The 48,454-nt window shown below is 64.0% G+C and carries 42 protein-coding genes and 1 tRNA gene; 32 read left to right on the top strand and 11 right to left on the bottom strand.

The genetic code is table 11. The features are described from left to right. Positions 1–106: 106 nt before the first annotated feature. From HW932_RS18980 to HW932_RS18965, 4 genes are read left to right on the top strand one after another with little or no spacing between them, the layout of a single operon-like run. Positions 107–616, top strand: a complete 510-nt coding sequence (locus HW932_RS18980; protein ID WP_176978037.1) for a GspH/FimT family pseudopilin — start codon at positions 107–109, stop codon at positions 614–616. Further along, complete coding sequence (locus HW932_RS18975; RefSeq protein WP_176978035.1) at positions 604–1,227, top strand: PilW family protein; 624 nt, start codon at positions 604–606, stop codon at positions 1,225–1,227. Before HW932_RS18980 ends, HW932_RS18975 begins: the two co-directional genes overlap by 13 nt. Then, positions 1,211–2,413 carry a PilX N-terminal domain-containing pilus assembly protein gene (locus tag HW932_RS18970; RefSeq protein WP_176978034.1) on the top strand — a complete coding sequence of 401 codons (1,203 nt, stop codon included), beginning with the start codon at positions 1,211–1,213 and terminating at the stop codon, positions 2,411–2,413. The genes HW932_RS18975 and HW932_RS18970 overlap by 17 nt, the downstream gene beginning before the upstream one ends. Before the next feature lie 22 nt (positions 2,414–2,435). After that, positions 2,436–3,512 (top strand): type IV pilus modification PilV family protein, encoded by a 1,077-nt coding sequence (locus HW932_RS18965; RefSeq protein WP_176978033.1) that lies wholly within the window; start codon positions 2,436–2,438, stop codon positions 3,510–3,512. 615 nt (positions 3,513–4,127) lie between these two features. Here HW932_RS18965 and HW932_RS18960 read toward each other — a convergent pair. Then, a complete protein-coding gene (locus HW932_RS18960) occupies positions 4,128–5,090 on the bottom strand; it encodes an Rpn family recombination-promoting nuclease/putative transposase (RefSeq protein WP_176978032.1) in 963 nt (320 codons plus the stop codon). A gap of 151 nt (positions 5,091–5,241) precedes the next feature. Here HW932_RS18960 and HW932_RS21935 point away from each other — a divergent pair, with 151 nt between their 5' ends. Next, entirely contained in the window at positions 5,242–5,559 is a 318-nt protein-coding gene (locus tag HW932_RS21935) for a hypothetical protein (protein WP_176978031.1), read from the top strand. 184 nt (positions 5,560–5,743) lie between these two features. Here the strand turns inward: HW932_RS21935 and HW932_RS18950 are convergent, their stop codons facing one another. Further along, complete coding sequence (locus HW932_RS18950) at positions 5,744–6,853, bottom strand: RNA-guided endonuclease InsQ/TnpB family protein (RefSeq protein WP_176978030.1); 1,110 nt, start codon at positions 6,851–6,853, stop codon at positions 5,744–5,746. Beyond that, complete coding sequence (locus HW932_RS18945) at positions 6,837–7,472, bottom strand: IS607 family transposase (protein WP_176978029.1); 636 nt, start codon at positions 7,470–7,472, stop codon at positions 6,837–6,839. Before HW932_RS18945 ends, HW932_RS18950 begins: the two co-directional genes overlap by 17 nt. Positions 7,473–7,532: 60 nt before the next feature. On the opposite strand from HW932_RS18945, the gene HW932_RS18940 reads away from it, so the two are divergent. Continuing rightward, positions 7,533–7,973: a DUF2721 domain-containing protein gene (locus HW932_RS18940; RefSeq protein WP_176978028.1), complete on the top strand. Its 441-nt coding sequence runs from the start codon at positions 7,533–7,535 to the stop codon at positions 7,971–7,973. A gap of 160 nt (positions 7,974–8,133) precedes the next feature. Here the strand turns inward: HW932_RS18940 and HW932_RS18935 are convergent. From HW932_RS18935 to HW932_RS18925, 3 genes are all read right to left on the bottom strand, one after another. Beyond that, positions 8,134–8,209: transfer RNA gene (locus HW932_RS18935), tRNA-Phe, on the bottom strand. Between the two features lie 125 nt (positions 8,210–8,334). Next, positions 8,335–10,386 (bottom strand): methionine--tRNA ligase, encoded by a 2,052-nt coding sequence (gene metG / locus HW932_RS18930; RefSeq protein WP_176978027.1) that lies wholly within the window; start codon positions 10,384–10,386, stop codon positions 8,335–8,337. 212 nt (positions 10,387–10,598) lie between these two features. Continuing rightward, a complete protein-coding gene (locus tag HW932_RS18925; RefSeq protein WP_176978026.1) occupies positions 10,599–12,218 on the bottom strand; it encodes an ATP-binding protein in 1,620 nt (539 codons plus the stop codon). A 390-nt stretch (positions 12,219–12,608) separates the two neighbouring features. Between HW932_RS18925 and apbC the strand changes: the two genes are divergently transcribed. Further along, a complete protein-coding gene (gene apbC / locus HW932_RS18920; protein WP_176978025.1) occupies positions 12,609–13,700 on the top strand; it encodes an iron-sulfur cluster carrier protein ApbC in 1,092 nt (363 codons plus the stop codon). A 59-nt stretch (positions 13,701–13,759) separates the two neighbouring features. Here apbC and modD read toward each other — a convergent pair whose 3' ends face one another. Next, entirely contained in the window at positions 13,760–14,614 is an 855-nt protein-coding gene (gene modD / locus HW932_RS18915) for a ModD protein (RefSeq protein ID WP_176978024.1), read from the bottom strand. A 349-nt stretch (positions 14,615–14,963) separates the two neighbouring features. Here modD and HW932_RS18910 point away from each other — a divergent pair, with 349 nt between their 5' ends. From HW932_RS18910 to HW932_RS18880, 7 genes are all read left to right on the top strand, one after another. Beyond that, positions 14,964–15,497: a ferritin gene (locus tag HW932_RS18910; RefSeq protein ID WP_176978023.1), complete on the top strand. Its 534-nt coding sequence runs from the start codon at positions 14,964–14,966 to the stop codon at positions 15,495–15,497. A gap of 109 nt (positions 15,498–15,606) precedes the next feature. Continuing rightward, positions 15,607–16,986, top strand: coding sequence for a hypothetical protein (locus HW932_RS18905; RefSeq protein WP_176978022.1), 1,380 nt, complete (start codon positions 15,607–15,609; stop codon positions 16,984–16,986). A 97-nt stretch (positions 16,987–17,083) separates the two neighbouring features. Beyond that, complete coding sequence (locus HW932_RS18900; RefSeq protein WP_176978021.1) at positions 17,084–17,638, top strand: SiaB family protein kinase; 555 nt, start codon at positions 17,084–17,086, stop codon at positions 17,636–17,638. Between the two features lie 14 nt (positions 17,639–17,652). Then, positions 17,653–18,048 carry a DUF1987 domain-containing protein gene (locus HW932_RS18895; RefSeq protein WP_176978020.1) on the top strand — a complete coding sequence of 132 codons (396 nt, stop codon included), beginning with the start codon at positions 17,653–17,655 and terminating at the stop codon, positions 18,046–18,048. 13 nt (positions 18,049–18,061) lie between these two features. Continuing rightward, a complete protein-coding gene (locus HW932_RS18890; RefSeq protein ID WP_176978019.1) occupies positions 18,062–18,883 on the top strand; it encodes a GGDEF domain-containing protein in 822 nt (273 codons plus the stop codon). Next, positions 18,876–19,682 carry a type 2 periplasmic-binding domain-containing protein gene (locus HW932_RS18885; protein ID WP_176978018.1) on the top strand — a complete coding sequence of 269 codons (807 nt, stop codon included), beginning with the start codon at positions 18,876–18,878 and terminating at the stop codon, positions 19,680–19,682. The genes HW932_RS18890 and HW932_RS18885 overlap by 8 nt, the downstream gene beginning before the upstream one ends. After that, positions 19,666–21,414, top strand: coding sequence for a PP2C family protein-serine/threonine phosphatase (locus HW932_RS18880; protein WP_176978017.1), 1,749 nt, complete (start codon positions 19,666–19,668; stop codon positions 21,412–21,414). The genes HW932_RS18885 and HW932_RS18880 overlap by 17 nt, the downstream gene beginning before the upstream one ends. On the opposite strand, the gene HW932_RS18875 is transcribed toward HW932_RS18880, so the two are convergent. Beyond that, positions 21,407–21,886 (bottom strand): DUF2939 domain-containing protein, encoded by a 480-nt coding sequence (locus tag HW932_RS18875; RefSeq protein WP_176978016.1) that lies wholly within the window; start codon positions 21,884–21,886, stop codon positions 21,407–21,409. The genes HW932_RS18880 and HW932_RS18875 overlap by 8 nt on opposite strands. 35 nt (positions 21,887–21,921) lie before the next feature. Between HW932_RS18875 and HW932_RS18870 the strand changes: the two genes are divergently transcribed. The 4 genes from HW932_RS18870 to HW932_RS18855 all read left to right on the top strand — a co-directional run bounded on the left by HW932_RS18870 (position 21,922) and on the right by HW932_RS18855 (position 28,978). Continuing rightward, on the top strand, positions 21,922–23,193 hold the full coding sequence (locus HW932_RS18870) for a multifunctional CCA addition/repair protein (protein WP_176978015.1): 1,272 nt from the start codon (positions 21,922–21,924) through the stop codon (positions 23,191–23,193). A gap of 13 nt (positions 23,194–23,206) precedes the next feature. Continuing rightward, on the top strand, positions 23,207–25,309 hold the full coding sequence (locus tag HW932_RS22050) for a TonB-dependent receptor plug domain-containing protein (protein ID WP_176978014.1): 2,103 nt from the start codon (positions 23,207–23,209) through the stop codon (positions 25,307–25,309). A 154-nt stretch (positions 25,310–25,463) separates the two neighbouring features. Then, positions 25,464–27,710 carry a DNA topoisomerase IV subunit A gene (gene parC / locus HW932_RS18860; RefSeq protein ID WP_176978013.1) on the top strand — a complete coding sequence of 749 codons (2,247 nt, stop codon included), beginning with the start codon at positions 25,464–25,466 and terminating at the stop codon, positions 27,708–27,710. Positions 27,711–27,856: 146 nt separating this feature from the next. Beyond that, the gene (locus HW932_RS18855; protein ID WP_176978012.1) at positions 27,857–28,978 is read left to right on the top strand and encodes a response regulator; all 1,122 of its coding nucleotides are present in this window, start codon (positions 27,857–27,859) and stop codon (positions 28,976–28,978) included. Positions 28,979–28,989: 11 nt separating this feature from the next. Here HW932_RS18855 and HW932_RS18850 read toward each other — a convergent pair whose 3' ends face one another. The 3 genes from HW932_RS18850 to HW932_RS18840 form a co-directional block, all read right to left on the bottom strand. After that, the gene (locus tag HW932_RS18850) at positions 28,990–29,421 is read right to left on the bottom strand and encodes a DNA polymerase III subunit chi (protein ID WP_176978011.1); all 432 of its coding nucleotides are present in this window, start codon (positions 29,419–29,421) and stop codon (positions 28,990–28,992) included. A gap of 8 nt (positions 29,422–29,429) precedes the next feature. Then, positions 29,430–29,945, bottom strand: a complete 516-nt coding sequence (gene fabA / locus HW932_RS18845; protein WP_176978010.1) for a 3-hydroxyacyl-[acyl-carrier-protein] dehydratase FabA — start codon at positions 29,943–29,945, stop codon at positions 29,430–29,432. Positions 29,946–30,070: 125 nt separating this feature from the next. After that, the gene (locus HW932_RS18840; RefSeq protein ID WP_176978009.1) at positions 30,071–31,789 is read right to left on the bottom strand and encodes a proline--tRNA ligase; all 1,719 of its coding nucleotides are present in this window, start codon (positions 31,787–31,789) and stop codon (positions 30,071–30,073) included. A 199-nt stretch (positions 31,790–31,988) separates the two neighbouring features. Here HW932_RS18840 and HW932_RS18835 point away from each other — a divergent pair, with 199 nt between their 5' ends. From HW932_RS18835 to HW932_RS18770, 14 genes are all read left to right on the top strand, one after another. Beyond that, positions 31,989–33,047 carry a PilZ domain-containing protein gene (locus HW932_RS18835; protein ID WP_176978008.1) on the top strand — a complete coding sequence of 353 codons (1,059 nt, stop codon included), beginning with the start codon at positions 31,989–31,991 and terminating at the stop codon, positions 33,045–33,047. Next, positions 33,044–34,576 carry an NAD(P)H-hydrate dehydratase gene (locus tag HW932_RS18830; RefSeq protein ID WP_176978007.1) on the top strand — a complete coding sequence of 511 codons (1,533 nt, stop codon included), beginning with the start codon at positions 33,044–33,046 and terminating at the stop codon, positions 34,574–34,576. The genes HW932_RS18835 and HW932_RS18830 overlap by 4 nt, the downstream gene beginning before the upstream one ends. Position 34,577: 1 nt before the next feature. Continuing rightward, positions 34,578–35,084 (top strand): tRNA (adenosine(37)-N6)-threonylcarbamoyltransferase complex ATPase subunit type 1 TsaE, encoded by a 507-nt coding sequence (gene tsaE / locus HW932_RS18825; protein ID WP_176978006.1) that lies wholly within the window; start codon positions 34,578–34,580, stop codon positions 35,082–35,084. Positions 35,085–35,184: 100 nt separating this feature from the next. Further along, entirely contained in the window at positions 35,185–36,573 is a 1,389-nt protein-coding gene (locus HW932_RS18820; protein ID WP_176978005.1) for an N-acetylmuramoyl-L-alanine amidase, read from the top strand. 66 nt (positions 36,574–36,639) lie between these two features. Further along, positions 36,640–38,577, top strand: coding sequence for a DNA mismatch repair endonuclease MutL (gene mutL / locus HW932_RS18815; RefSeq protein ID WP_176978004.1), 1,938 nt, complete (start codon positions 36,640–36,642; stop codon positions 38,575–38,577). Between the two features lie 48 nt (positions 38,578–38,625). Next, on the top strand, positions 38,626–39,579 hold the full coding sequence (miaA, locus tag HW932_RS18810; RefSeq protein ID WP_222932455.1) for a tRNA (adenosine(37)-N6)-dimethylallyltransferase MiaA: 954 nt from the start codon (positions 38,626–38,628) through the stop codon (positions 39,577–39,579). Between the two features lie 143 nt (positions 39,580–39,722). Next, entirely contained in the window at positions 39,723–39,974 is a 252-nt protein-coding gene (hfq, locus tag HW932_RS18805) for an RNA chaperone Hfq (RefSeq protein ID WP_012970437.1), read from the top strand. Continuing rightward, positions 39,971–41,302, top strand: a complete 1,332-nt coding sequence (hflX, locus tag HW932_RS18800) for a ribosome rescue GTPase HflX (protein WP_176978002.1) — start codon at positions 39,971–39,973, stop codon at positions 41,300–41,302. The genes hfq and hflX overlap by 4 nt, the downstream gene beginning before the upstream one ends. Before the next feature lie 70 nt (positions 41,303–41,372). Beyond that, positions 41,373–42,542, top strand: coding sequence for an FtsH protease activity modulator HflK (hflK, locus tag HW932_RS18795; protein ID WP_176978001.1), 1,170 nt, complete (start codon positions 41,373–41,375; stop codon positions 42,540–42,542). Beyond that, positions 42,542–43,423, top strand: coding sequence for a protease modulator HflC (gene hflC / locus HW932_RS18790; protein WP_176978000.1), 882 nt, complete (start codon positions 42,542–42,544; stop codon positions 43,421–43,423). The genes hflK and hflC overlap by 1 nt, the downstream gene beginning before the upstream one ends. A 146-nt stretch (positions 43,424–43,569) precedes the next feature. Beyond that, positions 43,570–43,752 (top strand): DUF2065 family protein, encoded by a 183-nt coding sequence (locus HW932_RS18785; RefSeq protein WP_176977999.1) that lies wholly within the window; start codon positions 43,570–43,572, stop codon positions 43,750–43,752. Positions 43,753–43,808: 56 nt separating this feature from the next. Continuing rightward, the gene (locus tag HW932_RS18780) at positions 43,809–44,996 is read left to right on the top strand and encodes an ATP phosphoribosyltransferase regulatory subunit (protein WP_176978036.1); all 1,188 of its coding nucleotides are present in this window, start codon (positions 43,809–43,811) and stop codon (positions 44,994–44,996) included. 48 nt (positions 44,997–45,044) lie between these two features. Beyond that, positions 45,045–46,340 carry an adenylosuccinate synthase gene (locus HW932_RS18775; protein WP_176977998.1) on the top strand — a complete coding sequence of 432 codons (1,296 nt, stop codon included), beginning with the start codon at positions 45,045–45,047 and terminating at the stop codon, positions 46,338–46,340. A gap of 197 nt (positions 46,341–46,537) precedes the next feature. Further along, positions 46,538–48,454 (top strand): DUF2868 domain-containing protein (locus HW932_RS18770; RefSeq protein WP_176977997.1); only part of this gene is annotated, 1,917 nt, incomplete at its 3' end.

The raw sequence follows: 48,454 nt of genomic DNA, 5'->3' as shown, positions 1-48,454 counted from the left end.
GTCCGACGGGAATTCAAAGCAGCGATTCCTGCGGTAACATCAGCTTTTCCGTGAATGCCACTGGAACAGCCCAATATCTTCCCAATGCACGTTGCTGGGGACGGTGATGAACTCCCCATCCTATTATTTTTCTGCAAACCGATGGGCTGGTTTCGGGTTAGTTGAGCTGCTCATCGTACTTGCGATTTTGGCTATTCTTGCAACAATCACTGCACCATCTTTCACGGATACCTTCGAACGTAGGCGTATCGAAGGTCTGGCACTCGCCATCAGCACGGATCTTCAATTCGCCAAAGCTGAGGCGATCAAGCGAAATCGGATTGTCAGAATTGTATTCACTACCACTGGCCATACAATCACCATCCCGGTTTCGCCAGTGATCACTATCAAGACCCTCTCTTACGCAGATTATGCCAACATCTCGGTAAGCGCCAGCACAGGTGCCGCAACAATTGACCTCAGTCCCAGGCTTGGGATTCCCGTCACTACGTTAGGCATAACAGATGGCGTGACCATTGCAGGATCTGGTGGACGTTCTCTTCGGGTTTCGGTTAACGTGATCGGTCGCGTGTCGATTTGCGGAACCTTTGGAGGCTATCCGACATGCCCCTCCTGAAATCAAAGATCTCTGGATTTAGCTTAGTCGAGATGATGGTCGGACTAGCTGTCGGTCTCATTATGTTAGCGGGGTTGATTTCGTTCTTCGTTGTTTACAACAAAACGAATTTTGATCTTCTCAAAGCGATACAGCTTGAGCAGGAAATGCGTGCAACTCTTGATTTCATCAGTCGCGACATACGGCGCGTAGGCTATTGGGATGATGCGCATGAAGATATCGGCGACGAAGATTATTGTCCACTTGGCTATTATTCGGCATGTCCAACCGGCGCCACCCCGATTCCACGCTTCACGATTACTACCGGCCAAATTTTATACAGTTATGATTCGGATATGGATGGAGCGCCGGAGGATTATGGGTTTCGGCGAAACGGTAGCGTGATCGAGTACCTAAACACCTCCTGGATTCCGCTCACTGAAAGCTCAAGAACTAACTATTCGACTTTCACCATCACGCCAACAGTTCGGAGTGTGGCGCTATCAGGCACGACGCATCTGCAGATCCGTGAACTGCTGGTTTCTCTGTCTGCGAATGCCACCGGGGATCCTTCTATTTCAAGAAATCTGATCGAAACCATACGGATCCGCAACGATGAATATGTTCCCTAGAAATTTTCGTGCTCCAAAATCGCGTGACGGAAGCAAAGGCGCAACCCTCATCATTGCTCTGATTTTTCTAATCATCATGTCACTGGGAACTTTTTTTGCCCATCGGGGAATGGTGTTGGATCAGAATGTCGCCGGTAATTATTATCGCTCAACCCGCGCCCTTATGGCGGCGGAATCTGGGCTGGAGATTATGGCCGCCCGCTTGCGTGATTATGCGCAACGCGAGTCGATTCTTACGAACGATGGCACTACATATACCGGGTTCGCAGCCAGCCCGCCGATTTATCGTCCAACCAGTGCTGATCTGGGAACTGTCACGGCAACAGCTACGGGGCAGGTCACGGCGTTAGTGACATTGTCCGCAGTCGGACCAGTGAGTGGACCTTTTGCCAAACTAAGAATCGATGCCATCGGCTGCTGGGACGATACAGGCACCGATGCAACCTGCTCGACCTGCTCGACTAATTGTCCAACGACGGCCCAAGTCTCGCAAATCCTGGCCTTTGTGGGTGGGCTAACGGGAGTTCCATCGGCGCCTTTAACCACTAAAGGAAATGCCAATCTGGGTGGCTCGGCGATTACGGTCACTAACACGGACCCTGAAACCAATGGGCTTACGGTCCATGCGGGTGGATCGATCTCAGTTCATAGCAGCACCGCAAATCTGATTACCCTTCCCGGCACACCCCCTATGGCTAGTTTAGCACCGAGTGATTCTGAGCTTTCGACAATTACGCCAGATCAGTATTTCGAAAAGTTTTTTGCCAAAGACAAGGATTCATATAAAAATAGCGCTGATGAAATTATTGTTTGCGGTGGGGTTTGCAATACAAGCGTCAATGGAAAAACCGGGCGGATTATGTGGGTGGATGTGCCAGCTGGCTCATCGTTTGTATTGAATGCAACTACTGTTGTCGGTTCATTAAGCGCTCCTGTAATTCTTGTTGTCAATGGACCGCTCGAACTACGCGGATCTGCTACTATTTATGGTGTCGCTTATTCGACTTCAACCCTGTGGGACAATACGGGAGGCGGCACTTCGCAAATTATTGGCGCTGCGATTGCCGAAGGAAACTTCACAGCAAATGGCACGCCAAACCCAGTATATAATGCCGACGTGCTAAAAAAACTTTCTGGGCGCATCGGAAATTATACAAAGATCCCTGGAAGCTGGCGCGATTTCTGAGTATTCTTGGTGGAGTAAGGTTATGCGCGGGTTGAAAAAGTCGGCCTTGCAAAGTGGCATTGCGCTACTTGAAACCTTGATGGCTATTTCCGTCATGGGATTTGGCTTGATTGCGATCTCTAAGTTCCAGGGAAACATGGTGCGAAATACCAGTTTCGTCCATGAGCAGAACCTTGCCATCAAAGCGGCAGAATCGAAAATCGAGGAGATGCGGTCATTTCAAACGCTGGCTGTTACGACGGGCATGACGTCCTATGACGGGATCGTAACAGGATCCGACACCGTGACTTCTGGTGTCGTTACATTTAATAGAAGCTGGACAGTTACCCCGCGCACATCTCCAGGTCTCTTCAAAGAAGTGATTGTCTCTGTTACTTGGAACGACGCGCAAAATTTAGGTCGTACTGTACAGATTTCATCATTGATTCAGGGTTTTGATCCCAAAACACTCGCTAGTGTGATTCGCTCCTACGCACCGCCCGGCAATCCAGTACAGCCGTTTAACCGCGTCCTTAAAGTGCCGATTCCAGCAATTATCGATCCAACTGACCCAACCAAGAGTATTTACACGCCACCGGGTGCGCCGAGTGTAAATATCAGACTCGACAATACCACCGGACTAGTTACCAGCTTGAATGGCATAGCAACCACTAACACAACTTTTCTGCTGTCCGGGTACATAGGTTTTGGCTCGGGTAGTACAAGCCCGACTGTCACGCCAACGAGTAATATCGACTTTAGGCTGGTTAATGCCGCAACAGGCATACCTCTTTCTGGTTACACTTGCTGGGATGACAGCGCAACGACTAAGGCTTACGCTGGATATATAACCTATACTTGTGTAGTGGAAACAAATGGAACTATTTTAATTGGCGGCGTCGATGTTCCCGTTTGGTCCGGACGTATGCGGCTAACCCTCGGCGGAGCGACTGCCGAACCTTATGGTTGGGGTTTGACTTCCAGTACGGATCGCATATGCCGTTATACGGGAACTGAAAATACTTATTTGAATATTCAAGACACGCTTGCCAGTCAGAACTATATAGCGATCCAGGGGAATCGTTATTGCCCAAGCGGAACGACACTTTTCCAGCCATAAGTGAGCGATGCAGGACGGATAGAGTAGAAAACAGGGACGTACCACGCTTTCTCATCCACGCCCCTGCCGCCAAAACGTCAACACGGTCTGTTCCGCAACCAAGGCATCGAGATGTACGCGGTCTATACCCCGATGTCTCGGCCAAACGCAACGGCGAGGCGCTGTAGATCGATCTGCTGGTCGTCAACGACGACACCATCATCGGCGTCGAATGCAAAAGCACACTCATCGAGGAACACCTCGACCGCCACCTGACACGACTCGAAATGCTCAAGCGCGTCCTACCGTCACACAAGAACCATCGCCATAGGCGCCGTCGCCGGAATAGTGGTCGCAGACTCCGTCTACCGAATACGCCATGGCGCGAGGACTGTACATCCTGCGCCAAAACGGTGAGCAGGTCGAAGTGCCCCATCCGAGCGTCTGGTAAGACGCACCGCCGCGCCGAACCGCCAGGGCGGCGATCGAGCACTCAGGCCACCGTAACGCCTTCTGGACGACGCCTGCTCCATCCACACCGACACCCTGCTCGACCCCAAGAACGACTACGTCAAGCGCACCATCCGAGCCGATTCACCCCGACCCGCTGGTGAGACGCACCGCCGCACCGCCTGCTCAGTGCTGATCGGCCTCGCGCAACGCCCGCACCTGCTCACCGCTCAGACCCGTCACCTGCGCAATCTGCACATCACTGAGCACGCCGAGCTTGAGGAGATTGCGGGCCGTTTCCAGACGCCCTTCCTGATGCCCTTCCTGACGCCCTTCCTGACGCCCCTCCAGACGTCCGGCCTCACGCTCACGCCGCGCCCAGTGCTCCAGGTTTTCCGCCAACATCGACTGATCCTCCACCAGGGAATGAATACGCTCCAGATCGACCTCCGCGCCCAGACGCTGCAAATGCCGCTTCAGCCAGCGCGTGATGAGCCGATCCAGCCGCTCTTGATTGGGGTCACGGCGCAGACTCGCCGCCAGACGCTCGACCGCCGCCTGCAACGCCCGGTGATCGCTCGCCGTCTCGATCCCGAACACCCCGCTCAACGGACTGCCGATCGCCGCCAACTGTTCCGGCCCATAGGCCCCTTCATCGATCAGGTAATAGCGCAGATGCGGCTGATAGGACTCCCAGAACGCCGGCAGCTTCGGATGGATCAGCGCCCGGATATCCGTCGCCGCCGACCAGCGCGCCGACCCATTGTAGAGCACGATCGGCAGGATCGGCGGCAGCCCCCGGCGCAGCGTCGTCACCCGCGTCTTGAGCAGATGGTCATAGAAACAGGCCACATAATGCAGCATCCGGATCGACATCCGCGCATCGACCCGCGACTGAAACTCCAGCAGCAAATACACGAACACCCGCCGCCGCAGACCCCGCCACTGCACCTCCAGCGACCAGACCACATCCTCGATCTTCTCCTCGAACAGCGGCGTGATGTAGTGCCCGCTATGATTGGTCAGGGTGCTGAAATCCATCAGCTCCACCACCTCAGCCGGCGCGAAGCCTTCGAGCAGTTGCTGCACGAACTCCGGATGGCTGAACAACTCCCGGTAGCCGGTATCATGGGGATGGTGTTGGGTCATGGCAGGTCGGGTCGTGGTCGGGTGTCATCGCTCAGGCGTCCTATCATATCGGACCGTTCCAGGATGGCCCCTATCGAGGTGTCCAAAATTATTGGACCATGACATGTCGGCCTGGATCGCGTACTTTGAACACTGGCGAGAGGACACCACCATGAGCACTCACACCTACCCCCCGGTCCAACGGGCGATCGAAAAACTGCGCGCCCTGAGCGCCGATGAAGAGGCCCGCTACTGGGCCGAGGCACGCGAAAAAGCCCTGCACGATGAGGCCGCCCTGCTGATGGAGGCGCGCGAGGAGGGACGCCAGGAGGGCGAGCAGGTCGGGTTGCAGAAGGGCCGCCAGGAAGCGGCCCGCGAGACAGCCGGTCATCTCATTGAACTCGGCCTGCTGAATGATGTGCAGATCGCTCAGGCCACCGGACTGAGTCTGGTCCAGATCGAAGCCTTGCGCGCAAGCCGGGCGCCCTGAGCAACCCGAACGCGGTCGGCGGAACCTCTCAAATCGACGAACTCATCCAGGCTTCAAGTGCCGTTCAATCCGCGCTGACTTTCGACCATCGCCGCTCATAAAAACCTACCCAAACTTGCACGAAGCTGAATAAGTCTGTTCACGTCGTCAACGCCCGTGCGGGCGAACCCGTCTTACCTGACTCTTACGTGCGTTTAAGGTCTCGCCTGAGCGCGTCGCGACCATACTGATCAAGGTTTTTGGCGGCGTTGAGGTCGCGATCCATGACGTGTCCGCAGTCACAGACCAGCGTGCGCTGCGACAGCGGCATGTCGTGGATCTGGCCACAGGCGTGACAGGTCTTGGAGGATGGAAACCATCGATCCGCGATGACGACCGTCACGCCGCGCCATTGGGCCTTGTATTCGATCTGCCGCCGTAGTTCGCCAAAGCCGGCATCAGCGACAGCACGGGCGAGTCGGCGATTCTTCGTCATTCCAGTGACATTCAGGTCTTCAATCGTGATGACCTGATAGGTGCGGGTCAGGGTGTCGGACAGTTCATGGAGCACCGCCTGACGTTGGTTTCTGATCCGCTGATGCAGCCGGGCCACTCGGAGCTTGGCTTTCGCTCGGCGTCGACTGCCTTTGACTGTGCGCGACAGCGTCCGTTGTCGGCGCTTCAAACGCTTGAGAGTCTTCTTGAGCGCCGGGTTGGCGGGGATGGACTCGCCGGTACTGAGGGTGGCCAGTGCCTTGATCCCGAAGTCCACGCCGACGGACGGCTGATCCGGTGCGTGCGGGTTGTAGTCTTCGGTCTCGATCAGGATCGAGACGTAGAATCGACCGGCGCGTTTGCTGATCGTCGCCTGCTTGGTCTGACCGGTGAAGCGCAGCGGTTGGCGCATCTTGATTCGGGTCTTGAGCCGCTCGATACGCAGGGTTCGTCCGTCGACGTCGAACTTGGCCGGTTCGCGCAGGGCGAAGGAATCGTTGACGTCCTTTTTCTTGAACGCCGGATAGCCCGGCTGTTTCGCCTTGGCCTTGACGCGCCGAAAGAACCCCTTGAAGGCCGCGTCCAGATCGTCGATGGCGTTGCGCGTGACGCGGCTGGAGACCTCGGCGTACCAGGGAAACTCTACGCGCAAGACCGTCATGTAGTGCTGATAGGCCGCCGCCTTGGACCACTTCATGCCGGGCTGACTGAAGTGCGCGAGCAGTTGGTTGTAACAGTGCCGCCGCGCACCGCACGCCTGATTGAGGTAGACGGCTTGCTCGGGAGTCGGGCGCAGTTCAATCTTATGAGCGATGAGCATGCGCCTCGACCGCCTGTTTCACGTCGTCCAGCAGCTGGCGGTTCTTGCGCGAGCGACTCCCGTAGAGTCGGGCTGAAAAGACGGTGATGATCTCTAGCACATCGCTGGCCAGGTCTTCCTCGAAGGTGGTGTCCTCACCTTGGTTGAGGATGACGACCTCAACCTGCTTGGCCTCGCAGATCGCAAACACCAGTTCCGCGCCGAAGCGCAGCAGCCGATCCTTGTGGGTGATGACTAGCCGCCCGATACGCCCCTCCACGATCTCATCGAGCAGGCGCTTGAGTCCCTTCTTGTGATAATTCACCCCCGAACCCAGGTCGGCGATGACCTCGAAGGTCCAGCCCTGGCGGGCGCAATACAGTTCGAGCACCTGCTTCTGGCGCTCCAGGTCGGCTTTCTGGTCATGGCTGGAGACGCGCGCATAGGCGATCGTGCGCCGGGCGGGCTCGGGGGCGTGAAAGCACTCCGGGCGCAACCGGGCCAAGTCATAGCGCCGCCGCCCGCCGGCGGTGCGCTCATCGGGAATCAGCTTGCCTTCGCGCTCCCAGCGCCGTAGCGTTTGAGCCGCGACGCCGAGGAAATCGGCGGCTTCTTGAATGCTGACCAGTTTGCGTGACATGGTTAAAATATAAATAACTGCGCAAAAATGCGCAACTTTTATTGAAACTGTTCAAACCCCATGCTACAAGAACTCTCCATCGCCGCTGTGGCCCATGTCATTCAACTGGCGGTTGCGCCGGTCTTCCTGCTGACCGGCATTGGCAGCATGCTAGCCGTCATGACCAACCGCATGAGCCGGATCGTCGATCGCGCGCGACGGCTGGAGACCGGCCCTGCGTCCACGCCCGAGCAAGAACAGGATTTCCTGACCGAACTCCAGCGGCTCTCGCACCGGGCGAGGCTGATCAGCATTTCCATCAGCCTCTGCACCCTGACGGCGCTACTGGTCTCGGCGGTCATCGCGATCCTCTTCCTCGGCGCCTTTCTCGCCTTCGATGCCTCGATGGTCGTGGCGCTGTTGTTCGTGGCCGCCATGCTGGCCTTCATCGTCGCCCTGATCTGCTTTCTGCGCGAGGTATTCATCGCCATCCGGGGACTCAGGTTCGTGCGCGCCGTCTGACACAGGTCGAGCGCGTCGCCCGGCGAGAATGTCCAGCTTGGCGGATTCATCCCAGCCATCTGGTAAGCCGGCCACGAATCAAAGAAAGTGCTGATCGGAGGGGAGACAACCCAAAAGAAAACAGCCGGTCGTTCTTGCGAACTGACCGGCTGCTTTTTGTTGGTGCCCAGGGGCGGAATCGAACCACCGACACGCGGATTTTCAGTCCGCTGCTCTACCAACTGAGCTACCTAGGCTTGGAGCTTGACCGGAATGCTTTCACTGCCGGTCGAGCTGCGTATTAAACCGATTTCGGATCGGCTTGTCAATCACTTGTTTTTGAATTTTTGAACGGCCGTTGTTCGTTCACTCCCCATCGCCTCTACTTCACCTTCATGCCGGGCTCGGCGCCCGAATCCGGGCTGAGGACGAAGAGGTCTTTTCCGCCCGGACCGGCCGCCAGCACCATGCCCTCGGAGACGCCGAAACGCATCTTGCGTGGGGCGAGATTGGCGACCATGACTGTCATCCGGCCTTCGAGTTCCTTGGGGTCATAGGCCGAGCGGATGCCGGCGAAGACGTTGCGCGTCTCGCCGCCAAGGTCGAGCGTGAGTTGCAGCAGCTTGTCGGCGCCCTCGACCAGACGGGCCTCGCGGATCAGGGCCACGCGCAGGTCGACCTTGGCAAAGCTATCGTAGTCGATCGGCGCGGCGACGGGGTCGCGTTCGAGGTGCGGATTGATCGCGGCCGGAGCGGCGGCGGCCACGGTCGACCCGGTGGCGCTCAGGTCTTCCTTGGATGCTTCCAGCATGGCCTCGATCTGCTTCGGGTCGACGCGCGTCATCAGCGGTTTGAAGGGGGCGATGACGTGATCAATCAGGGGCGTGGCCAGCGTCTCCCATGTGAGCGGATCAATCTGGAGGAAGGATTCGGACTCGGCCGCCGTGCCGGGCAGGATGGGACGCAGATAGCCGATCAGCACCCGGAACAGGTTGAGGCCCATGGAGCAGATGTCCTGCAACTCGGCCTCGCGTCCGTCCTGCTTGGCCACGACCCAGGGCGCTTTCTCGTCGATGTACTGATTGGCGCGGTCGGCCAGCGCCATGATTTCGCGCACGGCACGGCTGAACTCGCGCTTCTCATACGCCGCCGCGATCGAATCGCCCGCCGCGATGAATTCGGCGAAGAGTTCGGGTTCAGCCAGCGCGCCCGAGAGCCGCCCGTCGAACCGCTTGCCGATGAAGCCGGCACAGCGGCTGGCGATGTTGACCACCTTGCCGACCAGATCGGCATTCACCCGCGCCGTGAAGTCTTCCAGGTTCAGGTCGATGTCGTCGACGCTCGACCCGAGCTTGGCGGCGAAGTAATAGCGCAGGTATTCGGGATTCAAGTGATCCAGATAGGTGCGCGCCTTGATGAAGGTGCCGCGCGACTTGGACATCTTCTGACCGTCGACGGTGAGGAAGCCGTGGGCGAAGATGGCGCTCGGCGTGCGGAAGCCGGCCCCGTGCAGCATGGCCGGGAAGAACAGGGCATGGAAATAGATGATGTCCTTGCCGATGAAGTGATAGAGCTCAGCGGTCGAGTCCCGGCCCCAGAAGCGGTCGAAGTCCAGTCCGGGCGTCCTGTCGCACAGGTTCTGGAAGCTGGCCATGTAGCCGATGGGTGCGTCCAGCCAGACGTAGAAGAACTTGCCCGGATGATCCGGGATTTCGAAGCCGAAGTAGGGTGCGTCGCGCGAGATGTCCCACTCCTGGAGTCCGGCCTCGAACCATTCGTCGAGCTTGTTGGCGACCTCCTTCTGGAGACTGCCGCCGCGCGTCCACTCCTTGAGCATCGCCTCGAAGTCGCCGAGCCTGAAGAAATAGTGATCCGACTCGCGCTGTTCGGGCACCGCGCCCGAGACCGCCGAACGCGGATTCTTGAGCTCGGCGGGCGAATAGCTCGCCCCGCACGCCTCGCAGTTATCGCCGTACTGATCCGGCGCGCCGCACTTGGGACACTCGCCCTTGATGAAGCGGTCGGGCAGGAACATCTGCTCCACCGGGTCATACGCCTGGGTGATGGTGCGCTTGGCGATGTGTCCGGCGTCGCGGTTGCGTTCGTAGATCAGGGTCGCGTAGTGCTGGTTCTCGGGCGAGTGGGTCGAGTGATAGTTGTCGAAGCCGACGCGGAACGCCGCGAAGTCGGCCTGATGCTCCTCGGCGACCCGGGCGATGAGCTGCTCGGGCGTGATGCCCTCCTGGCGCGCGCGCAGCATGATCGGCGTGCCATGGGCGTCGTCGGCGCAGACGTACCAGCAGTTGTGACCGCGCATCTTCTGGAACCGCGCCCAGATGTCGGTCTGGATGTATTCGACCAGATGACCGATGTGGATCGGACCATTGGCATAGGGGAGGGCGCTGGTGATGAGGATGTCGCGGGGCTGGCTCATGATGGATGATGCTCGGATACTCGGTCGGCGAACTTGAACCCTGTTCGACGTCGACCTCTCCGCACGGGATATCGATGTCAACAGGGTTCGGGTCTATGGTGGTTCCGTTCAGACGGGTTTGGAGCGCGTGAACACTGGATGGGACGCGCCGGATGCGGCCTAGAGTATCGCATGATTGAGGCCGGCGCGGCTTCCCAACCGGTGGGCGTCGCTCAAGCCACGCGCCGCCAATCGGCCTGGATCAGATTGCGCGCCGCGCTTCCAAAGACCAACCCGACCTCGAACAGCCCCCGCCCAGGCGCGCCGCGATACTTCTCGCTATAGCCGCGCGCCTGGATCTGGGCCAGGGCGGGGTTGGTCACTTCAGTAGACTCCGCGTCAGCAGCGCCCTTTGCATCCTCCGCAACGACATTCGAAGCCGCCGCCCCGCGATCGAGCTTGAGTTCCATGACATAGGTGTAGCCGGCGATCCGCACCGTCAGATCCGCCTGTCCGTGATTGGTCAGGTCGTCGGGAATGATCTCGGCATTGAGACTGGCGAGAAAGGCATAGAGCACACTGGCATAGTAGCCCTCGGACTCGGGCAGATCGTTGCCGGTGAAATTGCGCCAGGGGATGCCGGCGAACAGCCGTTTGATGGCCGCGACCAGCGCCGGCAGATCGCCCTGGGTCAGTGCCTCGCCCAAGCCCGCTTTGTAGCGCAGGCGTTCGATGCTGATGTCGGCATAGGCGTCGATGAACTGATTGTTCAACGCGGTGCGTACTTCCTGATTCGGTATCCGTAGCCGAAAGGTCAGTTCACCCCAGGTTTGCTCGGTCGACTCCACCGTCAGATAGCCGCTCTGAAACAGCAGGGTGATCGGATTGATGCGCTCGATATCGAAGGAATCGAGGATCTCCTCGCTGACTTCGATCTGCTCTAGGCTCGGCAGGAAGTAGCGCCGGCGCTGGAACAGCTTGATCAGAAAACTCGGGCTGCCGGTCTCGAACCAGTAGTTGCGGAAGCTATGGTTTTCGCTGATGAAGAGCAGGATATCGTAGGGGTTGTAGACCGGCTCGCCGAGGAAGGCATAACCGTTGTACCAGCGCCGGACCTCATCCCAGTCGACACCCTGTAAGTGTCCGGCGAAGGTGCTTTCCAGGTCGTGTTGCGTATAGCCGCAGATAGTTGCGAACTGCGGACTCAGAGTGATGTCGCGCAACTGATTGAGTCCCGAGAACAGGCTGACCTTGCTGAACTTGGTCACGCCGGTCATGAAGACGAAGCGCAGATGGGCATCCTGGGCCTTGAGCACCGAGTAGAGATTCTTGAGTCCCTCGCGGATCTCGGCGGCGCGCTCGGGGTGGTCGATGTTGTCGAGGATCGGTTTGTCGTATTCGTCGACCAGCACCACGACCGGCTGGCCGTACTGCGTATGGGCGAGCTCGATCAGTTCAGCGAAACAGCCCGCAAGGCTGTGACTCTCACAGCTGAGGCCGAGCCGGCGCTGATTGGCGCGCAAGTGCTCGGCAAGCATCTCGTCGAGCTGTGCGCGACTCTGGATCACCCCGGCGGCAAAATTCAGCACGATCACCGGATGGCGCTGTTCCCAATCCCAGCGGTCGTGGATGTGCAGTCCGCGAAAGAGTTCCTCTCGGCCCTCGAACACTTCCTTGAGCGTATCGACGAACAGGCTCTTGCCGAACCGGCGCGGGCGCGAGAGGAAATAGGCCTTCCCCTGCTCGATCAAGGCGAGCGCGTGCGCGGTCTTGTCCACATAGGCATAGCCCCGCTCGATGATCTGGCTGAAGGTCTGGACACCGATCGGTAGCAGACGTGGCGAATCAGTCATGGCTGAAGACTCTGCGTGAAAGGACATGCCGACGATTGTCCGGCAATCGATGGACCGAAGCCATGGGCGGGGTGTCCGGAATGATGATAGATAACCCGATAGAAATTGCGGGAAAAGCTGTGCAGACTCGACAACTGCCCGAGTTGTTGGGGGCGGCCCTTGGTGGTCCGGCCAAGTCCCATGGACTTGAATTGGCAATTCCCAATGCCAATTAAGGGGCGTCCGGCGCACAATGGGCGCCCTTTGATTTTGCTCTTCGACCTCCTGGCCGCCCAAACCCTCGGCGAAAGACCGAGGCGCCAAGCGCCATGCGCTCCACGGTCGAACCTCCCGCGATCGCCGACGCCCGGCCGCGGCCAGGCGTGTTTATCCTCATTTATGGAGTACCCCATGTCCCAACCCACGAAAGACGCCATCGAATCCGCCATCAAGGAGTACAGGGAGCCGCATCTCGGGCGCGACCTGGTCGCCGCTCATGCCATCAAGGACATCGCGATCGAGGGCGATCAGGTGCGGATCGCGGTCGTGCTCGGGTTTCCGGCCAAGGGCATTCAGCAGACCATCGCCGAGGCGCTCACCGAGCGGGTCTCCAAGCTGGACGGCGTCGGTGCGGTCGCAGTCGAGGTGAGCTGGGAGATCAAGGCCCATTCGGTCCAGAAATCCCTGAAGCCCATCGACAACGTCAAGAACATCATCGCCGTGGCCTCGGGCAAGGGCGGCGTGGGCAAGTCGACCACCGCCGTCAATCTGGCCCTGGCGCTGGCGGCCGAAGGGGCCAAAGTCGGACTGCTCGACGCCGACATCTATGGCCCCTCGCAGCCGCGGATGCTCGGCATCAGCGGTCAGCCGGAGTCGAAGGACGGGCGCACGCTCGAACCCATGGTCAGTCATGACATCCAGACCATGTCGATCGGTTTTCTGATCGAGGAAGAGACCCCGATGATCTGGCGCGGCCCCATGGTCACTCAGGCGCTGGAGCAACTGCTCAACGACACCAACTGGTCGGATCTCGACTATCTGGTCATCGACCTGCCGCCGGGCACGGGCGATACGCAGTTGACGCTGGCGCAGAAGGTGCCGGTCTCGGGCGCGATCATCGTCACCACGCCGCAGGACATCGCGCTGCTGGACGCGCGCAAGGGTCTGAAGATGTTCCAGAAGGTCGAGGTGCCCGTGCTCGGCATCGTCGAGAACATGAGCATCCACATCTGCTCCAAGTGCGGTCACGAAGAACACATCTTCGGTCAGGGCGGCGGCCAGAGCATGTCGGATCAATACGGCATCGATCTGCTGGGCGCGCTGCCGCTCGACATCCAGATCCGCCAGGAGACCGACGGCGGCAAACCCACGGTCGCCGCTCAGCCCGAGTCGCGTATCACCCAGATCTATCGCGAGATCGCCCGCAAGACCGCCGCCAAGCTCTCGCTCCAGGCCAAGGACTATGCGTCCAAGTTCCCGCGGATCGTGATCCAGAACACCTGATAGCCCTTTCTCCGACCCCTCTCGTTCGCCGGGAGGGGTTGAGAAACAACGCAAACGGTTCAGGCCGTAAAGCGGACCTGTACGTCCCGTGGCAGAGCCTGATGCGGCGCGCTCGTGACCAGCAGACGAGCGCCAGCGCGGGCATAGTCTTCGGCATTGCGCGCGTTGATGCCTCCCGCTGCACCCACCAGCGCCGCCGAACCGCGTGCACCGAGTGCTGCGACGACCTCGGCGACTCCTTCGGGTGTGAATTTCTCCAGTTGCAGCACATCGGCGCCGGCCTCGGCCCAGTCGAGCGCTTCGTCCAGACTGTGGACCTCAACCACCACCCGCTTCTCGGGGGCCTGTCGCCGCAGGTCGGCGATGGCCGTGGCGGGCGTGGCATCGGTCAGGAACTGGCGATGCTCAGCGAAGATGAGGATGGTCTCCGACAGCCCACAGCGGTGCATCACGGCCCCACCGGCGCGGAATGCCTTGACCGCTAGACGGCGCGTTCCAGGCACATTCTTGCGCGTGCCGGCGACGATGGCATCGGGATGGCCGCGCCGTGCGGCGGCTTGGATTGCGGCGGCGCTGCTGGCCATGCCCGAACACCACTCCACCAGCGTCTGTGCACTCTTCCAGGCGCGATGCAAGGCGCCGGCCGATCCGGTCGCCGTGAGTAGCGGAGTTCCAGGTTCGGCCGCGCGTCCGGATGGCGTCTGGAGCTCGCTCTGGGCACCGCACAGCGCGAACAGCCGCACCGCTTCCTCGGTCCCGCAGACGACCATGGGGTCACGTGCCTCGAACCGGATACGGCCGGCACGCCCGGCGATGCCGAGCGCCTCGGTGGTGAGATCGCCGAAGGGGACGTCCTCGGCGAGCAGGGCCTGGAGTTCGTGGTCGCTGAGCACGGGCGTGTCTGTCGAATACATCAGTGTCTTGTCCTTGGGTCGAATCGAACCTCGTCGATGGTCGGATGTCGTGTTTCGTGCACTCGTCCTGGGGCCGCGATCCCACGGGCGGGTTTCGTGACCAGTGGTCGCCAAACCCTGGATTCCCTGACATCCGGAGGTCGAAAAGCGTGTTTTTTGGTAGTGTGTCCCAAACAGGGGCCGGCGGCATCGAAAAGCATCAACGCAAAAAACAGGCCGACCTGATCGTCTGTCGTCGGCTGGTATTCGGAGGCGGCGGATCACACATGGATGCAGTAGGATGCGTCCAAACGCTCGGCATCCGCCATTGCGACAGCCGTTCAGCCTTCAACTCAGGAGCACGTCCAGCATGATCTCCCAAGCCATGGCCCAGCGCCTCAATGCCCAGATCAACCGCGAACTGTATTCGGCCTATTTCTATCTCGGACTCTCGGCCCAGGCCGAGTCCATGAACCTCCGGGGCGTGGCCGCCTGGTTCTTCGCCAAGCACGGCGAGGAGCAGCAGCACGCGCTCAAGATGTACCGCTATCTGATCGACCAGGGCGCGACGGTCGCCTTCAGCGACGTGGCCGCACCGGCGAGCGTCGAGCGCGGCGTGCTCCCCATGTTCGAGCGCACCCTGGAGCACGAGCGCTCCGTGACCGCCGCCATCAACGAGCTGGTCGATGGCGCGCTCTCCGAAAAGGACCACGCCACCCACATCTTCCTGCAATGGTTCGTCACCGAGCAGATCGAGGAAGAGGCCACGGTCGACGACATCATCGGGCGGGTGCGGCTGTTCGGCGATCAGGGGCAGTCGCTGCTCATGATCGACAACGAACTCGGCGCCCTGGCCAAGCAGATGGCGACCGGCGCGGCGCCTCAGTCCGGCGCCGCCGCCTGAGATCGGGGTCAAACGAGGCACGCGAGATCCATGGCCAAGAAGTCCGACAAGTGCTGCAAGAAGTACCGCGAGGGCAAGCGGTGCAAGAAGTGTCCGAAGGGCTGAACGCTTGAACGGTCGCCTCACCGATCGCTCCTCGCTCCAGCGCCACATCGAGCATTCGGCACTGGCCGCGGCGGCCCCGCTCCTGGAGGATCTCAGGACCAAGCCGGGGCTGATCTTCCGACTCGGCATCAAGAGCGCGCCGCTGTTCGTCGGTCAGGCGCTCTTCATCGCCGAGCAGTCGATCATCGACGACGTCGGGACGATCTATTTCTTCACCCGCGAAGGCGAGTTCTTCGAGCGCGTCTTCGCGTCCGTGGCGCCGAACGGACGTCTGGCCAATCACATCCTGCCGCGCGCGCGGCTGCTGGAGGTGAGCCGGCTGGCGACCTTCTCGGCCTCACTACGCGCGGTGAGCCTCGACGAGATGCGCCGGCTCTGGAGCCTCTACGACAGCCAGTCGCTGTTCGCGCTCGCCCGCTCGCTCGGGCTGGAGCCAGAGGCGCTGGAGCCGATCTGCTCTCGGTACGATCTGCCGCTCGTCGAAACCATCGTGCATCCCTGGCTCGACACGCGCGTCAGGGCCCTCTTCGCCGACCCAGGGTTCGTCCGGCGCGTCTCCGACAAGATCGACGCGGACCGACAGGCCGCGCTGGCCTATTTCACGCAACAGGGACTGGTCGATGGACGCGGCCCCTTCGGTCTGGTCGACATCGGCTGGCGCGGCACCATCCAGGACAACCTCGCCTGGATGCTGCCGAACACGCGCTTCTTCGGTTACTACCTGGGTCTCCAGCGCTTCCTCAATCATCAGCCGCCTAACGGCGTCAAGCGCGCCTATGGCCCGGACGCCAACCTCAACCTGTTCTTCAGCCACCTGCTCGATGCCGTCTCGCCGATGGAGATGCTCTGCAACTCGCCGCGCGGCAGTGTCATGGGGTATCGTCTGGAGGGCGGGGAGGCGCACGCCTGGCGTCTGACCGAACCGACCGAGAACGCCATCCATGCCGAGGTGGTGCGGCACTTCCAGGACGGCGTGCTCTTCGCCTGCCGTCACTGGGCGCCCCATGTCGAGGCCCATTCGATCCGCAGTCAGGATCTGCGCGAGCAGGCCTGCCAGCTCTGGAGCGACCTGATCGAGCGGCCCGACCGCCAGATCTCGGAGGCCTATGCCGCACTCAAGCACAACGACGTCTTCGGCGTCGGCGGCTTCGTCGACAAGCGCGTCGTGCCCTCGCCCTGGCGCATGATCCGCGGGATCGTCTCGTCCGAGGACAGGCGCGCCGTCATCCTCTACATCAAGCAGACCCAGTGGAGTTCGGGGTTGTGGCAGCGCCGTGACCTGCGGCCCGTGCATCGTCTGATGCTGATCGCCGCCCTGACCCTGGGACGGACCTACAAGCATCTGCGCATGTGGATGCATTACCATCTCGTGACCAAGCGTTGACACGGATCATCGATGGTTGGGGATGGCATTGACCTCGGCCCCGTTCGGTCGCTACCTTAGTCCATCGATGCGAATCACCGTGTTCAGCGAGGCCCGCATGTCGATCGCCACCCAGTACCTCGACGTCCACCAGCGGATGCGCGATCAGGGCGTGATCTTCTCCTTCGTCGGCTATGTGTCCGAGGGCATCCTGTTCTCGCTCGGCGAGGCGCTGAAGCAGAAGATGCGTCTGGAGGAGACCGACGCCAATGTCACCAAGCGTGTCTTCTCGATCTTCGTCGAACAGGTCCAGAACATCATCCGCTACTCGGCCGAGCGGTTGCACGCCGAGAGCGGCACCCCGACCGAGATGAGTTCGGGCCTGATCACGGTCGGGCGCGATGCCACGCACTTCTTCGTGGTCTGCGGCAACATCGTCGGGCGCGCCGAGGGTGAGGATCTGCGCGGTCGGCTCGATGAGCTGGCACGCATGGACCCCGACACGATCAAGACCTACTACCGCGAGAAGCTGCGCGAGCCGCCCGAGGAGGGCAGCCGGGGCGCGAGCATCGGTCTGATCGAGATCGCGCGCCGCTCGACGCGCCCGATCGAGTTCGGGCTGACCGAACTCGACGCGGATCGCGCCTTCTTTTGTCTCAAAGCCTATATCTGAATACAGTCCGACCGATGGATAGACTCCAGCTCCCCCAGACCGAACGCTCGCCCCTGGTCGATTTCGATTTCGACCGGCAGCGTCTGCGCCTCGAAGGCGAGTCCTACCCGGAGGACGCGGCGGCCTTCTTCGGTCCGCTGATCGCGGCCCTGGATCGCTATCTGGAGCGACTGCGGGCCGAGCCGCCCGCCGCGCCCCTGATCTTGGATCTGCGTCTGGCGTATTTCAACAGCAGCAGCGCCAAGGCGTTCATGAACATCTTCCAGCGTCTGGAGGCCGCCGCGCGCGACGGAGTCGAGGTGCAGGTCAACTGGCACTATCAGACCGACGACGAGACCATGATGGAGTTCGGCGAGGACTTCAGGGAGGATTTCCAGGCCGCTCGCTTCGAGCTCTGTGTCTTCGACTGAAACGGGGCCATCCATGTCCACCCACGACCTAGAGCCTCAGGAGACCTACTCGCTCTATGCCCACGAGGAGTCGGTCATCCGTCAGGCCGAGTCCATGCTGGGCAAGCTCGACGATGTCTCCAATGGGGTGCGCGTGCTGGCCCAGGCCTATCGCGAGGGCTATCGCGAGACGGTGCGGCTGGTGCGCATCAGCGACCGGATGCAGGAGGAACTGCATGCGGCCAATCGCACGCTCATGGATCAGGCCGCCGACCTGCAGCGGCTCAACGAGGTTTTGCATCGGGAGATCGAACGGCGCGAGGCGCTCGAACACGAACTCAGACGCATCGCCTCGGTCGACGAGCTGACCGGCACCCATACGCGGCGCCATGTGCTCGAACTCGGTGAGCACGAGCAGCGCCGGCGCGCCCGTCATGGCCATGATCTGGCGCTGCTCATGGTGGACCTCGATCACTTCAAGCGTGTCAACGATGGCTTCGGTCATGCCGCCGGCGATCAGGTGCTGCGCGATTTCGGTTTCCTGCTGCGCTCCTGTCTGCGCAAGGGCGACATCGCCGGGCGCTTCGGCGGCGAGGAATTCCTGGCGATCCTGCCCGAGACCGATCTGACGACCGCCCGATCCATCGCCGAGCGGCTCTGTGAGCGGGTGCGCGAGAACCGGACCCTGTGGAAGGATCAGTCGCTGGCGGTCACGGTCAGCATCGGTCTGGTGACGGTGCGCGGCGACGAGTCGCTGGACCGCGCCATCGCGCGCGCCGACCAGGCGCTCTATCTGGCCAAGCGTGCCGGGCGCGATCGGGTCATGGTCGGGTCCGAGCTGGACGTGGATGAGTAGGGGCACGCGCGAGGATGGCGCCACGGGGCGGGGCGGTCGCGTCCTGGGCCTTCTCGTGCTCCTGGCGCTCATCGCGGGTGCGCCTGTCCCGGCGGCCGAGCGCTATGTGGTGGGCGTGGAGAACATCGACTACCGGCCCTATCAGGCCGGTCACACCGGGGACTTCGAGGGTTTCGGGCGCGAGCTGCTCGACGCCTTCGCCGCCGAGGCCGGAATCGTCTTCGAGTATCGGCCGCTGCCGCCGCCGCGTCTGCTGGCGAGCCTGCTCCAGGACCGGGTCGACTTCAAATATCCCGACGATCCGGGCTGGGCGCCCGAGGCGCGCGCCGGTCAGGTCATCCATTACAGCCGTCCCATCGTCGCCTATCTGGACGGCACCCTGGTGCGGCCCGAGCGTCTGGAGCAACCGGCGTCGATGCTGCGCGTGCTGGGGACCGTGGTCGGTTTCACCCCGCTGGCCTGGCGCGCGGCGCTCGATTCGGGTGCGGTCAGTCTCAGGGAGAACGCCGATTTCGGCGCGCTCTTCCAGCAGGTACTGAGCGAGCGCGTCGATGGCGCCTATGCCAATGTCGCGGTGGCGCGCGATCAGTCAAGGCGTCTGCTCGGGCACCCGGATGCGCTGGTCTTCGATCGTCGTCTTCCGTCCGCGCGCGGTGATTATCGGCTTTCGACCCGCCGTCACCCGGAAGTGATCGAGCGTTTCGACCGCTGGTTCGTCGAGCACGCCGACCGGGTGTCGGAACTCAAGCGGCGTGCCGGTCTGAGCGAAACGGATCGGAGCCATGACGCGGTCGACTGAGTCCGTGGTCGGTGCGTCGGATGAGGCCGGCACGACGCTCAGCCGTATTCCGCTTCGACATAGCCTGACCTTCAAGCAGGCGGCCGTCACGCTCCTGGTGGTCCTGCTGCTGGGGTTGTCGGTCGGCACGCTCGAACTGCTCCTGGACTGGCGCGCCATGCGCGTCGAGGTCCGTGAGAATCTGGAACACACCCTGGATCTGGTCGAGGGTTCGGCGGCCGAGGCGCTCTATCAGCTCAATCCCGAACTGGGGAGCCGGGTCGTCGATGGGCTCCTGGTCTTTGAGGCGGTGCGGTACGTCGAGTTGCGCGACGACTTCGGCCGGGTGCTGGCCAGTCAAGAGCGCCCGCCCCTGGCCGCGAGTGCGTTCCACCGTTGGTCGGGACTCTTCGCCGACATGACGGATTTCAGCCGACCGCTGCGTCAGGTCGAACCCGATGGCGCCCGGACCGAGGTCGGCGTACTCCGCGTCGAGCTGTCGCCCGAGCGGCTGACCGAACGGTTCCTGCAACAGGCGGCGCGTGGCGCCTTCTTCGGCGTCGCGCGCGCGGTCGCCATCTCACTGCTGGTCGTGATCCTGTTTTATCTCATGATCACCCGGCCGTTGCTCAGGCTGGCGCGCGCCGTCGCCGAGATCGATCCGGCGCGTCCGGGGTACTGGCCGACGCCCGAACTGCGCGGACATGGACGCGACGAACTGGGGCTGCTGCTCGCGCATCTGCGCCGACTCCTGGACGCCTCGCAGGACGGGTTGGACCAGCGCGACCGGGCACAGGACGAGCTGACCGCGCTCACACGCGAACTGGAACAGCGCGTCCGCGAGCGCACCCAGGCGCTTGAACAGGCATTGAACGACCTGGAGACACGCAAGGACGAGGTCGAGCACGCCTTCGAGGAACTGGACTGGACCCATCGGCGTCTGAGCGAGGCCAATCGGTTGCTGCTCGAAAGCCATGCCTATGCGCGGCGCATCCAGACCTCGATGCTGCCCGATCCGGCGGCGCTCGGCGATGACGTCGGCGAGGTCCGCGTCCACTGGGAGCCGCTGCATCTGGTCGGCGGCGACTGGTATTGGCTGGAGCGGCGCGGCGATCAGTGCCTGATCCTGCTCGCCGACTGTACCGGGCATGGCGTGCCAGGCGCCTTCGTCACCCTGGTGCTGGCCTCGGTGACGGAGCAGGTGCTGCGCGAGACGTCGGCCTGGGAGCCGGCGGCGATCCTCGCCGACATCGACCGCCGGGTCAGGCGACGTCTGCGTCAGGATCGTTCGAGCGACTGGACCGGGCTGGACTCCGACGACGGACTCGATGCCGCCGTCCTGCTGTGGGACGCTGGGGCGCATACCCTGGAGTTCGCGAGCGTGGGCGGCATCCCGCTACTCTGTCTCGATCCGGACAAGGGGATCACCACGGTTCGCGGCACGCGCGGGCATCTCGGCTATCAGAGTCTGAAGCCGCCGGACGCCATCGCCGGTCGGCGTATCGCGGTTCCGCCCGGCGCGACCCTCTATCTGCTGACCGACGGTCTCACCGATCAGATGGGCGGCGCGCCGCGCCGTCTGCTCGGACGGCGGCGTATCGTCGAATGGCTGGAGTCGCACGCTGCACTCGGTCTGAGCGACCAGATCGATGGGCTGTGCCGGATGCTCACCGATTACCGCGCCGACGAACCGAGACGCGACGACATGACCCTGATCGCCTTCAGACCGGGATCGGACGCCGGCGTCAAATGATATCGGTGATCTTCCACTGAGTACCGATCCGCGACAGGCGGAGATGGGTGGCGTTCTCGCCGAGCCGTCCGAGCCGGATCAGGAAGCGGTCGTGGGATTCGAAGAAGGCGAAATCGACCGCGCCGATCAGATAGGGCGGGCTCTGGCCCGTGACCTGAGTGACGGCGTCACGTACCGTCTCGCGCACCCAATCGAGCGTGATGGTCTGCTCCAGGGCCGAATCGCCCAGCCGCTCGACATTCTGCTGAATCCAGCCGCTGATGCTCTGCGGATCCGTCGCCGGAAGCATACCGCTCACGCCGGCCGACAGACGGCGCTTGTAATTGGCGCGGATGGCTGGAAGATCCACCAGTGTGGTCAGCTCGGTCGTGTCGGGACGAACGATGGCGCCGTCGAGCCGATAGAGGCTGTAATAGGGCCAGAGACCATAGGTGATGAGCACCAGGAGCAGGAGATAACCGATGAATCGCATGAGCGTCGTCTCAGTGTCAGTAGTGGAGCGATCGATTGAAGTCTAAACCCTTTAGCGGCGCGGGCGCGACCCAGGGACTCGAAACCTATCTGGTCGGCGGCGCCGTGCGCGACCTATTGCTCGGGCGCACGACGCATGAGCACGACTATGTCGTGGTCGGCGCCAGTGTCGAGGAGATGCTCGCCCGAGGTTTCCGGCAGGTCGGCAAGGATTTCCCGGTCTTCCTGCATCCGGAGAACCAGGACGAATACGCGCTCGCCCGCACCGAGCGCAAGACCGCGCCCGGCTATCGCGGCTTCCAGGTCCAGGCCCATCCTGCTGTGACGCTGGAAGAGGATCTGCTGAGGCGCGACCTCACCGTCAATGCCATGGCGATGGACGCCGACGGACGGGTGATCGACCCGCATGGCGGTCTGGCCGATCTGGAGGCGCGCGTCCTGCGTCATGTCTCGCCGGCCTTCGCCGAAGATCCGGTGCGTATCCTGCGTCTGGCGCGGCTGGCCACGCGCTTCGTCGGACTCGGTTTCCGCATCGCCGATGAGACCCTGGAGCTGACGCGCGCCATGGTCGCCGCCGGCGAGGTCGACGCCCTGGTGCCGGATCGCGTCTGGCAGGAGATGTCGCGCGCGCTCGGCGAGGAGCGGCCCGCGCGCTTCTTCGAGGTGCTGCGCGACTGCGGCGCCCTGGCGCGTCTGCTGCCCGAGATCGACCGTCTCTGGGGCGTGCCCCAGACCCAAAAATGGCACCCGGAGATCGACACCGGAGTGCATGTGATGATGGTGCTCGACATGGCCGCGCGGATCTCGCCCGAGCTGGAGGTCCGTTTCGCCGCGCTCTGTCATGATCTGGGTAAGGGCGCCACGCCACCCGAGATCCTGCCCAGCCATCATGGCCATGAGGAACGCGGCCTGCCGATGGTGGAGGCCATCTGCGACCGTTTCCGCGTCCCCAATCGCTGTCGCGAGCTGGCGCGTCTGACCGCCGCCGAGCATGGCCGGATCCACAAGGTCGATGAACTGCGCACCGGCACCGTCCTGGATCTCTTCGAGCGTACCGACGCCTTCCGCCGTCCCGAGCGCTTCGAACAACTGCTGGTCGCCTGCGAGGCCGATTTTCGCGGGCGCGGCGATCATGCCGAGCGTTCGTATCCGCAGGCCGATGTCTGGCGCCGTCTGCTCGAAGCCGCCGCAGCGGTCGACACGGGGACCATTGCGCGCGCGGCACGTGAGCCGCGCCTGATCCACCAACGCATCCGCGCCGCGCGGCTGGAGGCCATCGGGCGCGTCCGTCCCAGCCTCACCGATTAGGTACGAGACCCGTATGCGTCCACTGTCCGCTCACAGTCGTTTGATCCCGCTGGCGATCGTCATCTTGCATGGCGGTGTGTTGGTGTCCCCGGTCTGGGCCGGCACCGAGCGCCAGGAGCCGCTGTCCGAGCAGGAGCGCGCTGAGAAGGTCGAGCTGCTCGCCGAGCTGCAAGACCTGACCGAGCTGGCCACCAAGACGAAGATGAACGCGGACTATGTGCCCGGAATCATCAGCGTGCTGTATCGTGGCGATCTGCTTGCGCTTGGATTGCGAACGGTCGTCGAAGCCCTGCAGCTCGTTCCGGGAATCCAGGTGGAGCGCGAACCCACGGGGGACTATGCGATCTATCCGCGTGGATTCTCCGATCATAAGGCCATCAAAATGCGGGTCTTGATCGATTCGGTCGTCACGAACTCCGCCTTCGATGGTGATGCGCTCTTTGCCCAGATCCCCATCGAGCAGATCGATCGCATCGAGATCATTCGCGGACCTGGATCGTCCGTGCATGGCGAGTTCGCCTTCGCCGGTGTGATCAACATCATCACCCGTGACGATGGCGACCGCGTGCATGTCCGTCTGGACGGTGACGGCACCCGACAGGTCGGTGGTGTCTTCAAGCTGAGCGATCCCGAGCGTGACCGGCACCTCAGCCTCAATCTGTCGGGCTGGAAGAGCCGTGGCGATGACATCACGACCGGCACCGACGTGCTCCATGAGATCGGCCTCGGCGAGATCTCGCGGGCGCCTGGGTCGCTCGATGCCGGCGAGCGATACGGCTTTGCCGTGCTGAAGCTGCATCTGGGGGATTTCTCGCTGCTGGCGCACGCTCAACAAGCCAACAATGGCGCCTTTTTCGGCGCCCTGAATGCCTTGCCCTCCGATACCGGGCGGACCGACACGCTGGAAAATTCCAACTGGTCGATCCAGGCATCCCAGCGCTTCGTGCCGGGAGACGCCCTGACGGCCGAACTGAGACTGCTCTGGAAAGTGAACCAACAGACGTCCGATGAGGAGATCCTGCCGCCTGGAGCGCCGTTTCCGCTGTTCTGGGAGGACAATGTCTATCCCAATGGTCTGCGCCAGGAGCTCTATGGGAGCACGCGGCGCGCACAGGCCGACCTAGAGGTCGAATGGTCCGGTTGGGAGAAGCACCTGTGGCGGATCGAAGTCAGTGCCTCGGACATCGTGCTCACGGATGCCTGGTGGGCCGTCAACGGCGACCTGGATACGCTACAGCCGCTGCCGAACATGGTGCGCTATACCGGCGACCGGAACTATATCGATGAGGACGCGGCCCGCACCATACAGAGTCTGTCCGTGCAGGATCAATGGTCGGTCACTGAACGCCTGGACGTCACGGCCGGTCTGCGCTATGACCGTTACAGTGATGTCGGCGACAATCTCGCCCCCCGCTTGAGCGCGGTCTGGCGCCTGAGCGATGAGCATCTGCTCAAGGCGCAGATCGCCGAGGCCTTCAACCCCCTGACACTGGTGGAGGTCAATCAGACCGTGGAGCTGCCCGGACGCCGCCTGCCCACGGACCCCGAGACCATTCGAACCAGTGAACTCGGCTACGTCCGAACCCGTGGCGATACGGTCGCTCGCGCCACGCTCTTTCATTCCGACATCTCCAATCTGTATCTGACCGAAAACGGGAATTACGTCGGGCAGGGGGACGCCCGTTTGCAGGGTATCGAGCTGGAGTGGGAGCAGCGATTCGGGTCGACCTGGAAGCTCCTGTCCAATGTCAGCTACAACGATACGCTGGACAAGATTCGCGGCGGTCCTTTCACCGGCGCCGCGCGCTGGCTGGGCAATCTGGCCGTCTTCTATCGCCCGCGTTCGGATCTGTTGCTGACCGGGCGCTGGCAGTATGTGGGCAAACGCGAACGCAACGCGAACGACCCGCGCGACGAGCCGCTCGACGGCTACGACAACATCGCGCTCACCCTGAACTGGTTCGACGTGGGCGCCAAGGGTCTGACGTTCCGCGCCGGCGTCACGAACCTGCTGGGCGAGGACATTCGTTCCCCGGCGCCAGCGCTGACGTATCGCGAGGATTACCTCCTCGACGATGAGCGGACCTGGTGGGCGCAACTCTCCTACGAGTGGTGATGGCCACGTCATGTGACTAACGGGCCGTGGCCTTGGTCGACGCTCTCCGGATGTCTCATTGTCGCCGCATCTGGAGCGATTTGTCTTGATGCCGTGCATGTCGCATCATGCGCTTCCCCGATCGAACGAAACCTCAAGAATCCAAAGATTGCCGATGCCGGACACTGCCATCTACACCGCCGAGGGCCTCGAACGCCGCCCGCTGAAGGACTTCACCGAAAAAGCGTATCTGGACTATTCCATGTACGTCATCCTCGACCGTGCCCTCCCGCACATCGGCGATGGCTTGAAGCCGGTGCAACGTCGCATCCTCTATGCCATGTCCGAACTCGGACTCTCGGCCACGGCCAAGTTCAAGAAGTCCGCCCGTACCGTCGGAGACGTGCTCGGCAAGTTCCATCCGCACGGCGACTCGGCCTGTTATGAAGCCATGGTGCTCATGGCGCAGTCGTTCAGCTATCGCTATCCGCTGATCGACGGGCAGGGCAACTGGGGTTCGCCCGACGATCCCAAGTCGTTCGCCGCCATGCGCTACACCGAGTCGCGCCTCACACCCTATGCCGAGCTGCTGCTGACCGAGGCCGATCAGGGCACCATCGACTGGCAGCCCAACTTCGACGGCACGCTCGACGAGCCGCGCCTGCTCCCGGCGCGCCTGCCGAACCTGCTGCTCAACGGCGCCACCGGCATCGCGGTCGGCATGGCCACCGACATCCCGTCGCACAATCTGCGCGAGGTCGCCCGCGCCTGTATCCATCTGCTCGAACATCCGGACGCGACCCTCGAAGACTTGGTCCGAATCATCCCCGCGCCCGACTTCCCGACCGAGGCTGAGATCGTCACGCCCGCCGACGAGATCCTCAAGCTCTACCGCACCGGCAACGGCAGTCTCAAACAGCGCGCCCGCTACACCCGCGAGCAGGGCGACATCGTCATCACCGCCTTGCCGTACCAGGTCTCGGGCAGTCGGGTGCTGGAGCAGATCGCCGCCCAGTTCAACGCCAAGAAGCTGCCCATGATCGAGGACTTCCGCGACGAGTCCGATCATGAGTATCCGACCCGCCTGGTCATCGTTCCGCGCTCCAACCGCGTCGATGTCGAGCGCCTGATGTCGCATCTGTTCGCGACCACCGACCTGGAGCGCAGCTATCGGGTCAACCTGAATCTGATCGCGCTCAACGGCCGCCCGCGCGTGATGGATCTGCGCGAGATCCTGAGCGAATGGCTGATCTATCGCACCGAGACCGTGCGCCGAAGGCTCCAGCACCGGCTGGAAAAAGTGCTTGAACGTCTGCATCTGCTCGACGGCCTGCTGATCGCCTTCCTCAATCTCGACGAGGTGATCCGCATCGTCCGCACTGAGGATGAGCCGAAGCCGGTGCTGATGGACCGCTTCGCGCTGACCGACCCCCAGGCCGATTATGTGCTCAACACCCGCCTGCGCCAGCTCGCGCGCTTGGAGGAGATGAAGATCCGCGCCGAGCAGGCCGAGCTGGCCGCCGAGCGCGACGGCTTGCAGCGTCTGCTGGGCGACGAAGGCGCACTCAAGGGCCTGATCCGCGACGAGATCGCCGCCGATGCCGAGCGCTATGGCGACGCGCGTCGCTCGCCCCTGGTCGAACGCGCCGCCGCTGCCGCCATCGACGAAACCGAGCTGACCCCGAGCGAACCACTGACCGTCGTCCTGTCCGAAAAGGGCTGGGTGCGTGCCGCCAAGGGGCACGAAGTCGATGCAACCACCCTGAGCTATCGCGCCGGTGACAGCTTCCTGAGTCTGGCACGACTGCGCAGCAACCAGACCGCCGTCTTCCTCGACTCGACCGGGCGCAGTTATGCGCTCCCTGCCCATACCTTCCCCTCGGCGCGCGGTCAGGGCGAGCCGCTCACCGGACGCCTCGACCCGCCGCCCGGTGCGCGCTTCGTCACCGTGCTTGGCGACAGTGCGGAGACGCGCTATCTGCTCGCTTCCGATGCCGGTTATGGCTTCATCGTCCGTTTCGAGGAACTGATCGCCAAGCCCAAGGGCGGCAAGGCGGTGCTGACCCTGCCGGACGGGGCGCGCATCCTGGACCCGGTGCGCATCGCCGAGATCGAGGGCGCGAGTGTGGCCGCCGTCACCACAGCCGGGCATCTGCTCCTGTTCCCGCTCACCGAGCTGCCCGAGATGGCGCGCGGCAAGGGCAACAAGATCATCGGCATCCCCGCCGGACGCGCCGGCACCGAAGGCGAGCGTCTGATCGCCGTCGCCGTGGTGGGGGAGGGCGCAAACCTGACCGTCCTGTCCGGCAAGCGCGAGCTCACGCTCAAGCCGTCCGATCTGGCGCTCTACCGTGGCGAGCGCGGACGGCGTGGTAAACTCCTGCCGCGCGGTTTTCAGCGCGTCGATGGTTTGCGGGCCTGAGCGAGCGGTTCGGTGTGGTTTTCGAGAATGACCACACAGTTCCGCGGGTTCGTATGAACCGGAGATCCTTTGTCCACTATCATTAGATCGACAGCCCGCGCCGGACAGGACGGACAGCGCCCCCACGACCCCCTACCGGAGGCTCAATGATGGATGCTGGCCTGGCGACGATCCTCATCGTCGACGACTCGCCCGAGAATCTGGCCGTGCTGAGCGAGTTGCTGCAAACCGACTATCGCGTGCGCGCCGCCACCTCAGGCGAGAAGGCGTTGCGCGTGGTCAAGACTACGCCCAAGCCGGACCTGATCCTGCTCGACGTCATGATGCCCGAGATGGACGGCTACGAGGTCTTCGCGCGTCTGCGCGCCGACAGCGACACGCGCGACATCCCGGTCATCTTCGTCACCGCCATGGACAGCACCGAGGCCGAGATTCGCGGACTGGACGTCGGCGCCGTCGACTACATCGCCAAGCCGATCGTGCCGCCGATCCTGCGCGCGCGCGTCCACACCCAGCTCGAACTCAAACAGGCGCGCGACTGGCTCAAGAACCAGAACGACTATCTGGAGATCGAGCTGGCGCGGCGCATGAGCGAGAACCTGGTGGTCCAGGACGTGAGCATCCATGCCCTGGCGCATCTGGCCGAGATCCGCGACCCCGAGACCGGCAACCATCTGCGCCGCACCCAGGGCTATGTCCGCGCGCTGGCCGAGCACCTGTCCGATCATCCGCGTTTCGCCGACTTCCTCACGCCGCATGCCATCGACCTGCTGGTCAAGTCCGCGCCCCTGCACGACATCGGCAAGGTCGGCATCCCGGACAACATCCTGCTCAAGCCGGGCAAGCTCACGCCCGAGGAGTGGGAGATCATGAAGACCCATGCCAAGCTCGGGCGCGATGCCATCGAGCAGGCCGAGCGCGACGTCGACCGGCCACTCGAGTTCCTCGTCATGGCCAAGGACATCGCCCACTACCACCACGAGCGCTGGGACGGCGCCGGCTATCCCGAGGGGCTGGCCGGCGACGACATCCCGATCGCCGCGCGGCTCATGGCGCTGGCCGACGTCTTCGACGCGCTCATCTCGCAGCGTGTCTACAAGCCGCCGATGTCGTTCGAGGAAGCCTACGCGATCATCGTCGCCGGACGCGGCAGCCATTTCGATCCCGACGTGGTGGATGCCTTCATCACCTGTTTCGAGGAATTCCAGGAAGTCGCGCTCCGCTATGGCGAGGCCGAGACGGCGGCTCTGGCATTCGCCGTCGGTTGATGGGGCGCGATCTATAACCGGATCTTGTGATGATCGGGTTCGTAGCCGCGTTCCCGATACGCGCGAAAACGCTCGCGTCCGGCCTGGCGTACCGTCGGGTCGTTGTCGACCAGATCGCACAGTCGCTCGAAGCGTTCCAATCCAGCCGGAAGCGTGCGTGAGAGGTTGAGGAGCACCGGGCAGCCGTATTCCGAGGCGCCGTCCGGGCTGATGAGGATGGGCGTCAGCTCCGTATCCACGTTCCCGACCAGACCATGCGGCAGGAAGCTCTCCTGCCGAAAGGTCCAGAGCAGCCGGTCGAGATGGCGTGCCTCCTCGCGATCCGGGCAGAAGACGAGCACGCGCAGATCCTGGGCGCGGATGCGCTCGACGAGCCGACAGGCCAGGATGAAGCGATCACCCCGGCTGTCGGGTTCGAGGCTGTAGAAATCGATCCGCGCCATGCCGGGGATCAGAAGCCGTCGGTCGAGGTGAAGAGTCCGACACGCAGATCCTGGGCGGTGTAGATGGTGCGACCGTCGACCTGGACCACGCCGTCACCGATGCCGAGCACCAGCTTGCGGCTGATGACGCGCTTCATGTCGATGTGATACGTCACCTTTGTCGCCGTCGGCAGTACCTGACCGGTGAACTTGACCTCGCCCACGCCCAGCGCCCGGCCATGTCCGGGATTGCCGATCCAGCCCAGATAGAAGCCGACCATCTGCCAGAGCGCGTCGAGTCCCAGACAGCCGGGCATCACTGGATCACCGGGGAAGTGGCACTCGAAGAACCAGAGATCCGGGCGGATGTCCAGCTCGGCCAGGATCTCGCCCTTGCCGTTGGCGCCGCCGAAGTTGGCGATGCGCACGATGCGATCCATCATCAGCATGTTGGGCGTCGGCAACTGGGCATTGCCCGGGCCGAACATCTCACCGCGCCCGCAGGCGAGCAGTTCATCACGAGTGAAAGAGGCTTCTTTGTTCACGGTCGATCCTAGATTGAGGCACGCGGGGCGTGCTGGAGGCCGGGCGACACTGGGCCGCATCAGGCGTTGAGGATTGGTTTCGGGTCGGCGGCTCCACCCGGACGATGGAGTCCGCCCGCCGGGTTTCAGGCACGCAGACGCTCGCGCACGAACTCGACGATGGTGTCGATCGGGATGAGCTGCATCTCTTCGTCGGTGCGGCCCTTGTACTCGACCTGTCCGTCGTCGAGTCCCTTGTCGCCGACGACGATGCGATGCGGGATGCCGATGAGTTCCATGTCGGCGAACATGAAACCGGGGCGCGCATCGCGGTCGTCGAGCAGGACGTCGATCCCGGCGGCCTGGAGTTCGGCATAGAGCTTCTCGGTCGCCTCGCGCACCCGGTAGGACTTGCCGAGCTTCATCGGCAGCAGCGCGACCTCGAAGGGCGCGATCGGCGCCGGCCAGCAGATGCCGCGCTCGTCGTGATGCTGTTCGATGGCGGCGGCGACCACGCGCGACACGCCGATGCCGTAACAGCCCATGGTCATGACGGTCGCCTTGCCGTCCTCGCCGAGCACCGTGGCCTTCATCGCCTCGCTGTATTTGCGACCGAGCTGGAAGATGTGCCCAACCTCGATGCCGCGTGCGATGGTGAGCGTGCCCTGACCGTCCGGACTCGGATCGCCCTCGACCACGTTGCGCAGATCCGCGACCTCGGGCAGCGGCAGATCGCGGCCCCAGTTCAGGCCGAACCAGTGCTTGCCGTCGATGTTGGCCCCAGCGCTGAAGTCGGCGGTGACGGCCACGGTGCGGTCGACGATGCAGGGAATCGGCAGATCCTTCGGCCCGAGCGAGCCGGGACCGGCGCCGATGGCGGCGCGGATCTCGGCCTCGGTGGCCATGCGCAGCGGCGAGGCGACCTGTGGCAGTTTCTGAGCCTTGATGGCATTGAGCTCGTGATCGCCGCGCACCAGGAGCGCGACCAGGTCGGCGTCGATTTCATCCGAAGCCGCAACCACCAGGGTCTTGACCGTGCGCTCGATCGGTTGATTGAACTGCTCGACCAGATCGGCGATGGTGCGTGCATCGGGCGTGTCGACCAGACGCGCGTCTTCGGTCGGCGCGGGCGCTGTCTCAGCCAGGGCCACGGCCTCGGCCAGTTCGACGTTGGCGGCATAGTCGCTGCCGGTCGAGAAGGCGATGGCGTCCTCGCCCGAGGAGGCCAGCACATGGAATTCGTGCGAGGCGCTGCCGCCGATGCTGCCGGTATCGGCGCTCACCGGGCGGAAATCGAGTCCGCAGCGGGTGAAGATGCGGCAATAGGCCTCGTGCATCCGCTGGTAGGTCTCAGCCAGCGAGGCGTCGTCCAGATGGAAGGAATAGGCGTCCTTCATCAGGAACTCGCGCGCGCGCATCACGCCGAAACGCGGCCGGATCTCGTCGCGGAACTTGGTCTGGATCTGGTAGAAATTGATCGGGAGCTGCTTGTAGCTCTTGAGTTCGTTGCGCGCCAGCTCGGTGATGATCTCCTCGTGCGTGGGGCCGAAGCAGAACTCGCGCTGATGACGGTCCTTGAAACGCAGCAATTCGGGGCCGTATTGTTCCCAGCGCCCGGACTCCTGCCAGAGTTCGGCCGGCTGCACGGCCGGCATGGAGACTTCCAGCGCCCCGGCGCGGTCCATCTCCTCGCGCACGATGCGCTCGACACGGCGCAGCACGCGCAGTCCGAGTGGCAGCCAGGTGTAGAGACCGGCGGCGAGTTTGCGGATGAGACCGGCGCGTAGCATCAGCCGGTGGCTGGCGATCTCGGCGTCGGCCGGCGTCTCTTTGATGGTCTGGAGCGGAAACTCTGAGGTGCGCATCGGATCGAAAATCTCGACAGGTAAAGCGCGGAAGTCTATTGGTCCGGCGACGTCGAAACAACACCCGGCACGCAACCGGCCATATGCATTCGATGGTCGAGGCCGAAACCATCGCCTCGATGATGATAAAGTAATGGGGTCCAACCGACACTTCTCAGCCCTTCCATCCACGAAAAGCTCTCAAGTGGAAAGCCTAGCAATGACTCAGTCGGAATCCGGATCGATGGCCATGGAGCGGCGCACCCAGGCACGTATCGACCTGCATATTCCGGTCGAGTTGGCCCTTCCGGGTCAGGATGCGCCCGTGCGTGCCGTTACGCGCGACCTCTCCTGGGGAGGCGCGCTCCTGCATCTGACCGAGCCCCTGCCCAACGATCTCGAGACCCTGATCCTCAGCCTGCCATGGCGGCGGGGCAAGTCTATCCGCGCCCAGGCCCAACTGCTGCGCGCGCGTCCGCATGAAGGCGGGTATCTGGCCGCCGTGCGCTTCATCAGTCTGTCGCCGCGCAGTCAGAGCCGCCTGGAGCGCCTGCTCAAGATGCTTCACGCCTCGGATTCCACGACGGGCGCAGGCGGCAAGAATGCCTTGTTCCGCGAGCTGGAGGTGACGGTCAGCGATACCGAGGAGCTGCGCCAGAAGCTGTTGCAGATCCTGGAGGGGCGCTACACGGTGACGGTCTTCGAGAGCTATCAGGTCGGACAGAGCATCAGTCTGTCGATCACGGGCACCTTCGATCTGCCGAGCATCCGGCTGCGTGCGCGTGTCTCGGACGTGCGCAAGTCCGAGGTCAAGGGGTTCGACTGGGCTGAACTCTATACCCTGTCGCTCCAATTCGAACATCCAAGCAACACGATTCGCACCTTCGTCGATCTGGTCCTGAATCGCTTGTCCGACACCGAAGACGAAAGCTCCACCTTCAGTCATCTGGAGGGCGCTCCGGACTGGCTGCGCTCGGTGGCCGCGGCGACGGTGCGTTCCGGCGCGAGTACCCGGAGTGCCGAGGCTGCCGGCGGGGACGAGACGCGCTCCTGCCTGGAGTCCGAGTTCCCCGAGGCCATTGCGCGGCTCGTCGCCGGCTGGGGCAATGTCGCTGACTTCGACATGGTCTTCAGGAGTCTGGTCCTGAGCCGTAACGACCAGCAGAATGCCTGGTCACGGGAGGCCTGGGAGGAACTGGAGATGCTCCAGAGCGTCCATGATCGCGCCTATGGGGTCTCGGCGAACCGCCGCAGTCTGCTCAAGGGCGGAAGGCTGTGAGGCTCGCCCGCCTGGACCGCCCGCTTCCGGACGGCGATCGTCTGCCCCATGCACTCTACCGCGCCGAACAGGTGCGCCGGCTCGATCGTCTGACCATCGAGCGCTTCGGTGTCCCTGGGATCGAATTGATGGAGCGCGCCGGCGCGGTCGCCTATCGGCTGCTGCGCGAGCGCTGGCCGAATACGCGCCGCCTCACCATCCTGGCCGGAACGGGCAACAATGGCGGCGATGGCTATGTGGTGGCACGGCTGGCGCGCGCCGATGGCCTGGATGTGCGGATGTTGCAACTGGGCGGGGCGGATCGGGCGCGCGGTGAGGCGGCACTGAGTCTGGCGGCCTATCGCGACGCCGGCGGTGTCGTCGAGGACTGTCTCGGTCTGCCGCGCGAGACCGATCTCTATGTCGACGCACTGCTCGGTACCGGGCTGGAGCGTCCGGTGACGGGGCGCTGGGCCGAGACCATTGCGGCGCTCAACGCCCAGCGCGCGCCCGTGCTGGCGCTCGACATCCCCTCCGGACTCCACGCCGACACCGGGCGCGTCCTGGGCGTGGCGGTGCGGGCGAGCGCGACCGTGTCCTTCATCGGACTCAAGCTGGGACTCTTCGTCGGCGCCGGCGCCGAGTATCGGGGGGAACTCCACTTCAGTGCGCTCGACGTCCCGGCCCAAGTCTATGCCGGTGAGATCCTGGCGGCGGCGCGGATCGACTGGGCGCGCGAATCGCGCCTGCTCGCGCCCCGCTCGCGGATCGCGCACAAGGGCGACTGCGGTCATGTGCTGGTCGTCGGCGGCGCGCCGGGGATGTCAGGCGCGGCGCGTCTGGCCGGCGAGGCGGCTCTGCGCGCCGGCGCCGGACTGGTGACGATTGCGACCCATCCACGCCATGCCGACTGGCTCAATCTCGATCGGCCCGAGCTGATGGTCTCCGCCGTCGAGCGGCCGGACGACCTGGAGGCGCTGATCCAACGGGCCGATGTGATCGCGATCGGTCCGGGGCTGGGGCGGACGGACTGGGGGCGGGGGCTCTGGGAGCGGGTTCGTGCGTTGCCGCATCCGCTGGTGGTGGACGCCGACGCGCTCAACCTGTTGGCCGAATCCCCTGGTTGCGGGCCGGACTGGGTGCTCACTCCGCATCCCGGCGAAGCGGCACGTCTGCTCGGTGTCACGACGGCCGAGATCGAATCCGACCGTCTCGGCAGCGCGCAACGCCTCCAGGCGCGCTTCGGCGGGGTGGTGGCGCTCAAGGGCGCCGGTTCCATCGTGCATGGCCCCGCGCCCCGCGTCCCGGCCGTCTGTAGCGACGGCAACCCCGGCATGGCGACCGCCGGCGCGGGCGATGTCCTGACCGGCGTGATCGCCGCCCTGCGCGCCCAGGGGCTGGAGGCCGACGAGGCCGCCCGCGCGGGCGTCTGTCTGCACGCCGCCGCCGGCGACCGGGCCGCGCGTGCCGGTGAACGCGGACTGATCGCCACGGATATCATCGCTGCCCTGCGCCCCCTGTCCAATGGCCTCGCCGAGGTGGATCGCTGAGATGCAAACGACCCTGGAACTCACACTCGACACCCCCGAGTCACAGATGGACTTCGGCGCCTGTCTGGCGTCGGCCCTGAAGCCGCCCTGCGTGATCTTTCTCGAAGGCGATCTGGGCACGGGCAAGACCACCCTGACTCGTGGTATCCTGCGCGGCCTCGGGCACTCCGGGGCGGTACGCAGTCCGACCTACACCCTCGTCGAGCCCTATGCCCTGACCGGCTTCGAGCTCTACCATTTCGACCTCTATCGCCTGGGTGATCCGGAAGAACTGGACTATCTCGGGTTGCGCGATCTGCTGGGGAACGCTGCGGTCTGGATCGTGGAATGGCCCGAGCGCGGCGCCGGTCTGCTGCCCAAGCCCGATCTGCGCATCCGGCTCGTCCACCTCGATGCCGGCCGGCGTCTGACCCTGAACGCCCTGAGTCCATCGGGCCAGGATCTGCTTGCTGACGTAATTTCTGCCGCTGATGTCGTCTCTGCGCCACACCTTCGAGCCGATACTTGAGGAATATCATCTAATCAACGGAGTTGACTTGGAAAGATCGGTGATGACCTGCTATCTTTTAAGCGACGCTCGTACCCAAGTCAGGCTTCGAGGCGGCATCGTGAACAGGTTCATCGTGCTCTTTCTGCTACTGATCGCTCTGCCCGTGGCGGCTGTCGCGGTCGAGGTCGATTGTCACTGGAATCCGGGGAACTCGGGTAGAACCCAGTTGCTCCTCGGCGTCACGGCGCCCGCCGCGCACCGCATCTTCACCCTCGACCAGCCCGACCGGGTGGTGATCGACATCGCTGGCGCGCGGATGCGGGGAGACTTGCCGGCGGCACGCACCGACGACCCGTTGCTGATCGGCGTGCGCGCCGGCGTGCGACCCAATGGTGATTTGCGCATCGTGCTCGACCTCAAGCAGCCGGTGCGCGTCAAGAGTTTTGCCGACAAGACCGGCGGGAGCCAGCCCCGGCTGATCGTCGAACTCATTCCCAAGTCGTTCGGGGGCGGCGGGCTCCAGCCGGTCTCGAATCAGGGGGCGGCCCAGCCGGTCTGGTCGAGTCGTGGGCGCACGGCCATCGTCGCCATCGACGCCGGGCACGGCGGCGAGGATCCGGGGGCGATCGGGCCGAACGGCACGCGCGAAAAGGACGTCACCCTGGCCATTGCCCGCAAGCTGGAGCGGCTGATCGAGCGCGAGTCCGGGATACGCGCCGTGATGGTCCGTGATGGCGACCATTACGTCGGGCTGCGTGAACGCACCCTGATCGCGCGTGAGCACAAGGCCGATCTCTTCGTGTCCATCCATGCCGATGCCTACGACAACCCGGACGCACAGGGATCGTCGGTCTATACGATCTCGCACGGTGCGGCCAGCAGCGAGGCGGCCGGTTGGCTGGCCGACCGCGAGAACAAGGCCGATCTCATCGGCGGCGTGGATCTGGCGACGAGCGACGACGTGCTGGCCTCGGTGCTGCTCGACATGACGCAGAACGCGACCATGGAGCACAGTACAGAAGCCGCCGCCTCGGTGCTGCGCTATCTCAAGCGTGTCGGCGTGGTCCACAAGGGCGACGTCCAGCGTGCCGGCTTCGTGGTGCTCAAATCGCCCGACATTCCCTCGCTGTTGGTCGAAATGGCCTTCATCAGTAATGTTCACGAAGAACAGAGACTCCGCAGCAACCTCTATCAGCAGCGCATGGCCGAAGCGATCCTGGCCGGGATCAAGGGCTATTTCGCCAAGTATCCGCCTCAGGGCGTGCTGGCGGCTGACGCGGGCCGGGGCATCGAGCGTTCAGGTTCCAGTGCCGCGCATGGGCTGAGATCCGCCTCCAGGACACGCGCGAGCGGTCTGCGTGAGTATGTGATCAGCCAGGGTGATACCCTGTCCGGCATCGCCAAGCGTCATCGCGTGAGCCTCAGTTCGCTGCGGGCCGAGAACGGTCTCAGCGACACCGATATGATCCAGGTCGGGCAGGTCATCGCCATTCCGACCGATTCCTGACGTCGTTTCGGGTGGAGCCGCGCCGGCTCGCCCCGAGTCGGCGTTTCGTTCGTTCCTCGTCCACCCATGTCCAATCCGATTCGCATCCTCTCCGATCATCTCGTCAATCAGATCGCCGCCGGTGAGGTCGTCGAGCGCCCGGCCTCGGTGATCAAGGAGCTGATCGAGAACAGTCTGGACGCCGGCTGCGCGCGGCTGGAGATCGATGTGGAGCAGGGCGGGATCAAGCGTCTCCGGGTACGCGACGACGGGCGCGGCATCCCGCGCGATCAGCTCGCCCTGGCGCTGGCGCGGCATGCGACCAGCAAGCTCACGGAACTGGCCGATCTGGAGGCGGTCGGGACGCTGGGGTTTCGCGGCGAGGCGCTGCCGAGCATCGCCTCGGTGAGCCGGTTGACCCTGATCTCACGGGTGCGTCCGGACCTGGAGTCGGATGCCGATACGACCGAGCGGGCGGCGGGCGATTCGGCCTGGGAGGTCGCGGTCGCCATTGATGGGCGGTTGGAGGGGCCGCGACCGGCGGCGCATCCGCCGGGAACCAGCGTCGAGGTCCGTGACCTCTTCTTCAACACTCCGGCGCGGCGCAAGTTCCTGCGGACCGAGAAGACCGAGTTCGATCATGTCGATCAGGTGGTACGGCGTCTGGCCCTGGCGCGTCCCGATGTCGCGCTCGAACTGCGTCACAATGGGCGGGTCGTCCATCAGTTGCCGGCGGCCGACGGGCGGCCCGAGTCGGTGCTCGCGCGCCTGGATCGGCTGCTCGGGTCGGGATTCGCCGAGCAGTCGCTGGAGATCGACGCCTCGGCGGTTGATCTGCGTCTGCATGGCTGGGTGCGACGTCCGGCCTTCTCGCGCAGTCAGGCGGATCAGCAGTTCTTCTATGTCAACGGGCGTCTGATCCGCGATCGGCTGATCACCCATGCCATTCGTCAGGCGTTCAGCGATTTTCTGCATCAGGCGCGTCATCCGGGTTATGTGCTCTTTCTGGATCTGCCGCCGCGTCTGGTCGACGTCAACGTCCATCCGGCCAAGCACGAGGTGCGGTTTCGCGAGTCGCGTCAGGTGCATGACTTCATCCAGCGCGCTCTGCAGCGACGTCTGGCGCACGGGGTACTGGGCGGCGTCGTGTCGGACGAGTCGACGCCGGAGACCGCCGACAGATCTGCGGGTGCGTTCGTTGCGGCTCCAGACAGACCAACCGTATCGCCCGACGAGACCGGCGACAGTCCTGGCCGGCGCCACTCTCAGCCGCCGCGAACGTTCGGCTTCGGGGCACGTCACCCGACTCCTGCGCTCGGCGTCGGCGATGGACGGCGGGTCTATCAGGCGTCGCTGGCGCTCCAGCGCCCGGTGGCGGACTCGGTAAGCGCCTCGCCGGTCGGTAATGAGGCCGAATCGTCCATTGCCGCTGAAAGCGACCTGCCGCCGCTCGGCTTCGCCCTGGCCCAGCTCAACGGCGTCTATCTGCTCGCCGAGTCGGCGGAGGGACTGATCCTGGTCGACATCCATGCCGCCCACGAGCGCATCGGCTACGAGCGGCTCAAGGCCGCCTGGAGCGCCGGACGGGTGACGAGTCAGCCGCTGCTGGTTCCGCACAGTCTCCAGGTCGACCCGCGCGAGGCCGATCGTCTGGAGGAACAGCGCGAGACACTGGCCCGGCTCGGTCTGGTGCTGGATCGTCTCGGCGTCGATCGGGTGGTGGTGCGCGAAGTGCCGGCGCTGCTGCGGCAGGCCGACATGGACGCCCTGGTCCGTGATCTGCTCGCTGATCTGGCGGCGCAGGGTGAGAGCACCCGCGTCGAGCAGGCCATCGACAGCGTCCTGGCGACCCTGGCCTGTCACGGCTCGGTACGCGCCAATCGCCGCCTGACGCTCGACGAGATGAACGCCCTGCTGCGTGACATGGAGCGCACCGAGCGCATCGACCAGTGCAATCATGGGCGTCCGACCTGGGTCAGGCTCTCCCATGCCGACCTCGACCGACTTTTTCTGCGTGGACGCTAGACCTTGATCGACCCGACATCTGACACCCGCCCCTGGGCGATCCTGCTCATGGGACCGACCGCCTCTGGCAAGACCGATCTGGCCCTGCAACTGGTCGAGCGTCTGCCCTGCGAGATCATCAGCGTCGACTCGGCCATGATCTATCGCGGTCTCGACATCGGCACCGCCAAGCCCGGTCCCGAGATCCTGGCGCGCGCCCCGCATCGCCTGATCGACATCCTCGACCCGACCGAGTCCTACTCGACCGCGCGCTTCCGCGAGGACGCGATCGCTGCCATGACCGAGATCAGCGCACGCGGACGCATTCCGCTCCTGGTCGGCGGCACCATGCTCTATTTCCGCGCTCTGCAACAGGGACTGGCCCAACTGCCGAGCGCCGACGCCGAGGTGCGCGCCGCGCTGGAAGTCGAGGCCGAGCGCCTCGGCTGGGCCGCCATGCACGCACGTCTGGCGGAACTCGACCCGGACGCTGCCGCCCGCATCCATCCCAACGACCCCCAGCGCATCCAGCGCGCGCTGGAAGTCCAGGCACTCAGCGGACGGGCCATGAGCGACCTGATCCGCGACGCCGAGCACGAGGCCCTGCCGTTTCGGCTGCTGAAACTCGCGCGCGCACCGAGCGATCGCGCCATACTGCACGCACGCATCGAACGCCGTTTTCGCGTCATGCTGGAACTTGGGCTGGTCGACGAGGTCTCTCGGCTCTGGGCTCGCGGCGATCTGACGCCCGATCTGCCTTCGATGCGCTGCGTCGGCTACCGACAGGTCTTGAACTATCTGCTCGGCGAAAGCACTTGGGAAGACATGGTGCAACGCGGCATCATCGCCACCCGTCAGCTCGCCAAGCGGCAGATGACCTGGCTGCGTGCCGAGTCAGACTGTCACTGGCTCGACGATGAACCCGATCCATTGATGACGGCACTCACGCTCATCGAACCCATACTCAAGGACGAGGAGCGCTCGACAGGTTTGCCCGTGGACGGTCGCTTGAACGACACTTGATGCATTCACTGGAGAGTCTTGCGCGGAGCGGTGGTTCGTCCCGGCTGCCACCATCCGCATTCGGCCCGACCCCGAGATCCGAGGTCGAGGCGGTTTTCAGCCGGGCACACCTGCTTCATCCAAAACAACAAGGAGCCAACCTCATGTCCAAGGGACAGAGTCTTCAAGATCCCTTTCTCAACGCTCTACGGAAGGAGCGCGTTCCAGTCTCCATCTTCCTGGTCAACGGCATCAAGCTCCAGGGCCAGATCGAGTCGTTCGACCAGTTCGTGGTGCTGCTCAAGAACAACGTCAGCCAGATGATCTACAAGCACGCCATCTCGACCGTGGTTCCGGCGCGCAACGTCCGGCTGCCGACGAGCGACACCGACGGCGCCGAGCCGGAGGCGCATTGAACGATACACCCGTAGCGGTTCCGTCCGTCGAGGCCAGGCCTGTCGCCGTCGGCCCGTCGCTCGTCTTCGAGCGGCCCAAGGCCGGCGAACGGGCGGTGCTGGTCGATCTCGACATCGGACGCGGACCGGCGAGCGAGGCCGACGAGCGCGAAGAGTTCGTTCTGCTCGCCCAGGCCGCCGGCGCCGAGGTGGTGGGGGGCATCGGCGGCTCGCGCGCCACGCCCGACTCGCGCCTCTTCATCGGCTCGGGCAAGGCCGAGGAACTCAAGGCGCTGGTCGCGGCGACCGAGGCCGAGCTGGTCATCTTCAACCATCCGCTCAGCCCGGCCCAGGAACGCAACCTGGAACGCCTGCTGCAATGCCGGGTGATTGACCGTTCCGGCTTGATCCTCGACATCTTCGCCCAGCGCGCGCGTTCCTTCGAGGGCAAGCTCCAGGTCGAGCTGGCGCAGCTCAAGCACCTCTCGACCCGGCTGGTGCGCGGCTGGACCCACCTGGAGCGTCAGAAGGGCGGCATCGGCCTGCGCGGTCCGGGCGAGACCCAGTTGGAAACCGACCGCCGGCTGCTGGCCACGCGCGTGGCCATGCTGGAGCGCCGGCTGCAACGCATCGAGGGTCAGCGCGCCCAGGGGCGCAAGGCGCGCGCCAAGGCCGAGTTGCCGGTCGTGTCGCTGGTCGGCTATACCAATGCCGGCAAGTCGACCCTATTCAATCGACTGACGGAAGCGGGCGTGCTGGAGGCCGATCAACTGTTCGCAACCCTGGACCCGACCCTGCGGCGGCTGGATCTGCCCAGCGGCGGTCATGTCCTGCTGGCCGACACCGTCGGTTTCGTCAGCCGACTGCCGCACGAACTGGTCGCCGCCTTCCGCTCGACGCTGGAAGAGACGCGCGGCGCCAGCTTGCTGCTGCATGTGATCGACGCGGCGGCGGCCAATCGACCGCGCCTGATCGCCGATGTCGAGACCGTGCTCGCCGAGATCGGCAGTCACGAACGCCCCCGGCTGGAGGTCTTCAACAAGATCGACCGGCTGGACGGCGAGACGGCCCGTCTGGAGCGCGACGCCGAGGGACGTCCGGTGCGGGTCTGGGTCTCGGCGCGCACGGGCGAGGGCATGGATCTGCTGCGTCAGGCGCTGATCGACCTGACCGGCGGCGAGCGCCTGATCGAGACCTTCGATCTGGACGCCACCGATGGGCAGCGACGCGCCTGGCTCTACCGGCATGCGCGGGTCATCGAGGATCGCCCGCTCGACTCGGGCGGTTGGCAACTGCGTTGCGAGATCGCGCGCGTGGATCTGGAGCGCCTGCGGGCGCGTTTGCCGTGATCGGACCGGCTCCCGTACAATCGGGAGCCATCGATCGATGAACATTCTGATATAGAAAGACGGAGAAGCTATGGCCTGGAATGAACCAGGTGGCGGTCCAAAAGACCCCTGGAGCGGCAAGGGCGGCGAGCAAGGTCCGCCTGATCTCGACGAAGTGGTGCGCAAGCTCCAGGAGCGGCTCGGCGGTCTGTTCGGCGGCAGCCAGCCACCCGGCGGCGAGGGTCCGTCCGGCGGTCGGTCTGGCGGCGGCCAGCTCAGCACCAAGGTCATCGGTATCATCATCGGTGTCCTGGTCGTCATCTGGCTGGCGACCGGCATCTACATCGTCGAACCCGCCGAACGCGGCGTGGTCATGCGCTTCGGGCGCTATGTCGATACCACGGAGCCCGGTCCGCACTGGCACATCCCGCTGCCGATCGAATCCGTGGTCAAGGTCAACGTCGACGAGATCTCGACCCTGACCCATCGTGCCGCCATGCTCACCCAGGACGAGAACATCGTCGAGGTCGAGCTGACGGTCCAGTCGCGCATCCAGGATGCCGCCGACTATCTGTTCCAGGATCAGGATCCCGAACGCACGCTCAACGACGCCACCGTCACCGTGGCGCGCGTGGTCATGGGCCAGAGCAAGCTCGACTTCGTCATGACCGAAGGTCGTGGCGCGGTGGCCGTCACCATCAAGGAGCGTATCCAGAAACTGATGGATCGCTACAAGACCGGTCTGATCGTCACCTCGGTCAACATGCAGCCGGCCAAGCCGCCCGAGCAGGTCAAGGCCGCCTTCGACGACGCCATCAAGGCGCGCGAGGACAAGGAGCGTCTGGAGAACCAGGCCGAAGCCTATGCCAACGAAGTGCTGCCCAGCGCGCGTGGTAACGCTGCACGCATCCTCGCCGACGCCAAAGCGTATCGCGATCGCGTGATCGCCTCGGCCGAGGGTGAGACGGCGCGTTTTTCGGCCGTGCTCGCCGAGTACAGCAGGGCGCCCGAAGTCACCCGCCAGCGTCTCTATCTGGAGACCATGGAAGAGGTGCTGGGCAAGAACGGCAAGGTGGTGCTCGACGTGACCGATGGCGCCAACAGTCTCATGTATCTCCCCATCGATCAGCTCATGAAGCAGACCCAGACTCAGACTCAATCCGAGCCGCAGACCCAGCCGTCCCTCAGCGGATCGCCGGCGCTGCCCGAACGGATCGATCCGCCGCTGCGGACGGTCGATCGTGAGCGGAGGGCTCGCTGATGACTCAATCCAGCCGACTCAAGACCTGGCTGCCGATCGGTCTGGCGGCGGTCGTGATCTTCTTCTCCAGCTTCACCTTTGTGGTGCGCGAGTACGAGGTGGCGCTCAAGCTGCGTCTGGGTGAGATCGTCTCCGACACCTATGCGCCCGGACTTCACTTCAAGATCCCGATCCTCCACCAGATCCGCAAGTTCGACCGGCGTTTGCAGACGCTCGACTCGCAACCCGAGCGCTTTCTGACGATCGAGAAGAAGGACGTGATCGTCGACTCCTACGCCAAGTGGCGCATCGCGCGTCCGGCGCAGTTCCTGCGCTCGACCGGCGGCAACAACGCGCGCACCAGCCGACTGCTCTCCGAGCGCATCAACACCAGTCTGCGCGACGAGTTCGGTAAGCGCACCATCCAGGAAGTGGTCTCGGACGACCGGCTGGCGCTGATGGAGGCCCTGACCAAGGACGTCAACGCCAATGCCGCCGATCTGGGGGTCGAGGTCGTCGACGTGCGGGTCAAGCAGATCGACCTGCCGCCCGAGGTCAGCGAGTCGGTCTACCAGCGCATGCGCGCCGAACGCGAGCGGGTCGCGCGCGACCTGCGCGCCAAGGGCGCCGAGGCCGCCGAGCGCATCCGCGCCGACGCCGACCGTCAGCGCACCGTGATCGTCGCTGAGGCCTACAGGGAGTCCGAGGAGATCCGGGGCGAGGGTGATGCCCAGTCCGCCGCGATCTATGCCCGGGCCTTCACCGCGAACCCCGAGTTCTACGCCTTCTATCGCAGTCTCGCCGCTTATCGCGAGAGCTTTGGGCAGGGCGGCAGCGTGATGGTGCTGGAGCCGGACTCGGAGTTCTTCCGCTTCTTCCGCGAATCGAGCGGACAGCCCTGATCCCGATGGCTGGAGACCCGCGCTGCCGAAGTCTCCAGCCATTGGACAAATCCCCGATCCTCTGAGAGGATAACGCCCTTTGGCGTGCCCGGCCGTCGTGCGGTCCGGTCCATTCTCGATCAATTTCGCGGGATCCTTTCATCATCGTGCATGACATCCTGGTCGCCCTCTCGCTCGTGTTCATCATCGAGGGGATCTGGCCCTTCCTCAATCCGGCCAGCTTCCGGCGTCTGCTGGCGATGGTCGCGCTCGAAAGCGAACGCTCGCTGCGTCTGGCCGGATTCGTCAGTATGATCTCGGGTCTCGGACTGCTGTATCTGGTCAACTGAATCCCGCTGGTCAACCGAACCCGAAACTCTGCCGTCCAACTGCCATCATGTCACCCATGAACGAGGAACGCTGGCTGCTCCCCGCCGGCATCGAGGAAGTCCTGCCGCCCCAGGCGCGGATCGTCGAGGGTCTGCGCCGCGAACTGCTGGATCTCTACGCGAGCTGGGGCTATGAGCTGGTCATTCCGCCCTTCATCGATTATCTGGATTCGCTCCTGACCGGCACCGGACAGGATCTGGATCTCCAGACCTTCAAGCTCACCGATCAGCTCACCGGGCGTTTGCTTGGCGTGCGCGCCGACATGACGCCTCAGGTCGCACGCATGGATGCCCATCATCTGCGCCGCGAGGCGCCGACCCGGCTGTGCTATCTCGGGACCGTGCTGCATACGCGCCCGGACGGCTTCGCCGGGACGCGCAGTCCGCTCCAGCTCGGCGCTGAGATCTATGGTCACTCCGGCATCGAGAGCGATACCGAGATCCTGCGTTTGGTGCTCTTGACGTTGCGCACGGCCGGGATCAGCGAAACCTATCTGGATCTGGGACACGTCGGGATCTATCGCGGGCTGGCGCGTCAGGCCGGACTCGACCGGGTGCAGGAACATGCGCTGTTCGATGCGCTCCAGCGCAAGGCGATCCCTGAGATCGAGTCTCTGGTCGGCGACTTCGGGCTGACCGGCGCTCCGGCCGGGATGCTGGTGGCGCTGGCAGAATTGAACGGCAGTGACGCCCTCGAACGGGCGGCTCGGGTGCTGGCGGCGGCGGATCGTCCGGTGCGCGAGGCGCTCGACTATCTGCGCCGGCTGGCCGAGGAGCTCAATCACTGGCTGCCCGAGGTCTCGATCCATTACGATCTGGCCGAACTGCGCGGCTATCGCTACAAGACCGGCGTGGTCTTCGCCGCCTTCGTGCCTGGCTGGGGCCTGGAGGTCGCGCGCGGCGGGCGTTACGACGACATCGGGCGCGTCTTCGGTCGGGCGCGCCCGGCCGTCGGCTTCAGCGCCGATCTCAAGGGGCTGCTCCAGCATGGCCGGGGGCTGGAAGAACGCTACCGTCAGCCCGGAGCCATCCTGGCGCCCTGGTCGAACGATCCGGCCCTGCGCGAGACCGTCGAGACCCTGCGCGCCTCCGGGCGGCGCGTGATCCAGGCGCTGCCCGGACTCGAACCGGACCCGCGCGAACTCGGTTGCGAGGAGCGCCTTGAGTATGGCGACGGGCGCTGGGATGTACGTCCCTTGCCGTAGGCGGCTCGATCATCAACTTTCTCTTCATACATTTTGGAAGCGTGACAGATGGGCAATAACGTTGTTGTGATTGGCACCCAATGGGGCGATGAGGGCAAGGGTAAGGTCGTCGACCTGCTGACCGACCGCGCGGCGGCCGTGGTGCGCTTCCAGGGCGGTCACAATGCCGGGCATACCCTGGTCATCGATGGCGAAAAGACCGTGCTGCATCTGGTGCCCTCGGGCATCCTGCGCGACAACGTCCAGTGTCTGATCGGCAATGGCGTGGTGCTCTCGCCGTCGGCGCTGTTCGAGGAGCTGGACATGCTGGAACGCGCCGGGGTGCCCGCGACCGAGCGTCTGGGCATCAGCGCCGCCTGTCCGCTGATCCTGCCCTATCACATCGCGCTCGATCAGGCGCGTGAACGCAAGCGCGGCGCCAAGGCGATCGGCACCACCGGACGCGGCATCGGTCCGGCCTACGAGGACAAGACATCGCGGCGCGGCATCCGTCTGGGCGAACTGCTCGACGCCAAGCACTTCGAGGAACGTCTGCGCGAGGTGATGGAGTATCACAACTTCGCGCTCGTCCACTACTACCAGACCGAAGCGGTCGATGTTCAATCGGTGCTCGACGAGGCGCTGGTCCAGGCCGAGCGTCTGCGTCCGCTGGTGGTCGACGTGCCCGGCCTGCTGCACGCTCTGCGTGCTCAGGGTCGTGACGTGCTGTTCGAGGGCGCGCAGGGCGCACTGCTCGACATCGACCACGGCACCTATCCCTATGTCACTTCGTCTACGACCACGGCGGGTGGGGCGGCCAGCGGCAGCGGCGTGGGTCCGCGCGATCTCGACTATGTGCTCGGCATCGTCAAGGCCTATACGACGCGCGTGGGCGCCGGCCCCTTCCCGACCGAACTCGATGATGCCGTGGGCGAGCATCTGGGCGTGCGCGGTAATGAATTCGGCGCGACCACCGGGCGCAAGCGTCGTTGCGGCTGGCTCGACATGGTCGCGCTCAAGCGCTCGTTCGCCATCAACAGCGTCACCGGGATCTGCATCACCAAGCTCGACGTGCTCGACGGGCTGGAGACGATCAAGATCTGCACCAGCTATCACCTGGACGGCCAGGACGTCGACGCACCGCCCGTGGGCGCGGATGCCTTCGAGCGTTGTCAGCCGCGCTATATCGAGTGCCCCGGCTGGAGCGAGTCCACGGTCGGCGTCAAGAGCCTGGACGATCTGCCCGTCAACGCGCGTCGCTATCTGGAGACCATCGAGCAACTGAGCGGTCTGCCGATCGATCTGATCTCGACCGGACCGGATCGGGTGGAGACTCTGATCCGGCGTCATCCGTTCGACGTCTGACCGGTCGGGCCACGGGCCGTCCGGCCTGGACGGCGGCTCCATCTCCACCTTCGGGACGGGACAGCATCGAGGCCCGGCTGGAGGCCAGGGTCTCTGGCACGTGAATCCAAGTCCCGTCTGTGGGATCATCCGGGCTTCAGGCCGCGCCCGTGCAAGCGGACGCGGCATTTCGATGCCTATAACGATACGCACAGGCCATGGATCCACGACACTCAATAGACGACCCGAGCCGTGCCGAGAGCGCGCCCGTCAAGGTCGCGGACTGGACCGCCGCCGATCTCATCGATCTGGAGTATTACCTCGACGCCGACGAGCGCGAGCTGCGCGATCGACCCTCGATCCGCAAGACGCTCGCCGAGCGCGATCGCTCGCTCTATCTGGAGCGCATCGAGTCCGAACTCGGCGGCGAGCCGGCCCATACGCCCAAGCATCGACGCCTGAGTCTGCGTCTGTGGCTGCGAGCGCGGCGCACCGACGAGGATCCGAGTCTGCGGCCGTTGCTGCCGGGACTGATCTTCGCCCAGGCCCAGCGGCTGGGGTTGTGGGTTCTGGCGGCGCTGGGTTTCGTGGTCGGTATCAGTCTGGCCTCGACCCTGCTCAGCTATGATGGCCGCCTTCCGGTCAGCGTGCCCTGGTTCGTCTTCCTGCTGGTGGTGGTGCAGTTCCTGCTGTCGGTCGGTGTCGCCTGGACCTGGCTGAGGCGCGCGCTGCGACGCCAACGCACCGATATCGAGGAGTCCTGGCTCCTGAGTCATGTGATCCAGCCGGCGCTGGGTCGGTTCGCGCACTGGCTCCAGGAACAGCAACTGTCGCACTCGCCCCAGGAGATCCGCGAACGGGCGCTGGCGACCAAGGGGTTGGTGCGCTCCCAGTTCAGCGTCTATGGCCCGCTGTCGATCCTGACGCTGTTGATCCCGGTGCAGGTGTTCGGCGTCGCCTTCAATCTGGGCGTCATCCTGACGACCATCGCGCTCGAATGGTTCACCGATATCGCTTTTGGTTGGGGCACTTCGCTGGTGGCCCATCCGCAGACGATCTACGACCTGGTGCGGGTGATCGCCGCGCCCTGGAGCTGGCTGTTCGGCGAAGGCGTCGGCTATCCGACCCTCGAGCAGGTCGAGGGGTCGCGTATCTATCTGGAGCAGTGGACGGCGGCCGCCGCCGGCCTCAAGCCCAACCCGGAGCATCTGCGTTCCTGGCGCTGGTTCCTGGTGCTGGCGGTCTTCACCTATGGTCTGCTGCCGCGTCTGATCCTGCTGGGCGGGTCGATGATCGCTCAGCGCGTCACGCTGGCCCGGCTGACCTTCACGCACGGTCGCATCCAGGCGCTCTATGCGCGGATGCTCGCGCCCTGTCTGGATACCCATTCCGGCGAGTCGGGGCAGGGTCCGGAGATGCACATCCCGGCCGAGATCACGTCCGGTCGACCCCGCACCGGGCTGGTCGGGCCGCTCAAGAAGACGGAAGGACCGACCGTCAGTCGCCGACCCTGGCGCGACGAGCAGCCGAATCGCGAAGAGACGGTTCCAGCCGAGGCGCGAGCCGCCGAGGTCGCGCTGACACCCGTGCCGCCCATGGTCGAGCCGCCAACGCTCGATGACTCGACGGTCGCGCCCGAACCTCTGCTGACGCCGGAACCAGCCCCTGAGGTGTTACAGGTTTCCGAGGCCGAGCCTGCGACCAGTGTCGAGGCTGTCATTGCCGCTGCTCAGGAGTCGGAGTCGCGTTCAGAGTCGGTTCCAGCAGCCACGCCTGAGCCACAACAGGAGCCGGAGCAAGCAGCAGAGCCGGAACCTGAGACGCATGGCGCTGCATTTGAACCGGCATCTGAGCATCAACCCGAAGCTGAAGCCGAGCCTGAACCACAGCCGAAATCCGAAACCGAACCAGCTCCGGAACAGAAGCAAGAGCCGGAGCCTGAGTTACAGCCGACTCCGGCGCCGGATGTGGAACTGGAGCCAGAGCCGCAACCGGAATCCGCGTTGCACGCCGAGGCCGAACTGGAGCCTGTGATCGAGTCCGAATCTGTGCCGGAACCGGAACCTCCTGTTGAGCCACAATCCTTGCCTGAGCCTGAGCCTGAGCCTGAGCCTGAGCCTGAGCCTGATGCTCAC

This window comes from Allochromatium humboldtianum (assembly GCF_013385175.1).
In the GTDB taxonomy this organism is placed as follows: domain Bacteria; phylum Pseudomonadota; class Gammaproteobacteria; order Chromatiales; family Chromatiaceae; genus Thermochromatium; species Thermochromatium humboldtianum.
The sequence above is the reverse complement of the archived record's forward strand: the minus strand, read 5'-3'. Positions and strand labels throughout refer to the sequence as shown.

What these genes read in the sequence shown, in the direction of transcription:
- HW932_RS18980 (WP_176978037.1), top strand. Translation starts at nt 107, where the DNA reads ATGAACTCCCCATCCTATTATTTTTCTGCAAACCGATGGGCTGGTTTC.
- HW932_RS18975 (WP_176978035.1), top strand. Translation starts at nt 604, where the DNA reads ATGCCCCTCCTGAAATCAAAGATCTCTGGATTTAGCTTAGTCGAGATG.
- HW932_RS18970 (WP_176978034.1), top strand. Translation starts at nt 1,211, where the DNA reads ATGAATATGTTCCCTAGAAATTTTCGTGCTCCAAAATCGCGTGACGGA.
- HW932_RS18965 (WP_176978033.1), top strand. Translation starts at nt 2,436, where the DNA reads ATGCGCGGGTTGAAAAAGTCGGCCTTGCAAAGTGGCATTGCGCTACTT.
- HW932_RS18960 (WP_176978032.1), bottom strand. Translation starts at nt 5,090, where the DNA reads ATGACCCAACACCATCCCCATGATACCGGCTACCGGGAGTTGTTCAGC.
- HW932_RS21935 (WP_176978031.1), top strand. Translation starts at nt 5,242, where the DNA reads ATGAGCACTCACACCTACCCCCCGGTCCAACGGGCGATCGAAAAACTG.
- HW932_RS18950 (WP_176978030.1), bottom strand. Translation starts at nt 6,853, where the DNA reads ATGCTCATCGCTCATAAGATTGAACTGCGCCCGACTCCCGAGCAAGCC.
- HW932_RS18945 (WP_176978029.1), bottom strand. Translation starts at nt 7,472, where the DNA reads ATGTCACGCAAACTGGTCAGCATTCAAGAAGCCGCCGATTTCCTCGGC.
- HW932_RS18940 (WP_176978028.1), top strand. Translation starts at nt 7,533, where the DNA reads ATGCTACAAGAACTCTCCATCGCCGCTGTGGCCCATGTCATTCAACTG.
- metG (WP_176978027.1), bottom strand. Translation starts at nt 10,386, where the DNA reads ATGAGCCAGCCCCGCGACATCCTCATCACCAGCGCCCTCCCCTATGCC.
- HW932_RS18925 (WP_176978026.1), bottom strand. Translation starts at nt 12,218, where the DNA reads ATGACTGATTCGCCACGTCTGCTACCGATCGGTGTCCAGACCTTCAGC.
- apbC (WP_176978025.1), top strand. Translation starts at nt 12,609, where the DNA reads ATGTCCCAACCCACGAAAGACGCCATCGAATCCGCCATCAAGGAGTAC.
- modD (WP_176978024.1), bottom strand. Translation starts at nt 14,614, where the DNA reads ATGTATTCGACAGACACGCCCGTGCTCAGCGACCACGAACTCCAGGCC.
- HW932_RS18910 (WP_176978023.1), top strand. Translation starts at nt 14,964, where the DNA reads ATGATCTCCCAAGCCATGGCCCAGCGCCTCAATGCCCAGATCAACCGC.
- HW932_RS18900 (WP_176978021.1), top strand. Translation starts at nt 17,084, where the DNA reads ATGTCGATCGCCACCCAGTACCTCGACGTCCACCAGCGGATGCGCGAT.
- HW932_RS18895 (WP_176978020.1), top strand. Translation starts at nt 17,653, where the DNA reads ATGGATAGACTCCAGCTCCCCCAGACCGAACGCTCGCCCCTGGTCGAT.
- HW932_RS18890 (WP_176978019.1), top strand. Translation starts at nt 18,062, where the DNA reads ATGTCCACCCACGACCTAGAGCCTCAGGAGACCTACTCGCTCTATGCC.
- HW932_RS18885 (WP_176978018.1), top strand. Translation starts at nt 18,876, where the DNA reads ATGAGTAGGGGCACGCGCGAGGATGGCGCCACGGGGCGGGGCGGTCGC.
- HW932_RS18880 (WP_176978017.1), top strand. Translation starts at nt 19,666, where the DNA reads ATGACGCGGTCGACTGAGTCCGTGGTCGGTGCGTCGGATGAGGCCGGC.
- HW932_RS18875 (WP_176978016.1), bottom strand. Translation starts at nt 21,886, where the DNA reads ATGCGATTCATCGGTTATCTCCTGCTCCTGGTGCTCATCACCTATGGT.
- HW932_RS22050 (WP_176978014.1), top strand. Translation starts at nt 23,207, where the DNA reads ATGCGTCCACTGTCCGCTCACAGTCGTTTGATCCCGCTGGCGATCGTC.
- parC (WP_176978013.1), top strand. Translation starts at nt 25,464, where the DNA reads ATGCCGGACACTGCCATCTACACCGCCGAGGGCCTCGAACGCCGCCCG.
- HW932_RS18855 (WP_176978012.1), top strand. Translation starts at nt 27,857, where the DNA reads ATGATGGATGCTGGCCTGGCGACGATCCTCATCGTCGACGACTCGCCC.
- HW932_RS18850 (WP_176978011.1), bottom strand. Translation starts at nt 29,421, where the DNA reads ATGGCGCGGATCGATTTCTACAGCCTCGAACCCGACAGCCGGGGTGAT.
- HW932_RS18840 (WP_176978009.1), bottom strand. Translation starts at nt 31,789, where the DNA reads ATGCGCACCTCAGAGTTTCCGCTCCAGACCATCAAAGAGACGCCGGCC.
- HW932_RS18835 (WP_176978008.1), top strand. Translation starts at nt 31,989, where the DNA reads ATGACTCAGTCGGAATCCGGATCGATGGCCATGGAGCGGCGCACCCAG.
- tsaE (WP_176978006.1), top strand. Translation starts at nt 34,578, where the DNA reads ATGCAAACGACCCTGGAACTCACACTCGACACCCCCGAGTCACAGATG.
- mutL (WP_176978004.1), top strand. Translation starts at nt 36,640, where the DNA reads ATGTCCAATCCGATTCGCATCCTCTCCGATCATCTCGTCAATCAGATC.
- miaA (WP_222932455.1), top strand. Translation starts at nt 38,626, where the DNA reads ATGGGACCGACCGCCTCTGGCAAGACCGATCTGGCCCTGCAACTGGTC.
- hfq (WP_012970437.1), top strand. Translation starts at nt 39,723, where the DNA reads ATGTCCAAGGGACAGAGTCTTCAAGATCCCTTTCTCAACGCTCTACGG.
- hflK (WP_176978001.1), top strand. Translation starts at nt 41,373, where the DNA reads ATGGCCTGGAATGAACCAGGTGGCGGTCCAAAAGACCCCTGGAGCGGC.
- hflC (WP_176978000.1), top strand. Translation starts at nt 42,542, where the DNA reads ATGACTCAATCCAGCCGACTCAAGACCTGGCTGCCGATCGGTCTGGCG.
- HW932_RS18780 (WP_176978036.1), top strand. Translation starts at nt 43,809, where the DNA reads ATGAACGAGGAACGCTGGCTGCTCCCCGCCGGCATCGAGGAAGTCCTG.
- HW932_RS18775 (WP_176977998.1), top strand. Translation starts at nt 45,045, where the DNA reads ATGGGCAATAACGTTGTTGTGATTGGCACCCAATGGGGCGATGAGGGC.